Annotated in this window: 53 protein-coding genes and 1 tRNA gene (2 of these 54 running past the window's edge); 28 read left to right on the top strand and 26 right to left on the bottom strand. The window is 68.0% G+C overall.

The annotated features are described in order from the left end of the window. Window positions 1-665, bottom strand: the 5' portion of a protein-coding gene (locus ACESMR_RS10700) for an enoyl-CoA hydratase/isomerase family protein (RefSeq protein ID WP_373047047.1). 136 nt of this gene lie to the left of the window's left edge; 665 of the gene's 801 nt are visible here — the first part of the coding sequence; the start codon lies at window positions 663-665; its stop codon lies off the left edge, out of view. Between the two features lie 58 nt (window positions 666-723). Further along, complete coding sequence (locus ACESMR_RS10695; RefSeq protein ID WP_373047046.1) at window positions 724-1,185, bottom strand: hypothetical protein; 462 nt, start codon at window positions 1,183-1,185, stop codon at window positions 724-726. A gap of 106 nt (window positions 1,186-1,291) precedes the next feature. On the opposite strand from ACESMR_RS10695, the gene ACESMR_RS10690 reads away from it, so the two are divergent. Then, the gene (locus tag ACESMR_RS10690; protein WP_373047117.1) at window positions 1,292-2,260 is read left to right on the top strand and encodes a YbgA family protein; all 969 of its coding nucleotides are present in this window, start codon (window positions 1,292-1,294) and stop codon (window positions 2,258-2,260) included. 1 nt (window position 2,261) lies between these two features. Here ACESMR_RS10690 and ACESMR_RS10685 read toward each other — a convergent pair whose 3' ends face one another. Then, window positions 2,262-3,944 carry a M14 family zinc carboxypeptidase gene (locus ACESMR_RS10685; RefSeq protein ID WP_373047045.1) on the bottom strand — a complete coding sequence of 561 codons (1,683 nt, stop codon included), beginning with the start codon at window positions 3,942-3,944 and terminating at the stop codon, window positions 2,262-2,264. Between the two features lie 182 nt (window positions 3,945-4,126). Here ACESMR_RS10685 and ACESMR_RS10680 point away from each other — a divergent pair, with 182 nt between their 5' ends. After that, a complete protein-coding gene (locus ACESMR_RS10680) occupies window positions 4,127-4,585 on the top strand; it encodes a DUF1579 domain-containing protein (RefSeq protein ID WP_373047044.1) in 459 nt (152 codons plus the stop codon). A gap of 7 nt (window positions 4,586-4,592) precedes the next feature. Here ACESMR_RS10680 and ACESMR_RS10675 read toward each other — a convergent pair whose 3' ends face one another. Genes ACESMR_RS10675 through gluQRS form a run of 3 tightly spaced genes read right to left on the bottom strand, consistent with a single transcriptional unit; the run spans window position 4,593 to window position 7,004 of the window. Next, window positions 4,593-5,165 (bottom strand): tRNA-(ms[2]io[6]A)-hydroxylase, encoded by a 573-nt coding sequence (locus ACESMR_RS10675; protein WP_373047043.1) that lies wholly within the window; start codon window positions 5,163-5,165, stop codon window positions 4,593-4,595. Window positions 5,166-5,187: 22 nt separating this feature from the next. Then, a complete protein-coding gene (locus ACESMR_RS10670; RefSeq protein WP_373047042.1) occupies window positions 5,188-6,000 on the bottom strand; it encodes a GNAT family N-acetyltransferase in 813 nt (270 codons plus the stop codon). Between the two features lie 44 nt (window positions 6,001-6,044). Further along, window positions 6,045-7,004: a tRNA glutamyl-Q(34) synthetase GluQRS gene (gene gluQRS / locus ACESMR_RS10665; protein WP_373047041.1), complete on the bottom strand. Its 960-nt coding sequence runs from the start codon at window positions 7,002-7,004 to the stop codon at window positions 6,045-6,047. A 192-nt stretch (window positions 7,005-7,196) separates the two neighbouring features. Between gluQRS and ACESMR_RS10660 the strand changes: the two genes are divergently transcribed. Next, complete coding sequence (locus ACESMR_RS10660; protein WP_373047040.1) at window positions 7,197-8,099, top strand: metallophosphoesterase family protein; 903 nt, start codon at window positions 7,197-7,199, stop codon at window positions 8,097-8,099. Between the two features lie 79 nt (window positions 8,100-8,178). Here the strand turns inward: ACESMR_RS10660 and queF are convergent, their stop codons facing one another. Together queF and ACESMR_RS10650 are read right to left on the bottom strand one after the other, a co-directional pair. Next, window positions 8,179-8,535 carry a preQ(1) synthase gene (gene queF / locus ACESMR_RS10655; protein WP_373047039.1) on the bottom strand — a complete coding sequence of 119 codons (357 nt, stop codon included), beginning with the start codon at window positions 8,533-8,535 and terminating at the stop codon, window positions 8,179-8,181. Between the two features lie 222 nt (window positions 8,536-8,757). Next, complete coding sequence (locus ACESMR_RS10650; RefSeq protein ID WP_373047038.1) at window positions 8,758-9,531, bottom strand: DUF2058 family protein; 774 nt, start codon at window positions 9,529-9,531, stop codon at window positions 8,758-8,760. 164 nt (window positions 9,532-9,695) lie between these two features. Between ACESMR_RS10650 and ACESMR_RS10645 the strand changes: the two genes are divergently transcribed. From ACESMR_RS10645 to ACESMR_RS10625, 5 genes are all read left to right on the top strand, one after another. After that, window positions 9,696-9,771 (top strand) — tRNA-Asn (locus tag ACESMR_RS10645). 226 nt (window positions 9,772-9,997) lie between these two features. Continuing rightward, window positions 9,998-11,134 (top strand): DNA phosphorothioation system sulfurtransferase DndC, encoded by a 1,137-nt coding sequence (gene dndC, locus ACESMR_RS10640; protein WP_373047037.1) that lies wholly within the window; start codon window positions 9,998-10,000, stop codon window positions 11,132-11,134. Next, window positions 11,131-11,355: a hypothetical protein gene (locus ACESMR_RS10635; RefSeq protein ID WP_373047036.1), complete on the top strand. Its 225-nt coding sequence runs from the start codon at window positions 11,131-11,133 to the stop codon at window positions 11,353-11,355. The genes dndC and ACESMR_RS10635 overlap by 4 nt, the downstream gene beginning before the upstream one ends. Beyond that, on the top strand, window positions 11,327-13,393 hold the full coding sequence (gene dndD, locus ACESMR_RS10630; RefSeq protein ID WP_373047035.1) for a DNA sulfur modification protein DndD: 2,067 nt from the start codon (window positions 11,327-11,329) through the stop codon (window positions 13,391-13,393). Before ACESMR_RS10635 ends, dndD begins: the two co-directional genes overlap by 29 nt. Before the next feature lie 10 nt (window positions 13,394-13,403). After that, complete coding sequence (locus ACESMR_RS10625; RefSeq protein WP_373047034.1) at window positions 13,404-14,963, top strand: ATP-binding protein; 1,560 nt, start codon at window positions 13,404-13,406, stop codon at window positions 14,961-14,963. A 553-nt stretch (window positions 14,964-15,516) separates the two neighbouring features. Here the strand turns inward: ACESMR_RS10625 and ACESMR_RS10620 are convergent. The 5 genes from ACESMR_RS10620 to ACESMR_RS10600 form a co-directional block, all read right to left on the bottom strand. Beyond that, window positions 15,517-16,704, bottom strand: coding sequence for a DGQHR domain-containing protein (locus tag ACESMR_RS10620; protein ID WP_373047033.1), 1,188 nt, complete (start codon window positions 16,702-16,704; stop codon window positions 15,517-15,519). A gap of 20 nt (window positions 16,705-16,724) precedes the next feature. Next, a complete protein-coding gene (locus ACESMR_RS10615) occupies window positions 16,725-17,258 on the bottom strand; it encodes a hypothetical protein (RefSeq protein ID WP_373047032.1) in 534 nt (177 codons plus the stop codon). Window positions 17,259-17,844: 586 nt separating this feature from the next. Next, entirely contained in the window at window positions 17,845-19,362 is a 1,518-nt protein-coding gene (locus ACESMR_RS10610; protein ID WP_373047031.1) for a hypothetical protein, read from the bottom strand. Beyond that, the gene (locus ACESMR_RS10605; protein WP_373047030.1) at window positions 19,349-21,232 is read right to left on the bottom strand and encodes a hypothetical protein; all 1,884 of its coding nucleotides are present in this window, start codon (window positions 21,230-21,232) and stop codon (window positions 19,349-19,351) included. The genes ACESMR_RS10610 and ACESMR_RS10605 overlap by 14 nt, the downstream gene beginning before the upstream one ends. A gap of 232 nt (window positions 21,233-21,464) precedes the next feature. After that, the gene (locus ACESMR_RS10600; RefSeq protein WP_373047029.1) at window positions 21,465-22,178 is read right to left on the bottom strand and encodes an NAD(P)-dependent oxidoreductase; all 714 of its coding nucleotides are present in this window, start codon (window positions 22,176-22,178) and stop codon (window positions 21,465-21,467) included. Window positions 22,179-22,302: 124 nt separating this feature from the next. On the opposite strand from ACESMR_RS10600, the gene ACESMR_RS10595 reads away from it, so the two are divergent. Beyond that, window positions 22,303-22,971 carry a TetR/AcrR family transcriptional regulator C-terminal domain-containing protein gene (locus tag ACESMR_RS10595; RefSeq protein ID WP_373047028.1) on the top strand — a complete coding sequence of 223 codons (669 nt, stop codon included), beginning with the start codon at window positions 22,303-22,305 and terminating at the stop codon, window positions 22,969-22,971. 61 nt (window positions 22,972-23,032) lie between these two features. On the opposite strand, the gene ACESMR_RS10590 is transcribed toward ACESMR_RS10595, so the two are convergent. Then, a complete protein-coding gene (locus ACESMR_RS10590) occupies window positions 23,033-23,824 on the bottom strand; it encodes a DUF6597 domain-containing transcriptional factor (protein ID WP_373047027.1) in 792 nt (263 codons plus the stop codon). Window positions 23,825-23,872: 48 nt separating this feature from the next. Between ACESMR_RS10590 and ACESMR_RS10585 the strand changes: the two genes are divergently transcribed. The 7 genes from ACESMR_RS10585 (at window position 23,873) to ACESMR_RS10555 (ending at window position 33,929) form a co-directional block, all read left to right on the top strand. Beyond that, window positions 23,873-24,385: a cupin domain-containing protein gene (locus ACESMR_RS10585; protein ID WP_373047026.1), complete on the top strand. Its 513-nt coding sequence runs from the start codon at window positions 23,873-23,875 to the stop codon at window positions 24,383-24,385. Beyond that, the gene (locus ACESMR_RS10580; RefSeq protein ID WP_373047025.1) at window positions 24,366-24,962 is read left to right on the top strand and encodes a YdeI/OmpD-associated family protein; all 597 of its coding nucleotides are present in this window, start codon (window positions 24,366-24,368) and stop codon (window positions 24,960-24,962) included. Before ACESMR_RS10585 ends, ACESMR_RS10580 begins: the two co-directional genes overlap by 20 nt. Window positions 24,963-25,157: 195 nt before the next feature. Beyond that, the gene (locus ACESMR_RS10575) at window positions 25,158-25,997 is read left to right on the top strand and encodes a phytanoyl-CoA dioxygenase family protein (protein ID WP_373047024.1); all 840 of its coding nucleotides are present in this window, start codon (window positions 25,158-25,160) and stop codon (window positions 25,995-25,997) included. Window positions 25,998-26,319: 322 nt separating this feature from the next. Beyond that, the gene (locus ACESMR_RS10570) at window positions 26,320-27,708 is read left to right on the top strand and encodes a DUF1254 domain-containing protein (RefSeq protein ID WP_373047023.1); all 1,389 of its coding nucleotides are present in this window, start codon (window positions 26,320-26,322) and stop codon (window positions 27,706-27,708) included. Window positions 27,709-27,985: 277 nt separating this feature from the next. After that, window positions 27,986-28,981 carry a hypothetical protein gene (locus tag ACESMR_RS10565; protein ID WP_373047022.1) on the top strand — a complete coding sequence of 332 codons (996 nt, stop codon included), beginning with the start codon at window positions 27,986-27,988 and terminating at the stop codon, window positions 28,979-28,981. 245 nt (window positions 28,982-29,226) lie between these two features. Further along, entirely contained in the window at window positions 29,227-29,613 is a 387-nt protein-coding gene (locus ACESMR_RS10560; protein WP_373047021.1) for a hypothetical protein, read from the top strand. Window positions 29,614-29,729: 116 nt separating this feature from the next. Next, a complete protein-coding gene (locus tag ACESMR_RS10555; RefSeq protein WP_373047020.1) occupies window positions 29,730-33,929 on the top strand; it encodes an SNF2-related protein in 4,200 nt (1,399 codons plus the stop codon). Between the two features lie 35 nt (window positions 33,930-33,964). Here the strand turns inward: ACESMR_RS10555 and ACESMR_RS10550 are convergent, their stop codons facing one another. Both ACESMR_RS10550 and ACESMR_RS10545 read right to left on the bottom strand, forming a co-directional pair. Further along, window positions 33,965-34,099 carry a hypothetical protein gene (locus ACESMR_RS10550; RefSeq protein WP_373047019.1) on the bottom strand — a complete coding sequence of 45 codons (135 nt, stop codon included), beginning with the start codon at window positions 34,097-34,099 and terminating at the stop codon, window positions 33,965-33,967. After that, on the bottom strand, window positions 34,096-34,701 hold the full coding sequence (locus ACESMR_RS10545) for a type IV toxin-antitoxin system AbiEi family antitoxin domain-containing protein (RefSeq protein WP_373047018.1): 606 nt from the start codon (window positions 34,699-34,701) through the stop codon (window positions 34,096-34,098). Before ACESMR_RS10545 ends, ACESMR_RS10550 begins: the two co-directional genes overlap by 4 nt. A 124-nt stretch (window positions 34,702-34,825) precedes the next feature. On the opposite strand from ACESMR_RS10545, the gene ACESMR_RS10540 reads away from it, so the two are divergent. The 7 genes from ACESMR_RS10540 to ACESMR_RS10510 all read left to right on the top strand — a co-directional run bounded on the left by ACESMR_RS10540 (window position 34,826) and on the right by ACESMR_RS10510 (window position 43,055). Further along, on the top strand, window positions 34,826-35,677 hold the full coding sequence (locus ACESMR_RS10540) for a hypothetical protein (protein ID WP_373047017.1): 852 nt from the start codon (window positions 34,826-34,828) through the stop codon (window positions 35,675-35,677). Between the two features lie 179 nt (window positions 35,678-35,856). Further along, window positions 35,857-36,762: a hypothetical protein gene (locus ACESMR_RS10535; protein ID WP_373047016.1), complete on the top strand. Its 906-nt coding sequence runs from the start codon at window positions 35,857-35,859 to the stop codon at window positions 36,760-36,762. 43 nt (window positions 36,763-36,805) lie between these two features. Beyond that, window positions 36,806-37,192 (top strand): nucleotidyl transferase AbiEii/AbiGii toxin family protein, encoded by a 387-nt coding sequence (locus ACESMR_RS10530; RefSeq protein WP_373047015.1) that lies wholly within the window; start codon window positions 36,806-36,808, stop codon window positions 37,190-37,192. An 89-nt stretch (window positions 37,193-37,281) separates the two neighbouring features. Further along, a complete protein-coding gene (locus tag ACESMR_RS10525) occupies window positions 37,282-40,527 on the top strand; it encodes an SNF2-related protein (RefSeq protein ID WP_373047014.1) in 3,246 nt (1,081 codons plus the stop codon). A gap of 65 nt (window positions 40,528-40,592) precedes the next feature. Further along, window positions 40,593-41,774, top strand: a complete 1,182-nt coding sequence (locus ACESMR_RS10520) for a methylated-DNA--[protein]-cysteine S-methyltransferase (protein WP_373047013.1) — start codon at window positions 40,593-40,595, stop codon at window positions 41,772-41,774. A gap of 36 nt (window positions 41,775-41,810) precedes the next feature. Beyond that, entirely contained in the window at window positions 41,811-42,659 is an 849-nt protein-coding gene (locus tag ACESMR_RS10515; RefSeq protein ID WP_373047012.1) for an AraC family transcriptional regulator, read from the top strand. Window positions 42,660-42,692: 33 nt separating this feature from the next. Then, window positions 42,693-43,055 carry a VOC family protein gene (locus ACESMR_RS10510; protein ID WP_373047011.1) on the top strand — a complete coding sequence of 121 codons (363 nt, stop codon included), beginning with the start codon at window positions 42,693-42,695 and terminating at the stop codon, window positions 43,053-43,055. 163 nt (window positions 43,056-43,218) lie between these two features. Here the strand turns inward: ACESMR_RS10510 and ACESMR_RS10505 are convergent, their stop codons facing one another. The 3 genes from ACESMR_RS10505 to ACESMR_RS10495 form a co-directional block, all read right to left on the bottom strand. Beyond that, window positions 43,219-44,172 carry an alpha/beta fold hydrolase gene (locus ACESMR_RS10505; RefSeq protein WP_373047010.1) on the bottom strand — a complete coding sequence of 318 codons (954 nt, stop codon included), beginning with the start codon at window positions 44,170-44,172 and terminating at the stop codon, window positions 43,219-43,221. After that, complete coding sequence (locus tag ACESMR_RS10500) at window positions 44,169-44,627, bottom strand: Rrf2 family transcriptional regulator (RefSeq protein WP_373047009.1); 459 nt, start codon at window positions 44,625-44,627, stop codon at window positions 44,169-44,171. Before ACESMR_RS10500 ends, ACESMR_RS10505 begins: the two co-directional genes overlap by 4 nt. A 92-nt stretch (window positions 44,628-44,719) precedes the next feature. Beyond that, a complete protein-coding gene (locus tag ACESMR_RS10495; protein ID WP_373047008.1) occupies window positions 44,720-45,916 on the bottom strand; it encodes a hypothetical protein in 1,197 nt (398 codons plus the stop codon). Between the two features lie 130 nt (window positions 45,917-46,046). Here ACESMR_RS10495 and ACESMR_RS10490 point away from each other — a divergent pair, with 130 nt between their 5' ends. Beyond that, on the top strand, window positions 46,047-46,400 hold the full coding sequence (locus ACESMR_RS10490) for a DUF2200 domain-containing protein (protein WP_373047007.1): 354 nt from the start codon (window positions 46,047-46,049) through the stop codon (window positions 46,398-46,400). Window positions 46,401-46,454: 54 nt separating this feature from the next. On the opposite strand, the gene ACESMR_RS10485 is transcribed toward ACESMR_RS10490, so the two are convergent. Then, the gene (locus ACESMR_RS10485) at window positions 46,455-47,111 is read right to left on the bottom strand and encodes a class I SAM-dependent methyltransferase (protein WP_373047006.1); all 657 of its coding nucleotides are present in this window, start codon (window positions 47,109-47,111) and stop codon (window positions 46,455-46,457) included. A 127-nt stretch (window positions 47,112-47,238) separates the two neighbouring features. Next, a complete protein-coding gene (locus ACESMR_RS10480) occupies window positions 47,239-48,633 on the bottom strand; it encodes a DUF1214 domain-containing protein (RefSeq protein ID WP_373047005.1) in 1,395 nt (464 codons plus the stop codon). 239 nt (window positions 48,634-48,872) lie between these two features. Here ACESMR_RS10480 and ACESMR_RS10475 point away from each other — a divergent pair, with 239 nt between their 5' ends. From ACESMR_RS10475 to ACESMR_RS10465, 3 genes are read left to right on the top strand one after another with little or no spacing between them, the layout of a single operon-like run. Continuing rightward, window positions 48,873-50,282, top strand: coding sequence for an arylsulfatase (locus ACESMR_RS10475; RefSeq protein ID WP_373047004.1), 1,410 nt, complete (start codon window positions 48,873-48,875; stop codon window positions 50,280-50,282). Between the two features lie 41 nt (window positions 50,283-50,323). Continuing rightward, entirely contained in the window at window positions 50,324-50,968 is a 645-nt protein-coding gene (locus ACESMR_RS10470) for a dihydrofolate reductase family protein (protein WP_373047003.1), read from the top strand. Between the two features lie 43 nt (window positions 50,969-51,011). Then, window positions 51,012-51,893, top strand: a complete 882-nt coding sequence (locus tag ACESMR_RS10465; protein WP_373047002.1) for a hypothetical protein — start codon at window positions 51,012-51,014, stop codon at window positions 51,891-51,893. A gap of 40 nt (window positions 51,894-51,933) precedes the next feature. Here the strand turns inward: ACESMR_RS10465 and ACESMR_RS10460 are convergent, their stop codons facing one another. The 5 genes from ACESMR_RS10460 to ACESMR_RS10440 form a co-directional block, all read right to left on the bottom strand. Further along, a complete protein-coding gene (locus ACESMR_RS10460) occupies window positions 51,934-52,374 on the bottom strand; it encodes a VOC family protein (protein WP_373047001.1) in 441 nt (146 codons plus the stop codon). A gap of 25 nt (window positions 52,375-52,399) precedes the next feature. Continuing rightward, window positions 52,400-52,831 carry a VOC family protein gene (locus tag ACESMR_RS10455; RefSeq protein WP_373047000.1) on the bottom strand — a complete coding sequence of 144 codons (432 nt, stop codon included), beginning with the start codon at window positions 52,829-52,831 and terminating at the stop codon, window positions 52,400-52,402. A gap of 100 nt (window positions 52,832-52,931) precedes the next feature. Next, window positions 52,932-53,999 (bottom strand): saccharopine dehydrogenase NADP-binding domain-containing protein, encoded by a 1,068-nt coding sequence (locus ACESMR_RS10450; protein ID WP_373046999.1) that lies wholly within the window; start codon window positions 53,997-53,999, stop codon window positions 52,932-52,934. Window positions 54,000-54,073: 74 nt separating this feature from the next. Further along, window positions 54,074-54,637 carry a hypothetical protein gene (locus ACESMR_RS10445; RefSeq protein WP_373046998.1) on the bottom strand — a complete coding sequence of 188 codons (564 nt, stop codon included), beginning with the start codon at window positions 54,635-54,637 and terminating at the stop codon, window positions 54,074-54,076. Between the two features lie 281 nt (window positions 54,638-54,918). After that, the gene (locus tag ACESMR_RS10440; RefSeq protein WP_373046997.1) at window positions 54,919-55,833 is read right to left on the bottom strand and encodes a LysR family transcriptional regulator; all 915 of its coding nucleotides are present in this window, start codon (window positions 55,831-55,833) and stop codon (window positions 54,919-54,921) included. 84 nt (window positions 55,834-55,917) lie between these two features. Between ACESMR_RS10440 and pcaD the strand changes: the two genes are divergently transcribed. Beyond that, on the top strand, window positions 55,918-56,324 hold the 5' portion of the coding sequence (gene pcaD / locus ACESMR_RS10435) for a 3-oxoadipate enol-lactonase (protein WP_373046996.1). It continues 403 nt past the right edge of the window; 407 of the gene's 810 nt are visible here — the first part of the coding sequence; the start codon lies at window positions 55,918-55,920; the stop codon falls past the right edge of the window.

The raw sequence follows: 56,324 nt of genomic DNA, 5'->3' as shown, positions 1-56,324 counted from the left end.
AGGCGGCTCTTCGCCGCTGCCATCGCCAGCGGCGCGTTGGCAGCGAGGCGGGTGGCGAGCTCGAGCGCCGTTGCGAGTACCCGCTCGCTCTCCACCGCGCGGTTGGCGAGGCCGAGTCGCTCCGCCTGCACGCCGTCGAAGGGCTCTGCCAGCAGCACCAGCTCCAGCGCGCGCCCGAGGCCGATGAGCCGCGGCAGGTAGTGGCCCGTGCCGCCATCCGGCACCAGGCCCCGCTTCACGAAGGTGTAGGAGAGCTTGGCGTCGCTCGCGATCACGCGCAGGTCGCAGGCGCAGGCGAGATCGAGGCCGAAGCCAGCGGCGCTCCCCTGCACCGCGGCGACGGTGGGCTTGTGCAGATCCCAGAGGGCCCGGATCGCGCCGTGGAGCTGGCCGCCCAAGACCCGCCGCGAGAGCGCGCGGCGGTTCGCCGGGGAGGGATCCTCGGCGAGCATGCCCATCAGGTTGGCGAGATCGATCCCCGAGCAGAAGGAGCCGCCGGCGCCGGTGAGCACCACCGCGCGGATGGCGGGATCGTGCTTCGCGTCGTCGAGGGCGATGGTGAGCGCGTCCGCGAGCTCCGGCGTGAGGGCATTGCGGGTCTCGGGCCGGTTGAAGGTGAGGATCTGCACCGCGCCTTCGCGTGTGCGCTGGAGGATCTCGGCCATGGGGAGTTCACCTCTCGGGCAGGGGTTCCGCCGAGCAAGCCGGGGACCGACCCGCGAGTCAAGGCGGGTGGGGCGCGCCCTTTCCGCAAGCGGACGGCGGCGGCCCGCCCTCGCAGCCGTGGGCTTCCAGCGGCGTGAGCACCGGATCCCCGGTGGGCCCGATGCAGGCCACCAGCGTGGCGCCCGGTGCGTGCGGCCAGGCCCAGGCGCCGTAGCCGTCCTCCTGCACGTCGATGCGGAAGCAATAGCCCTCGTGGAAGAGCACCTGGCCGTGCAGCTCCACGCCCACCGTGGGAAGGAGCGAGCCGCCGAGCGTCGCCCCGTCCACCGGATCGGCTCCCGCCAGCTGGCGGATCGTGCCCCACGCGCCCGTCTCCTCCCGGTAGCGGCCTTCCGCCCATTGGATCCGCCGCAGGGTGGAGATCGCCTCGCGCTCGAGCTGCGCCTGCCCGGCCACCCGCATCGCGGGCAGGCCCCAGGCAGCGATCCAGAGGACCAGCAGCCCCAGCGAAAGCAGCACCCCGCCCACGATGGCAGGGAAGTGCCACCACGGCCGCGGGGGCGGCGGCGGGGGGAGCACGCGCAGGTGGCGGAAACCGGGAGAAGAAGGACGCATCTTGAAGGCTGTGAGCGAGCCGATCCGCATTGCAATCAGCGCCTGCCTCCTCGGCAAGGAAGTCCGCTTCGACGGCGGGCACAAACACGACCACTTCCTGACGGATGGCTTCGGCCGCTACGTCGAGTGGGTGCCCTTCTGCCCGGAGGTCGAGATCGGCATGGGGATCCCCCGGGAGCCGGTGCGGCTGGTGCGGGTCGACGGAGCCTTTCGCCTCGTCGGCACCAGGAGCCTCGAGGATTGGAGCGAGCGGATGCGCCGCCACACGCGCAAGCGGGTGAAGGGCCTGGGCGACGTGCACGGCGTGGTCTTCAAGAAGGACTCGCCGACCTGCGGCATGCTCCGGGTGAAGGTCTATCCGGAGGGCGCGCTCCACGGACAGAAGGACCTGGGCTCACCCGGGCGCGACGGCGTCGGCCTCTTCGCCAGCGCCTATCTCGAGGCCCATCCGCTCATCCCCGCGGAGGAGGAGGGGCGGCTCAACGACGCCAGGCTGCGCGAGAACTTCGTCGAGAGGGTCTTCGCCTACCGGCGCCTGCGCACGCTGCTCGACGAGCGCTTCAGCGTGGGGCGGCTCGTCGCCTTCCACGCCGCGCACAAATACCAGCTCCTCGCCCACTCACCGGTTGGCTACAAGGAGCTCGGCAAGCTGGTGGCGCGGGCGAAGGAGGTGAAGGTCTCCGAGCTCAAGGAGGCCTACGCCGCGGGCTTCATGAAGGCGCTGGCGGCGCCTGCCACCAAGCGCCGCAACACCAACGTGCTCGAGCACATCCTCGGGCATTTCAAGAAGCTCATCTCCGCCGGGGACAAGGAGGAGGCGCTCGCGCTCATCCGCGACTACCAGCACGGGCTGGTGCCGCTGGTGGTGCCACTCACGCTGCTGCAGCACTTCCTGCGGCAGAGCGAGGACGCGTGGCTGGCGGCGCAGACGTATCTGCAGCCGCATCCGAAGGAGCTGATGCTCCGCAACCACGTGTGAGCTACGCGCGGGGCAGGCGGAAGACCGGCACCCGCATCCACTCGGGCTCGGCGTAGCGGCGGCAATTCTCGTAGAGGAAGCCGAGGACGTGCTCGCTGCTGTCGAGGAGCGCGGGGTTCTCCCGCTTCCAGGCCTCGAAGCGCTCGCGCAGGCCGGGCTCCGTCTCGAGGAGCTCCTCCGCCACGTCCTCGAAGACGTAGTCGCTGAAGCGCTCCTTGCGGTGGAGCACGGCGTCGAAGAAGCCCCAGCGGAAGAAGCTGTCGTGGGCGATCGGCTCGAGGGTCTCGATCACGTAGCGGGCGCGGTCCTGATCGACGGGGACGAGGAAGTCGCCGGCGCGCGCTTCGTAGCGGAGGCGCTCGGTGGCGAGCTCGAGCTCGTCGTGGAGGTGGCGTCCCTCGAAGGGATGGGAGCGCGGGTGGTAGCGGAGGACGCGGTACGCCTCGACCTCGAGCGTCTTCGCCTCGGCGACCGTCTTCACGTGCACGCCGTTGAGGCGGAGCCGCTCCACCACCTCGCGCCACGCCTGCGGGATCACGTAGGCGGCGGGCGCCCCGATCTCCGCGGCGGGGACGAAGCGGTCGAACCAGGCGATCGCCTTTTCGAAGGGGGCGCTGCGGTCGTAGCGGAGGCGCTGGTAGGTGCCGAGGCGGCTCGGCTCCCAGCGGGCCTCGAAGCCCTTCAAGCGGAAGGTGCGGTGCCGGGTCTCGTCCAGGCGCCACTGCACCGGGAAGGTGCGGCGCTTGCGATCCGCGGCGCGGGTCTCGGCCTTCAGGCCGCGGATCTCCTGGCCGTGGGCGACCGTGAACGCGAGCGCCGCCTCGACGAGGTGGCGCATGCTCGCGAGCCGCTCACCGAAGGGCTTGAGCATGTGCGTCTCGGGCATGAAGCCGATCACGTGGTGCAGCGCCGCGTAGCCGGTGGAGAAGCGCGGGGTGTCGAGGAAGTCCTCGATGCCGTCATCCGGGATCTCCTTGCGCGTGTTGATGTACGGGCACATCGGAAAGCCGCGCGCCGTCATCTCCTCGTAGAGGTGCGGCAGCATCCGCTCGCGGAGGAAGGCGCCGAGTGGCCCGCCCAGCTTGTCCGGCTGGGTGGCGATGAGCGTCATCACGTGCTGGTAGTCCGCGCCGTTCGAGGTGTGGGTGTCCACGAAGACGTCCGGATCCCAGGCGCTGAAGAGCTGGTTGAAGCTGCGGGCGTTGCGCGAGTCGCACTTCACGAAGTCGCGGTTCAAGTCGAGGTGGCGCGCGTTGCCCCGGAAGCCGAAGGCCTCCGGGCCCTCCTGGTTCACGCGGCTGGTGTCGTTGCGTTTGAGCGCGCCGTCCACGTTGTAGATCGGCACGAAGACCAGCACCGTGCTGCCCAGGGCGTCGAGGCGCTGCGGATCCTCGCAGAGATCGCGGACGAGCATCATCGTCGCGTCGATCCCTTCCGGCTCGCCGGGATGGATGCCGTTGTCGAGGAAGAAGACCGTGCGGCCGGCGGCCTGGATCGCCTGCCGATCGAAGACGCCGTCAGCGGAGATGACGCCGACGTGCAGCGGCTCGCCGATGTCCGTCTCGCCGGCGGTCTCGAAGCGGAGCACCCCCGGGTGCTCACTCGCCAGCCGCTCGTAGAAGGCGATGCACTCCGCCCACGTGGTGGTCTGGTTGCCGTTCCCGAGCTCGTAGGGAGTCTTCATCTGCGCTCTTTCGAGAAGGGGTGGGGGTAGCCATGCAGGCCCCGGTCGGGAGCTGCCGTTCGCCCTGATGTTTCCGCCAAGACAGGGCCGATGACAACCGCCGAGCTTCCCGCCGATGCACCGATGAGTTCACCCGGGCCATGCCGTCATGCTCACCTGGAACCCCGACCGGAGGAACGACGATGGAGAAGATCGAGCCGACGAACGAGCACCGCTGGCTGCAGCGGCTGGTGGGCGAGTGGCAGTGGCAGAGCGAGATGGGCGGCGAGAACGTGAGCGGCAAGGCCCGCGTCCGGAGCCTGGGCGGCCTCTGGATCGTCTGCGAGTTCGACATGCCGGACTTCGAGGGCAAGCCCGGCACGGCGCTCATCACCCTGGGCTACAACATCGGTAAGCAGCGCCACGAGGGCACCTTCGTCGCCTCGATGATGGACTTCCAGTGGGTCTACGACGGCCAGCGCGAGGGTGATCGCCTCAACCTCGACACGCAGGGGCCGGCGATGGACGACCCGACGAAGCAGGTGCCCTACCGCGACGTGGTCGAGATCGAGAGCGACGATCGCTGGTACCTGCGTGCCCTGATGCAGAAGGACGGCGCCTGGCACGAGTTCATGACCACCACGTACCGGCGGGTGAAGTAGCCGGCGCTCAGTGAATGCGCGGCTGGATGGGCAGCCGGGCCACTAGCTGCGCTTCCACTTCCGCCAGCTCGGCGAGACGGGCCTGCACGCGGGCGGGCTCGTCGTAGAGCTCCGCCAGATCGACGAAGAGCGTGTAGTGGCCGGCCTCTGCCCGCGCGAGACGCCGGTAGAAGTGGCGCAGCTCCTCGTCCGGCAGCCCCTCGCCCAGCAGCTCCAGCCGCTCGCACGAGCGCGCCTCGATCAGCGCGCTCACCAGCAGCCGGTCCGTGCGCCGCTCCGCGAGCGTCGTGCGCACGTGGGAGAGGAGCTCCTTCGCGTACGGATCCCCCTCGTCCTTGCCGAGCACGAGCCCCCGCGCCGAGATGAGATCGTAGACCTGTCGGAAGTGGCGCAGCTCCTCGTGGGCGAGGCGCGCGCAGCGTTTGATCAGCACGTCGTGGTCCGGGTAGGCCGAGACCAGCCACATCGCCGAGGCGGCTGCCTTCTTCTCGCAGTGGGCGTGATCGACGAGGACCTCGTCGAAGCGGGCCACCGCCAATTCGAGCCAACGGGGATCGGTGCGGGAGCGGAGCGGCAACATCGCCGCGCACCTTAGCCGCTTTTCAGTCGGCGCGGATCATCCGGAAGGCCGCGCCCTGCACGAAGCCCAGCTTGCGGTAGAGCGCCACCGCCTCGCGGTTCGCCTCGTTCACGGTGAGGGTGAGGCGCGGCAGCCGCGAGAGCTGCGTGCGGCAGAGCTGCCCGAGCCCCTGGCTCGCGTACCCCAGGCCCCGGAAGATCGGCGGGGTGTAGACGCCCTCGAGCTGCGCGCCGAAGGAGCCCACCGCGCCCATCGCCACCTGGAAGACCACCTCGCCGTCCTCCTCGAGCACGTAGAGGCGGCCTGCGTCGATGCGGGCGGCGGTGCGGTCGCGGTAGCCCGCCGGATCCTCGGCGAGGGGATCGCGCCCCGTCTCCTCCTCCTGCATCGCCGCAGCGTAGGGGAGCACCTCCGGCAGATCCGAAGCGGTGGCGAGGCGCAGGCCCGGCGCGGTCCAGGGGCCCATGTCCTCGGCGGTGATCCGGTAGAGGCGGTGGGCGTGGACGAGCCAGGGCTCCTCGGTGCCGCCGGCCTCCCAGAGCGAGTCGGCGAGATCGCGCCTGCCGATCACCCCGCGGATCTGGCCGCGCAGCGCTTTGCCCAGCTCCTGCTGCTCCTTCTTCTCGCCGCCGATCGGCACCGCGAGGCGGGCCTTGCCGATGATCGCCACCGCCGCCTTGAGGGCGCCGCCCTGGCGCAGGCCGTGGAAGAGCACCTGCCCCGATCCGATCCCGCGCTCGTCGAGGATGGCGCAGGGGAAGCAGTAGGTGACGGGGTCGGTGGCGAGCAGGGCCCGGAGCTCCCCCTCGTCGGCTCTGGAAAGGCGCGAGATCACGGGGACACTCTAGCCGATCCGGGGGGCATGTTTCGATCCCCTGGCTACGGGAGTCGGTGCAGGGCCTCTTCCGGCAGGCGGGCAGGCGCCCTGCCGACCCGGGCCGGATCCCAGCGGGCGACGAGCTCCCCCGGCGTGAGGCGCTCGTCCTTCTCGGCCAGCCCCGAGAGCCAGGCGAGCAGGCCCGTGATCGCCTTCGGATCCTCCCCGCGCTCCATGAGCTCGGTGAGCGAGGCGGCGCCGTGGCGTTTGGCGAGGCGCGCGCCGTCGGGGCCGAGGAGGAGCGGCAGGTGGAGGAAGCGCGGCACGGGCAGCCCCAGCGCCTCGAAGAGGAGGATCTGCCGGGGCGTGGAGGAGAGGAGGTCGTCGCCGCGGACCACCTCGGTGATCTCCATCGCCGCGTCGTCCACCACCACCGCGAGCTGGTAGGCCGCCACCCCGTCGGCGCGGCGGATGACGAAGTCGCCGGTGAGCGCGTGCACGTCGAAGCATTGGAGGCCGTGGATCCCGTCCTCGAAGCGGACCGGGTGATCCGGGACGAGGAAGCGCACCGAGGGGATCCGGCCCTCCCGCGCCCGGGAGGCGGCACGCTCCTCGTCGGGCGTGCGGCAGCGGCCGGGGTAACGGGGCCCCTCCTCGCCTGCGTGGGGGGCGGAGGCGGCGGCCACCTCGGCGCGCGAGCACCAGCAGTGGAAGGCCTTGCCCGCCTCGAGGAGGCGGTCGGTGGCCGCCTCGTAGAGGGCGAAGCGCTCGCTCTGGGTGTAGGGGCCGAAGGGGCCACCCACGTCCGGGCCCTCGTCCCAATCGAGGCCCAGCCAGCGCAGGGAGGCGAGGATCCGCGCGGCGGCACCGGGGCGCTCCCGCGGCTTGTCCAGGTCTTCCATCCGCATCACGAAGGCGCCGCCCTGGGCGCGGGCGGAGACCCAGGCGAGCAGGGCGGTGCGGGCATTGCCGAGGTGGAGATCGCCGGTGGGCGAGGGCGCGAAGCGGCCACGGACCTTCATGGAGGCGAAGGTAGCGCGGGAGGGCGGGGCGCCCCACCGGGAAAGGCTTTCAGGCGGCCTGCGTTGTGGGGTGGGGGCGGGCAGGGGAGCGGCCAGCCGAGCAGGCGCCGGGCCGCTGTTCCCGCAGCGTTTGCGTCCCTAGGTTTGCAGCCGAGAGTGTCGCCGTTGGAAGGGGCAGGAAGGGGTAAGGGCGTGCGAATTCTCCACATTTCCGATGTCCATGTGCAGATGGACTACGACGCCGACTCCTGGCGACGGATGGGCTGGCGCCGGATGGCGGGGCAGCTCGAGCTGAAACTCGCCAGGCGGGCGCGCCGGTACGTGAAGGCGCCCGAGACGATCGGCCGGCTGGTGGAGGAGGGGCTGCGCCAGGGGGCGGATCACGTGATCCTCTCCGGCGATCTCACCGCGCTGGCCGTCGACGCGGAGTTCGAGGCGGCGCGCAAGGCCTTAGGCCCGCTGGCGGATCGGCCGGATCTGCTCACGGTGGTGCCCGGCAACCACGACATCTTCACCCCCGGCAGCCGTGACAAGAAGCGCTTCGACAGCTGGTTCGGGCACCTGCTCGGCAGCGACTTGCCCGAGCTGCGGGGCGAGGGGGCGTGGCCCCACGTGCGCCTCGTCGGCGAGGACGTGGCGGTGGTGGGGCTCTGCTCGGCCCGGGTGCCGCTGGTGCCGGGGATCGCCTCGGGGCTGGTGGGCGAGGCGCAGCTTCGTTCGCTCGAGAAGATCTGCGCCGACCGGCGGGTGCGGGGGCGGTCGATCCACGTGGTGGTGCACCACGCCCCGTTGCGCTGGGACGGCTCGGTGGACCGGCGGGATCACGGGCTGGCGGATGCGCGGGCGCTGATCGACGTCTGCGCCCGGGGCGGGGTGGCGGCGATCCACTGCGGCCACATCCACATCCGCTATGCGTGGCAGGTGCCGGGCGGGCCGATGGTGGTGGGCGGCGGCAGCTCCACGTGGCTGGGGCACGAGGGCTATTGGCTCGTCGATGCCGAGGGCGGCAGGCTCACCGGGCTGCAGAACATGGCCCTGGCGCCGCTGGAGGCGGAGGTCGAGGCACCGGCGGGGCTGGTGCCGACGACGGGGTGAGTCTTCCGGCTGGTCTGGACGGAAAAAGGCGCGCGGCCGTTGGGCCTGCGCGCCTTTTCTCTGTGGGGGCTTTGGGCTTTCAGCCCTTCTTGTGCGTCGCCGTGACCACGGTGCGGACGCCGCCGCGGACGAAGAAGTCGCCGGTGACCTCGAGGAAGTGCGGATCGGTGGCGGCCACCAGGTCGTCGCAGATCTGGTTGGTCACCGCCTCGTGGAAGGCGCCTTCGTTGCGGTAGCTCCACAGGTAGAGCTTGAAGCTCTTCAGCTCGATGCACTTCTCGTCCGGGATGTAGCGAACCTTGATGTGCGCGAAGTCCGGCTGGCCGGTGAGCGGGCAGAGGCAGGTGAACTCCGGCGCGTCGAAGAGGATCTCGTAGCGGCGGGCCGGCTTGGGGTTGGGGAAGGTCTCGAGCTGCTTCGACGGGAGGCTGGGCATGGTGGCTTCTCTGGTTCTCGGTGGGCCCGCGCGCCCTTGGCGGGCGGCTGCAGGCGGCAATTTGTCGGTGGAACGCACGGGCGCGGGCGGATCGTCCGGGCGGCTCGCGGGCCTTCTAACGCCAACGAGCTCGTCTCCGCCAGTGGTGCTGCGGGGCGGGGGCCTTCAAACGACGAGGGCCCGGTCGCCCGGGCCCTGCTCGTGCTCGAGGGTGGGCGGCTCTTAGCTCGCCTTCTCCTCGGTCTCTTCAGGCTGGGCCGCGTCGGCGGTGCTGGCCTCGGGGGCGGCGGCAGCCTGGGGCGCCTCGCCCTCGACGGCGGGCTCCTCGTGGGACTCGGTGGTGTTCTCCGCGTCCGGGCCTGCCTGGAGCGAGTCGGCCTTGAAGCCGTAGGTCTCGCCGCCACCGCGGTTGTAGAAGCGCAGGGCCCGCGAGTCGATCTTGACCGCGCCCTCTGCCGCCTCGCGGGTGACCAGCGCCGTGGCCAGCTCGCCGGGCATCGGCTTGTCCATGATCGCGAGCTGCCCCGCCTCGAGCGCCTTCAGCTGCTCGGGCGTGAGGAAGATCTTCATCACCTTCTTCTTGCGGGAGGAGAAGAAGAAGGCCTCGTCGCCGCGCTCGGTGACCTCGTGCTTCTCGCAGAGCTCGCGAAGGCCTTCGAGCTTCTTGCGATCCTCGAGGGCGCGCTTGCGGTTCTCCTCGCGTTCCTTGGCGAGCAGGCGCTCCTTCTCGCGGAAGGCCGCCTCCTCCTCACGCTTGCGCTTCTCTTCCTCGGTGAGCTCGCGGGGAGGCTGCTGGGGACGGCCGCCGCCACGGTTCGGACCGCCGGGCCCGCGCCCCTGGGGCCTACCCCCGCCGCCACGCGGCGCGCCGCCCTGCTGCTGGCGGTCACGGGATGCGCGCTTGCGCGCCTCGAGGTCGGCCTCGGCCTTCTTGGCCTGGTCCTCGGTGACCAGACCGGCCTGAAGCAGCTTGTCGCGAAGGCTCTGCAGTCCCATTCGGCTCTTCCCACTCACCCGGAAATCGGGCGCGCTAAAATGCCCCTACTCCCCCTTGCGCGCAACCGATCAAGAAACCTTCTTGACATGGACAGGGCGCGCCAGTAGTTATCCCGCCCGAAAGCGACGGCGGCCTGAAAGCCAGCACGGCGCGACAGATACATTCCGCGGTAGCTCAGTTGGTAGAGCAGGTGACTGTTAATCACCGGGTCCGAGGTTCGAGTCCTCGCCGCGGAGCCAGAAAATGAAAGGCCCGGCAGCCCACATGGTCGCCGGGCCTTTTGCTTTCCTGGATGGCACGGACGGTCGTGTTACGCATTCTAGCTCGCTGCGTTGACACGCAACCGAGTGACCGCTAGGCTGGCCGCTAATTTAGCCGCCTGCCCCACCGATAGCACGAACAACTCAGCGCATCGCCGGCGGCCGCGAAGGGATCGCCTTGGCACCGAGTGACGTGTCCCAGTCTTTGACGACCGAGAGAATTCGAACTGCGAAGGAGGAGATACGTGCAGAGTATCTCGATGAATCGCAGCGTTTTCCATGGATCGTCGGCTACTCGGGTGGAAAGGACTCGACGCTCGTTTTACAGTTTGTAATCGAGATGTTGCTCGACCTCGCTCCGGACGAGCGGACGCGGCCAATACACGTTCTTACAAACGATACCCTCGTCGAGTCTCCAATCCTTGCCAACTACATCGACAAGATGCTCGAACTGATTCGGGCAGCGAGCGATCGCCTTCTCTTGCCGATCACCGTCGTCAAGACCTCTCCTCAGCCTGACCAGACCTTTTGGGTCAACCTGATCGGTCGTGGGTATCCATCGCCGAACCGCATGTTCAGATGGTGCACTGATCGTATGAAGATCAGGCCGACATCTGATTATATCACGAGCCAGGTGGCGGCTAGCGGGCAGGTTGTTCTGCTCCTCGGTGTGCGGCGTGCTGAATCGGCGGTTCGCGCTGCCTCGGTAAACAAGTATACACCGAAAGATGGACGCCGACTCAACGCTCATAACACCTTGAAGGGATGTTTGGTCTTTCGGCCAATCGTCGATTTCGAAACTGACGAGGTCTGGCAAGTTCTCTTGCAGCGCCCGCCACCTTGGGGTGGCAGCCACCGTGAGCTCGTGACGCTGTACCGCAACGCGCAAGGGGGTGAGTGCCCGCTCGTTCTCGACAAGGATGAAGCTCCTTCGTGCGGGTCCTCCTCATCGCGCTTTGGCTGCTGGACCTGCACCGTCGTCGAGAAAGATAAGAGCATCGAGGGGTTCATCGATAACGGTTTCACCCACCTGGAACCGCTCATGTACTTCCGCGACTGGCTGGCGGCAATTCGCAACGATAGGTCCAGGCGACAGAGGACGCGCCGGAACGGTCTCGTCACGTTGATGAAAGACGGCTCGGAGGTCCCGGGCCCTTTCACTCTCGAAGCCCGGCAAGCGATTCTGGAAAAGCTTCTCGCGGTTCAGGACGAGGTCGGTCTCCCATTGATCTCGGACGCTGAACTTTCAGAGATCAAGCGATTGTGGGCCGAAGACACGCTCGCTGAGGCGCAGAGTGTACTTGGTGCCCTGAGGAACGCTAGAAGCGGAGCTAAGCCATGAACGGTATCAAGCTTATCGAGCGTGGACAGGGAAGCGACCTTCTCAAGAAGCGGTGCCGCGAAATCGGCGTCTCGATCGAAACGGTTCGGCGACTCGTCCAGGCAGAGTTGGATCAGGTCGGCCGCGGACGCCGACACGGACTCTTCAACCAGTTCGACGAGATTCTCAGCGATGCAACGGAAGGAGCTGCCGGTGTACCTTCGGAAGATTCGGCTGCTTGACTGGAAGCTCTACGGTGGAGAGCACACTTTCGATTTTCCAGCTCCTGGCAAGCGTAGGAACGTCATCCTTGTTGGGGCGAAGAACGGGTACGGAAAGACGAGCCTCTTGGAGGCTATCGCTCTCGGCCTATATGGGCGTGACGGCTTGGCGATCGTGGCGCGCGCCGACTCGCTCGGTGATGATGAGCGCAGACGCCAGAATTATCGCAAGTTTATCGAAGGCGCCTGGAATGACCGCGCCCGAGCGGAAGGCCGAACTTCGATGGCCGTCGAACTCGATTTCGAGGACGACACCGACGGCCAGAGCATCAACATCAAGCGCACCTGGAACTTCACAGTCGATGGGCGTTTGCTCGGCGATGGCGAGAGCGTAACCATCGACCACAACGGCAAACGCCGCATGCCCGGTAAACTGGAAGATAAAGACGACTTCGCTCGCGGCTGGATTGCGAAGGCCGCGCTTCCAGCACATCTCGCCGAGTTCTTCCTCTTTGACGGCGAGCGGGTCCAGAATCTCGCCCGCCGGGAGATGGCGATCCAAGTCCGCCACGGGATTGAAGGCTTCCTCGGCGTGAAGGTGATGCGCGACCTCGCCACCGACCTTCGCACTTACGTTGGAATGAAGCGCAGCGAGGTCCGCGGCGCTGATAGCGCCCTGCTTCTCAGCTTGCAGGAAGAGGTGGAGGCAATCGATTCGCGTTTGAACGAGCTGCGCGAACTACAGCTCGCGGCACAGGAGCGCTTGCGGCACGCGGAACGTGAGTGTGACGAGCTGCGCGGCCGCATGTCGGGGATGAGCGGCGGCGCGGTGCAGAGCGTCAAGCGGCTTGCTGACGAGCAAAATCGAATCGATCGGTCGCTCGAAAAGATGATGGGCGATTTGACCGAGCTCCTCGGCGGAGATTTCTCCCTCGCCCTTGCCGGTACCGCCGTCAGAGAAGCACTTCGGAATCGCCTTGTCGCCGAGCAAAGACTCGCCAAGTGGGAATCCGGTCTGGAGTCGAGCAAAGGCCAGGTCGGTCGCTTTCTGCGGGCGTTCGCGGTCGCAGAGCCGCAGTTCCAGCCGGCACTCTCCGAGACCCAACGAGAGGTTCTTGAGAGAAAAGCCGAGGCTGCATGGACGGCAATATGGCATCCGCCTGCCGACGGCTGTGCAGAGGGCTACCTCCATCCCTCCCTCTCGGATCTCGACCGAGCTCGTGTGATTGAAAATCTGGATGCGGTTTCGAAGCTTGGCCAGGAGAGCATTGGCCAACTCTTGCACGAGATGAATGGTCTTCGTGACGAGCATGAAAAGCTCAAGAACCAGATCAACACCTACGCTAGCTTCGACTCGGTCATCGCCGAACTAACGTCGGAGCTTGATAAGGCCGTCGGCGAGAGAAGCCAGGCGGACAGCGAGATCCGTGCGATCGAGCGCGAAATCAACGGTCTAGACCAGGCGCGAGCCAATAAGCACGCCGAATTGCAGCGCGAGCGTGTTCATTTCGCCGAAGCGCAGCCGCTCATCGCGAAGGCCGACCTTGGCGAGCAGATTGCCGATATGATCGGTCCCTTCATCGAGGAGGCGGTGGGAGGTTGTGTCGACGACATCGCCACCAGGATGACCGATGCATTCGCTGCGATGGCGCACAAGAGCAATATCGGGCGGATCGAGATTACGCGGGACTGCGAGGTCCGTCTAATGCCGCGAAACGGGACGGACGATATCCGCTCACTCGATCAGTCGGCCGGCGAGAATCAGATCTTTGCTTTCTCTCTTATTTCGGCGATTGCTCAGGCCGCCGAAGTGCGCTTCCCGCTCATTATCGATACCCCTCTCGCGCGCCTTGATGCCAAGCACCGCGAAAATGTGCTGCGACACTTCAGTGATCGTGCCGGCGAGCAGATTATCCTGCTTTCCCAAGATACTGAGGTAGTCGATGCATTCAAGGACGCGATCGGCACGAGAGTCGCCGAGACCTTCCTCATTGAGCACGAGGGTCGTAGCGGTTCGCGTGCTGGCCGTGCCCGTGTTACGCGCGGGAAGTATTTCTAGGAGGCGAAGCATGTCGGTATCCGCATCGTTTACATTTGAAGACATCGCACGTGCCGCCTTCACCACCTCGACGAAGGCCGACGACATTAACAGTGAGTTTGCTGGGCCTGGGAGGCTCGCACTTCGCGGGCGCAACTACGCTGCACGCTTGGCAATTGCTCGGTCGTTGTCTGTCGCAGGTCCGCCTCCTGCATGCGGGGATAGCGGCGGGAAGACCATCCGAGGCACCAACCTCTTCGGCGACAATGCACGCACGTGGATCTCGCTTCTTGTCCAGCACGCTGAGCTGAAGGACGCTTCGCTTTCCGATCTCCAGGATCTCGTGAGGAGGCACTGGGCAAGGGGAGCGGAGCTCCTTGAGGAAGACTGGCAGGCATGCGAGGGCGATTATGATCGTTTCCTCGTCCATCTTGCCGCTCAGGCTGGGCTTGGCGCTGGAGGTGAAGTCCCCACAGGCTCCGCGCGACCAACGTACGGTGAGAGCCGGGTGGTCTTTGCCCCTCGTGCAGTGCCGGTCAGTTTGCCTCTTGGCCCCCTTAGCGTGAACGCGGCCAACGGCGAACCGGTGGCATTCCGCATCAACGCCAAGGGCACGTCGCCGCACGTTGCCGTGATGGGCACGCTCGGGACCGGCAAGACCGTCATCGCCAAGAGCATGCTAGTCGCCGCCCATAAACAAAGCGGATGCCCCGTGCTCCTGTTCGATATGGGCAAGGGAGACCTGGCTGCCGACAAGTCCTTGGTCAGCGAATTGGGGGCACAGGTGCTTGAGCCCCCCCGCCAGCCGATTCCCCTGGACATGCTGAGCGCGGATGCAGCCGATTCTGTAGCACTTGCTAAGGCAGCTCTCAGGTTTAGGGAGTCTTTCTGTCGTATTCCCCAGGGGTCACGCCTAGGAGATATCCAGACAGCGCTCGTCGGTGAAGCGGCGACGCGCGCCCTCCTAGGCTCAAGACCTGTCCGACTGGCCGATGTCCATGAGCGCCTCAAAGAGGTCTATGCCGAGAAGAGGCGGAAGGACGATCTCGCGATTACCACATTCGACGATATGTCGAAGTTCAAGCTCTTCGAGCCGCGGATGCCCCCGGAAGAGTTTTTTTCGCGGAGCTGGGTGGTCGACGTCCACAATCTTCCCGAAGTCGCCCAGCGACTTATAGTGTTCATGCTGCTAGACGCAGCCTACGCATATTTGACCGAGCTGGCGGATGCGCCCACCGATTCCGATGGCAACAGGGCGATGCGGCTGGTCGTGTGCGTTGACGAGGCTCGCAAGGTCCTCGCCTACGAGCAGGCTTCGCTTATTGGCCTGGTTCGAGAGTCGCGGTCCAAGGGCGGCGCCGTCATGATGATCTCTCAGTCGCCTGATGATTTCGCAGGCGACGAAGAGAACTTTCTCGAGAATCTCGGCATCGGCGTCTGCCTCAAGACTAATGCTAAGCCCGCGGTCTTATCTCACATGCTAGGCCGAGCGGAGGACCTTGCTGGCCTCGCAAGCGGTATCGCCGTTACCCGCCTTCCGGACAAGGGCTTCGTTAAGGTCCGAGCGTGGGACGAGGAAAGCTTTCGCTGATGAGCGAAGTAATGGACCCTGTGCCAGCGGAGGAGAGAGCGGAGGAGCTGCCGCCTACTCATTGCCACGCCTGATCGCTCGGTACATCTGCCCCGGTGGCGATGACTCCGTTACACCGGCTCCATCGCTAAAGTAGCAGCCGCGCGTGCCGAGAAGCTGGCCATGACCGAGCCGACCTTCGCGCGCGCAGGCTCTGGCTGGCGAGCAAGTTGGATGCCTGTCGCCAAGGAAGCACGCGCGGGTGGACCCTGGCGGACAAACTATGGCGGCACCAGATTCGAAAGGTCCGGATGCTCAGCGACGAGGCCCGCCAGCCTCCGCGCGCCACTCGAGCAACTCGATTCTAGCTTGTCGGGTGGCGCCGAGCCGCCACCGCGCACCGACGGGAAGCGAGCCCATCACCCCGTCAGGTTGGTAATGGAGTCGCGAGTGTCGCCTCCGCGCAGGTCTGCCCCGACCACTGCTACTAGCCCGTCTAGGTCGAAAAGTAGTCCTTCTCGCTAGACTCACCGCCGCAACCGCGAACGGAGGACTTTCCGAAGCCTGAGCACCGCTATCCTGCGAGTCGGGCATAATTAGCCCGATCCGCTTGCGGCAAGTCTTTGAGCGCTAGCAGTCCAAGGCGAAGTGCGAGCGTGTTTCGAATGCGCACGCGCCCCTTTCCGCTTGCCTGGAAGAAATCGTCGGACAGGTCGACCCCAGCGGCGGGCGCCAGCTTGTCCAAGAAGTATGCGATAGACGCCCGCCGGTTATGCTCAAAGTCTTCAAGCAGCTTACGCATAATGTCAAAAAACGCCTGTATGCCAACCGTTCTGACTGCATAACCAGGCTCCGAAACCCAGAAAAGCTTTGACACTGCGGCGAAGAAATTGAGGACGACGGCGTAAAGAACCACGTCGTTTCCTGTGAGAAACAGAAACCGTAAAGGTGTGCCGTCATCCTTAAGAGTGCTGCGGCGCCGCTTGGAGGACTCATAGCCATTCAGCGAGTTTCGGTCGGCCTGTGGCCGGCGTGAGAAAAGAGAAAGCAGGCCGTCAACAACCGTAGCCATGGATACGCGCCATTCACCTGAGGGTGTCGCCTCCCGGTCGACTAGCGCGACCTTTAGATGGTTCTTGAATGGCGACGCGTCGTCGGCGTTTAGTCGCCGTGCGAGGAAGACCGCGAGCTTCTCTGGCGACCAAGACGCTGCCGGCTCCTCATCTAGGCTATAGCCAAAGAGCTCATAAGCTAGGCTGCGGTCGACCTTCTTCTGGTTGAAGTTGATGGTCGCAAACAGGTACGCCTGATAGGCCAATGGCAAGTCAACGAAGATTGAGCACGGCATCGTCATGTCAAGACGCGCCGGCTCGGCAAAGCTAAATCCGGCGACGCGGTGCTGACCGTCCACGATGCGTGCAAGTGGCGTGGCCGATGGAATAACGAGTTCGTAGCAACCTGGTCGCGTGTCGTCGACGAACCATCTAGATGAATCATTCGTCGAGCCACCATCCGGTGGGCTATTCGCGGCAAGGATGATGCTGCTCGGAAAGCAGGCGTCGACACCGTTGATAAAATCTCCGATGGCCTCCGCTCGCTTTGGATCGAGGATGCGCTGCCCACCACGAACGCCGTAGGAATCCTCCCCTGCCTCTTTTTCGGCGGCGGCCGAGTAGGTGACTGACTGGAGTACTCGCGCTGGGAGTGAGGCGATAAAGAATTCACCGAGCGGCTGCTCGACACGGAGAACTGGCGTTACCAAAAATGCTCTTCTCGCAGCGTTCATAGTGCGAAGTCCGCCGTGGAGCCTTCCAGCTCGGTGCTTACGTCACCGCCCGTCGCGGCGGATAAACTAGGTTCGTCCTCAACGACAGAGCCTGTCGGGTTCAAAACCCACCAGAGCCCCAAACAAAGAAGCGACGCTATGATGCCTGTAGCGAGGGTCGCACGCGGATGAGGCAGGATAAAAGTCACGAAGCTCAGTATTATACCGGCGGAGACGAGCCCGATTGATAGCACCGTGATAGCGCGTGCTAAGCGGGCGATCGCGAGGTGAACGAGCATCGGACCGCATAGTGACAAGGAGGCCCCAGCAGCAGCGCGACTCATCTGAATCACCGCGGACGACGTGTAGCCCTCCGAGGTCATCATCGGCCTGAACACTTCGACCCACGTACCAAGGTGGCCGGCGCCTAGCACAAAGAAGGTGAAGTAGATCGCAAGCTCGGGATGCTGGAAGGGCAGTGTGATGCGGTGCGCTATGTCGCCCCTGAGCGCCTTCCATTTGGTCTCGCTTGTCGCCGCGCCGTGCGTCATTCCGCTGGTCCTCCCGTTGTCGGCACTGTAGGTAAAAGCCAGTGACGAGCGCAAGACGCGTCGGACAACAGAGCGCTCACGGCCTTGACCCGACCACCCTGGCAGGCCGCCAACGCCACCTACTTATGAGTTGAGGCTCGTTGATACCGGCCGGGCTAAGGTAGACGAGCAATCCATCCCTGCGCTGCAATTGTGAACGGCGCCACTCGTACCGAGTAGCTGCTCGCGCGCTTCGCGGCGGCTCTCGAGCTGCGCTCCGAGCCTCACGCGGTGCTAAAGAGGGACTCTGTCGCCGCGTTGTTATAGCAGTTGAGCTGGCGGCTCACGCTGCTGGTGACGCCTCGCTTCTTCGGCAGCTCTCGGTAGTCGCTGGGGGCGGGCTGCCCTGATTCCAAACTGTAGGGCAGATGGCAGAGGGCCCGTGGCGGTGTGGCGCGGCATCGAGCGCACGCAGGACGAGGTACCGCTCATTGACCGTGCTTATCGCCCCAGCCGGCGCCGCTCGTTCGTCCGGGTTGGGCCTGCCCCGATTTCGTGGACACCCACCGAGGTCACCGACGGGTGAGGAGGGGGCGGGATTCTGTGGTTAGACGTTCGCTTCACCGGGTAGTGTCCGACCGCTTTGAGTCTCCTTCAACTGCGCAAACACCAGCTCGATAGACCGCAATAGTGAGAGCGCATCGTCATAAGCGACACCGCGGAAGTGCGCGATATCATTCCTGCGATCGGCTATCAGAGTGAGCGGACCAACCGCCTTGTCGATCATTATGCCGAGATTCTGAGCGACAGAGATGAGTTCACGAAGTGTTAGGAGGTCTGCAGCATTCTGGTCCGACTTGCCGTCCTTCCCGCGCCTTCTCTCGATTGCTTTGTCAATTGTCTCTTGCTCTGGTAGTGCGCGACCAATCGCATCCATCACCTTCTTGGCTTCGCCATCTTCCAGCTCCAACTTTGCCACCTCGGCCACTACGGCCCGTTTCGCATCGCGCAGTCCCGTCGCCGTCTTAGTTACACTTGATGCCGACGACAATCGCGAGGCACTAATGTCTGCACGCAATCCCAGCTCGAGCGTAGCTACGGGCGCTAGCAGAGTCATCGCACGTGCGATGGGCGAATCAACTCCTCGCACGCCAGCTCCGGCGCCATTTGCCGACGCCCCGGCCAGTGCTTGCGCGACGATTTGACCCACTATACCCGAGCGGATTCGATAGGCGCGGGCGAGTGGATCGTAACCAAGAAGTCCGTCAAAAAAGAGCTCCTGCAGCCACCCAGTCCGCTGCGCCTGCGGAGGATGACCATATTCGGTGGAGCCTGCCGCAAGCTTTTTGAGCAGCACGGCCACATCTGGCTGGGATGAGTGCTTTTTAATGATATCTCTTATCCGGAAACTCGCAGCGCTGTCCGCCAACATTGCTACACGCCGCTCCTCCAACACCTCCCCGCTCCAGGCTTCCATGTTTGTCGGTATTCCTGCGATCAGTTCCTTGGCCAATGCAATGTCACTTCCCGCTACGTCCGCCAACCAAGCGGGAAGGATTGGGGAATAGCTAGGAAGCTGGTTCGCGCGGCAAAGCTCCTCCATTTCAAGGATCGATCGCCAGGGAGAGCCGAAATCAGCCCACGCTACTTGCAGGCTGCTACCGTTGAGCCCCAAGGAGCGGAGAACCCCGTTTGCGTCGACAGCACCTTCGAAAAGGAACGAGGCGCCGGCCTCACTTGCACCAACGTAGCCGCCGAGTGCTGCTCTAAGGATCCAATCGAGTGCACCAGAGGAGCTTCCACGATGGCAATTCGTGCAGACGAACAGACACCGTCTTCCTCTCTCCCTGAACTCACGAGCAAGTTCAACCATCAAGCCGTTCGGATCACTGGCCAACGAGGAGAAGGGCGTCTGACTAGCGATCGCTCCTGCGACTAGGTCCGAAGAGGGAAGGCGCGCCAGATCAATACGAGCCAAGAGCGTGGAGGAATCGAGAGAGCGTTCGGCGAGACGAGCCGCATAGTGTGTAAGCCCGATGCCTCGCTGGCCACAAAGGAAGACGACGCCGCCGCGGCGCATCGACGCACCGATGACAGCCTCGTCACTTGCGCTAAACCGAGCCATTGGGCGTCCTTCTTCCTCGGCCGATTTTGGCCTTCTTTAGCACCCGTTCAAGCCGGTCTCTGGCCAAAGATTGTCTCGCGCCAATGTCCTCCTCCTCGGGATAGAGGGCGAGCATGCACTGGGAAAGGTTGCCAGAAACCTTGCTGTATTTCTTTGCAGCACTGGAGGGGGTTTCGCCGTTGTATACAGACCACCACAGAATAAGGAGGCCGGCGATGCGCTTCATTGCTGCATCACTGTAGCGAACGGTGTCAGAGGCTACGTTCAGGCCAATTGCCGCCCAGAGTCGCGAATCGCTGTCATCCTGCAGGATTGCATCCAGGTTGAAATGGCCGCGCTCCCACATCCAGTTAAGGAACGACAACCATTCGTCGAGGAAGGCTTCTAGGGTCGGCTTGCGCCGAGAGTCACGCGTTCTCTCGCCCCAGGCATCTACAGTCGCTCTGATGATTGCCTTCTGGAACACAGCAAAGAACGGCCACTTGCCATCCTTCAGTGCGGCCAGCTCATGCAAGGGTTCGTCTAATCTAGCAGACCGCTCGGTACCCCACTCGTCAATCTGCTGAAGCTGGGCCCTGCGGGGCAGAACCAAGAACGCAGCCAACTCGCCCGAGAGAGCGTCCCGAGCGCGAACCTCATCGATAAAGTCACTATAGGCCTGAAAACGCTGGAGCGTCGAAACAATGAGCTGTCGCCAGCGAACCTTGAATGCTTCGTCTGCGGCCTTTAAATAGACCGATGGCAGCGTTACAAAGGGAACTTCGTATCCCTCACGAAGATGTACTCGTTCGACGTAGTCTTTCAGGGGAGCGACGTTTGGATATGTCGCCGGCTCAGAAGCGATTTGTTGGGAAACTCCAAGAGCGCGTTCAATCGAGTCAACATACCGGCGAACCTGAGCCTCATCCATCGGATCACGAGGCGTATCGAGAGCCAAGACGCTCTCTACGATGGAGTACAGCAGTTCAACGGTAGTGATGAATGGAGCGGTCTTTTCGCCGACGTTGAACTTGGCAGTATCGGTGTGCTGCCAGTGGACGACTCCAAGCGGCAGCCGACCCTCCTCTACTTCGCCAATCGTAGAGGAGACCATTTGCCTTACACAGCGGCTCTTGATGTCCTGGTCGTCCAGTAGAATTTGTCTTGCACGCTTCACGCCTTTTGCGTGTTTGTTCAAATCAATGAAAATCTCCCGAACTACCGCGAGGATTGGGTTTTCGTCGGGGAGAGCCTGCAGATGGGCGGTGTCAAAGCCGGCACGTTTGTCGGCAATCAAGAACAGGACGGAGATCTCTGTAGATAGCGCGTCGAGGCTTAGGCTTCCTTCGTTGAGCAACATTTGCAGCGCCGCGAGGCGATGCTGGCCGTCAATGGTAGCGGGGAAGATTCTTGTCGGGTCCCAGCGCACGAAGCCGTGGGGTGACGAATCTGCTTGGATGAGCTGAACTCCACCGATGTTAGACACGGACCAAGGGGACGCCCGGAGACTCGGTTTGGGTTCGGGTGCATTGCTGGCGTCACCATACGAGGACGTAATGTGGCGCTTCTCGTCGAGCGGCAGCAGGGCCACCGTAATCGAGTTGAAGAACTTCAGCTTGTCAGGGACCCGCAGGTAGCCCTGCACGATACTCTTGCGGACCCGGTCCCAGTCGATCTCCCTCTGAAAGAGCTCTTCCAGCCTCCAGCGGGCTCGAAGGTCGGCCGGTAGGTTCTCGACGAGACCGAGCTCTTTAGCGACCTCCTCAAGCGACATTACGCCCGAGAAGTAGGGTATCGCAGTTCGTGACAGTGCAAAGCGCCCCCGAAGTATCGGTCGAAGCTTTGTGTAGTGGACTTCCTGAGCCTCGACTAGTGCCTCTTCGATTCCCATTTTCTTGCTCCGCGCAGCAGGCTGACGCCATTGCGAGTCTCGCCGGGCGTGATTGAGTGCGCAAGGTGCTTGAAGCGGCCCGTATCCGCGGACCTGTGCTTGTCCGTCCCCATTAGAGTCGAACAAGCCCATGTCCTCGCTAATACGCGCCGCTGGGAGACCTGCTGCGTCTCACCGGCGCGCAAGAAGTGGTGAACAATCCCACCCTACCGCCCACCGGCTCCACCACGCCTCACGCCTCTGGCGGGGGGTGGCAACCGACGATGGCGGGCGCCTCCTGGACGAGCACGTCGTTCTGCAGGGCCTCGACCATGAAGAGCGCGAAGTCGATCCGGCGGGTGCGGTTGCTAGCGAGCACGGGATCCCCCACGTGCCGGCTCCACACCGGCAGCCCCTGGCTCTCGCCCTCCTCGAGATCGCTGCCGCGCACCACGGTCCAGCGCCGCCCGCTGGCGAAGATCCGCTTGCACGCCTCCACCTGATCGTCGACCTCGGCGAAGCGCACCACCCGCGCCAGCCAGGTGAAGAAGGCGAGCATCCACCGGAAGCCCCGCGAGTAGACGTCCTTGCCGTCGCGGGTGATGTGCCAGCCGCAGGAGAAGACGAGCCGCGCGTCGGGCGGGGCGAAGTCGAGCACCGCCTGCGCCGTGCCGCTGGAGTAGGCCTGCACGCCCCACGGCACGAGCACGGTGAGCACGCCGTCGCAGCCCGCCACCGCGCGGCGGATCACCTCGCGGTCGTTGGTCGCCCCCGGGACGATGGTGATCCGGTCGGCGAAGGCCGCGAGCTTGCCCACGCTCTGCGCCCGGCAGACAGCGACCACCTCGTAGCCCCGATCCAGCGTGTGCTGGACCATGTACCGGCCGAGCTTCCCCGAGGCGCCGACGATGCAGACGCGCATCGGGCGCCCGCCCGTGCCGTGCTCCCTGTTCTCCGTGCGATCCATTCTCCCAGCTCCTTACGCTGTAAGTCGAATGCCACGACAGATCTAGTCGTACGGTGTAAGGTTGTCAAATCGGCCTCCGACGCCCGGCTGGGCGCGGTACACCGAGCGCAGGAGGAGTGGGTAGATGGCAGGAAAGACCAGGCGGCGGGCCGAGCCCCGGGCGCCGCTCACCAGGGAGCGCGTGCTCCGCGCCGCCGTGGAGGCAGCCGACGAGGGCGGCGTCGCCTCGCTCTCCATGCGCAAGCTCGCCGAACGGCTCGGCGTCGAGGCGATGTCGCTCTACCACCACGTCGCAAACAAGGAGGAGATCCTCGACGGCATGGTCGACCTCGTCTTCGCGGAGTTCGATCTGCCCGGCGGCAGGACCGGCTGGAAGCAGGCGATGCGCAAGCGCGCCCTCTCGGCCCGCGCCGCCCTAACACGCCACCCCTGGGCGATCGGCCTGCTCGATTCGCGCAAGAACCCCGGCCCCGCCACCTTGCGCCACCACGACCAGGTGCTCGGCTGCCTCCGCCGCGGCGGCTTCTCCATCGCCCTCGCCGCCCACGCCTTCTCGGCGCTGGACAGCTACATCTATGGCTTCGCGATGCAGGAGCAGAGCCTGCCCTTCGACGACGAGGAGAGCCTGCAGGCGGTGGCGGAGCACATCCTCGAGGGCCTCCCCGCGGACGAGTACCCGCACCTGCGCGAGATGACCGAGGCGCACGTGCTGAAGCGCGGCTACTCCTACGCAGCCGAGTTCGAGTTCGGGCTCGATCTCATCCTCGACGGCCTGGAGCGGCAGCTCTCGTAACGGGGGCCCGCCCGGATCGGTTGGGCGCCGGCGGACCACCGGCGCTCACGAAGGCCCCCACCTACCCGCAAGCGCGCCGGTAGCCGTTGGGCGCGCAGCCCACCTCCGCCCTGAAGTCGTGCGCGAAGTGCGCCTGGTCGGCATAGCCGAGGTCGAGCGCGAGCCCAGCCAGGTCGACCGAGCCGCCCGCCGACAGGATCGCCGCGGCCCGATGGATGCGCGCGCGGCGGATCATGAGCTTGGGGCCTATGCCCACGTACTCCCGGAACTGGCGTTGCAGGCGGCGCGGCGAGACGCCCATGCGCGCCGCCAGGTCGGTCACCCGCGTGAGCTCCGTGTCCTCCAGCACCACGCGGGCCGCCTCGACCACCATCATCATCGCAGGATCCGGCTCGGGGAGCCGTGCAACGAGGAAGTCCTCGAGCAGCGCGACGGCGTCGGCGTCGCCCGGACACGCTCGCACGTCGGAGGCGAGCACACTCGCTGCCGGCCCGAACACCTGCTCGAGATCGACCGCTCGATCGTTGAGCTCGTGGACGGAGCGACCCCAGAACGGCCGAAAGGCGCCCGGTCGGAACTTCGTTGCGACCACACGTCCGGCCCCCTCGAGGGCTTTGGACGCGCGCCGCGTGACGACGCCGTGCACGGCGGCGCGCTCCGGCTCGATCGTCAGGTTGACGCAGGGATGGGCGACCATCGGCTGCACGAACGAATCGGCGACGGACCAGCGCACGACCCAGTGGCGCTCGACGTAGGGTGCCAACGCCGGGCCGGGCTCGAACCGCGTCAGCTCGAAGGCGGTCGTGGCCGCGGCCGGATAGAGGATGCCACCCGTCCCGGTGCTGGGTCTCATGACGCGTTTCTACAATCGCGCCGGGCGCGGCGCACCCATACTGACCGCATGACAGCTACCACCAGCAACGGCTCGCTCGTCCACCTCGACGACGCGCGGACGATCCCGATCGAACACGCCAACCGATTCGCCGCCACCGCACGTCCTCTGGCCAGAGCTGCGGGGGGTGGGGCGATCGGGGCTACCCACTACGAGGTGCCCCCGGGGAAGTCGGCGTTCCCCTTCCACTACCACTGCGGTGTCGACGAAGCGCTCTTCGTGCTGGAGGGGCAGGGCACCCTGCGACTCGGCCCCGAACGGCATGCGGTGCGCGCCGGACATTGGGTCACCTTCCGGCCCGGACCCGATTCCGCGCACGAGCTGGTGAACACGGGCTCCACGCCGCTTCGCTACCTGTGCCTGTCCACCCAGGCCACGGCCGACGTCATCGGATATCCAGACTCGCAGAAGGTGGCCGCGGTGGGCTCGAGCAGCGCGGACTTCTTCGACCCGCCGTGGATCCGGGGCCTCTACCGGATCGCCGACACCGTGGAGTACTACGATGGCGAAGACGACCGCTGAGGCGGCGGACGGGTTGCCGATCCTCGGCTTCCCCGACGCCGGGGCCTTTGGACGCTGGCTCGCGATCCACCACGCCGAGAGCGCCGGGCTCTGGTTGAAGATCCCGAAGAAGGAGAGCGGGACGCCCGGCCCGTCCTACGCGGAAGCGCTCGACGAAGCGCTGCGGTTCGGCTGGATCGACGGGCAGAAGGCCGCCCTCGACGCCTCGTTCTACCTGCAGCGCTTCACGCCTCGCCGGGCGCGGAGCAAGTGGTCGAAGATCAACCGCAGCAAAGCGGAGGCGCTCATCGCCGACGGGCGGATGGAGCCTGCCGGACAGGCCCAGGTCGACGCCGCCCGCGCCGATGGCCGGTGGGAGGCAGCATACGATTCCCACCGGACCGCCGAGATCCCCGCGGATCTCGCGGCCGCCCTCGACGCCGCCCCCGCCAACGCCCGCGCGTTCTTCGACGGCCTCAGCTCGGCGAACCGCTACGCCATCCTCTACCGCGTCCAGACCGCCAAGCGCCCCGAGACCCGCGCGCGGCGCATCGCGACCTGCGTCGAGATGTGCGTCCGTGGTGAGACCTTCCACTGAGATACCGTCTGCCGCAGCAAGCGTGCCTGTAGCGGCAGCTCGCATCATCGACCCGCGCAGCGCCGCGATCCCGCCGGCGCTTGCACCTCCCTTCCTCGGCAAGTAGCGTGGCCGCGATGATGACTTTCAGCGTTTTCCTGCTCGGCTGATCGCGCCCCCCTGAGGCTGCTGATCCTTCGCGCACGCTCCGCTGCCATGCAGAGCGCGAGCGCGGCCCCATGCCTTTTGCAGGAGAACTTCATGTCTCATCCTCGTGCGCTGTCCGCAGCGCAGATCGAATCCTTCATCCACGATGGCTTCGTCCGCATCGACGACGCCTTTCCCCGCGAGCTGGCCGACGCCTGCCGCCAGATCCTGTGGCGCGCGACCGGGTGTGTGGAGGACATGCCCTCCACCTGGACGCGACCGGTCGTTCGCATCGGAGAGATTGCGCATCCCCACTTCCGCGAGGCGGCGGCGTCGCCCGCGCTCGTCGCTGCGTACGACGCGCTCGTCGGCGCGGGGCGGTGGCTTCCGCGGGGGAGCCTCGGCACCTTTCCCATCCGCTTCCCGTCACCGGAGGATCCAGGCGACTGCGGCTGGCACGTCGACGTGAGCTTCGGCTGGGAGGGCGAGCCGGATTTCCTCAAATGGCGCGTGAACCGCGACTCGAAGGGCCGGGCGCTGCTCATGCTCTTCCTCTTCTCCGATGTCGGCGCGGACGACGCGCCCACCCGGCTCCGCGTCGGCTCGCACCTCGACATCGCGCGCCAGCTCGCACCACACGGTGAGCGCGGGCTGACGCTCGGCGAGCTCGCCAGCAATGGGTTCTCGGAGTCGGCGCACCGCCGGGAGGCGCTCGCCACCGGGCCGGCGGGCACGGTCTACCTCTGCCACCCGTTCCTCGTGCACGCAGCGCAGCCCCATCGAGGACAGGTGCCGCGCTTCCTCGCGCAGCCTGGCCTCCTGCCGCGCGTTCCATTGGATCCGCTGCGAGCCGATGGCGCCGCGGCATCGCCGGTCGAGCGTGCGATCCGGATGGCGCTCGAGACCTGAGCACCCGAGCCGCGCCGCAAGCGTGCGGCGCGCGCTCTCCAGCAAGCGAGCCGACGCTGTCGCGCTCCGGGAGCTCGAGGGCTTCCGCCAATGGACGACCCGATGTGGCATCGGCCCCCTTCGTCCCGGCGAAGGGGGCCACCCGGGGGAGGGTCGGCTCGGCACGTGCGCCGTGCGTACCCTCGCGCCCATGGCGATCTGCAGGGCGGGACGCTCACGGCTCGCGTGTGTGACCACTCGGCCGGCAACGTCGCCAGAACCTGGGAGCACGATCGCGGCCGGCGTGGCGAAGCCCCGACCGGACACCGATGGAGACACGCCGATGAGCTCCACCCCGAATCGACCCGCGGCCAGCACGACCATCGAGACCAGCCCGTCCGCACTGCGCGCGATCATCAAGGACGCGTACATCTACGGCTTCCCGATCGTGGACAGCTACCGGATCCAATACTCGTACTTCGTCGATCGCTCCCACCCCGAGTACAAGGGCGACTGGAACCAGCCACACAGCGTCGCGCGCGTCTACACCCCGCAGGACAAGGCCCTCCAGACGCCGAACTCGGACACGCCCTACACGTTCCTCGGCGCGGATCTGCGCGCCGAGCCGCTGGTCCTCGGCGTCCCGGCCGTGCCGGAGGACCGGTACTACTCGCTGCAGTTCGTGGACATGTACACCCACAACTTCGCCTACGTCGGCAGCCGGTCCACCGGCAACGAAGCGGGGCACTTCCTGCTCGCGGGACCGGCCTGGCAGGGAGCCGTCCCGGAAGGCATCAAGTCCGTGATCCGATCGGAAACGGAGTTCGCGTTCGTGCTCTACCGCACGCAGCTCTTCGGCCCGAGCGACCTGAAGGAAGTCGAGAAGATCCAGGCCCACTACACGGTGCGCCCGCTCTCGCAATTCACGGGGCAGACGCCTCCACCGCCCGCCGCTCCCGTCGAATTCGAGAGGCCGTTGCCCGCCGATGCGCAGAAGACGTCGCCGGCGTTCTTCGACATCCTCAACTTCCTGCTCCAGTTCGCGCCGACCCATCCGAGCGAGACGGCGCTCATGAAGCGCTTCGCCACGGCCGGGATCGGCCCGGGCCGCTCCTTCGATGTGGCAGCGCTTTCGCCTGACCAGCGCCAGGCCGTCGAGCAGGGGATGGCCGATGCGTGGCAGGAGTTCGCCAGGTTCAAGAGCGAAGAGGTCGATACGGGAAAGCGAAGCAGCGCCGATGGCTTCGGGACCCGCGCGTTTCTTCACAACGACTACCTGATGCGGATGTCGTCGGCGGTGCTCGGCATCTACGGCAATTCGAAGGAGGAGGCCAACTACCCGGCCTACTTCGTGGACGCCGACGGCAACCCGCTCGATGGCGCGACCGGCCGCTACACCGTCCGATTCGCGGCGGGCCGGCTGCCGCCGGTGCATGCCTTCTGGTCGCTCACGCTGTACGAGCTGCCTTCAAGCCTGCTCGCCGAGAATCGGATCAACCGCTACCTGATCAACTCACAGATGGAGCCGGATCTGCTTCGCGACGCGGACGGCGGAATCACCCTCCACGTCCAGCACGAGTCGCCTGGCAAAGCCAGGGAGGCGAACTGGCTTCCCGCCCCCAGGGCTCCCTTCTTCATGGTCCTGCGCGAGTACTGGCCGAAGCCCGAGGCGTTGGACGGCTCGTGGAAAGTGCCACCAGCAGTCCGTGTCGGTCTGCCCGCAAACGCCTAGCGCAGCGCAGCGTCGCCACCGGCCCGAACGGCCCCGAGCTCCTCACCGACATCCAGCGCGCCCAGGTCAGTTATGCTCAATAATACCGATGAAGCGGCGAAAGGCCGATATCACGGTCGCTAACATCGACCAGACCGTACAACATCGGTAATATTTGCGGGTGACCGCGAATCTGCCATCCACGTTCTGGAACGAGCCCCCACACCTCCCGCATGGACTGGTGCTCGAGCGGTTGGAACGGGTGCTCGCCCCTCGGCGCGGCCCCGGTGGCCACGACGTGGACGACCTTGCCGAGCTGCGCTGGCCTGGGGGAACCGTTCGGCTGCTCATCGGGTACAAGGCACCCCTCCTCGCCCGCGACGTTCCGGCGGTTCAAAAGCGCATCCGCGATGCCGCCGATCGCTGGCGCAGCCTCTCGACCGAACGGAGCCAGGCCACGCCCTTGCCGGCCGTAGTGACGGAGGCCGCGTCTCCCTCGGTCATCGAGGCCTGCCTGGCTGAGGGCCTTGGCGTCTTCGACCGGCGAGGCACCGTCGTCGTCCGCGGGCCGGGGGTGTTCATCCACGCCGACGGGAAGGGAAAGTTGCCGGTCGCGCGTCCGGCACGCGGAAGCCTCTTTCGCGGTGTAGCGGGCCGCGTAGCTCGTGTTCTTCTCGCAGATCCGACCACACCGCGAACGGCCCAGGCGATGGCGACTCTGGTGGGCGCGGGCTACGCAACGACGTTCAACGCACTCGCCCGCCTGGAACACGAGGGATTCGCCGAGCGGCTTTCGGCTCGCTCGGGCTTCTTTCTCCGCGATCCGCTGCGACTCGTTCGCGCGTGGATCGACTCGGGCGAGCGGACCGCCGTGGCAGTGGAGGCCTACTACGCCCCGGCCGTCACCCCCGAGGCGCTGGCACGTGCACGCGCCGCGCTCGATGAGCAGCAGGTGAAAGGCATCTGGAGCCTCGCGAGCGGGCTTGCGCCGGACGAGCTCCACGTGAGCGGCCTGCCGCACGGAATCTACCTGTCGGGATCCAGCGCCCCTGTCGAGCGAGCACTGCAGCTCCGCCGCACGACGCCGCACAACTTTCTCGTGCTGCGGGCGGAGCCGGCGGCGGAAACCGACGCCGGCGGGATCTACATGAGCCCGCGCACGCTCGGTCACGGATCTGGCGTCTCTCTGATCCAACTGGCGGTCGACTGCGCCGGCATTGGTGGTCGCGGGCCGGAGCAGGCGCGCTTTCTCATCGATCGCTACGCCGATTCGATCCGCAGAGGTGACCCGTGACGGAGTAGGAGCGCTTCGAGATTGTACTGGGCGAGCTGGGGCGCCAGCCGCCGGTCGGCGGCGCGTCGGTGGACGTGGTCGTCGGCGGCCGGGAGCTCGGCCCCATGGTCCTCACCGCGGTCCTCCTCGGTGGCGAACCGCTTCGCGGCGACATGGCCGTTCTCGTCTTCGCACCGGCGCGTGCCTGAACCAGAATTGGGTGTAGCCAAGCGCAGAGTGGCTCGAGCGCCGGGAGGAATGACCAGATGAGCGTCCTGATCCCACACGAGTACGAAGGCTGGTGGCGGATCACAGAGACTTCCCAGTGGATGAACGAAGGCCTCGATCAGCTGGGCCCGGCCTTGCTCTCGCTGACCGGTGTCGAGGACCGGCTGCGGATGCACTGCCTGCTCGCCTACGTCGACTGCAAGCCCACCGCGATCGGCGTTTCTTTCACCTGGCGGGGCGCCTGGGAATACGACCAGGTGGCGGGCTCGGGCCGCGTCAGGTTGCGCAGGGACGGCCGGCTCACGGGCAACATCCGGATCAAGGACGGCGACTCGAGCTCCTTCCTCGCGGAGCGCACGAGCGCGCCGGATGAACCGATCCCTGCACCCCCCAGCTACCGGGACAAATGGCGGCGGCGCTGGTGAAGCGCAAGGCGCCCGGCCCCGTGGGACCAGCCGTCCGAGGCGCCTGAAGCGCCGCGGTTCACCCCTCGCCCGACTTCGGCTATCACTGCGCCCGCATCCAGCCGCCGAAGGACGAGATGGCCGCCTCCGCCCAGCACCCCCTCGCCGAAGAGATCCTCCGCGCACCGACCCTCTACGCGCTGCTTCCCGTAGCCGAGCGCGCCGCCGCAGCCGAACTCCTCGGCATGTCCCTGGAGGCCCTGGCCGAGAAGGGCGGGCTGAGCCCCGCCTCTGCCGCCGCGCTTCAGGACATCCTCCGCAAGGGCCGGGTGAAGACCGTCCGCGACCTCATCGCCGGCGCCCACCCGACCATGCCCCGCTGGAAGGCGCCGCGCGGGGCGGCGACCGAGTTCCTCTCGGCGCTCAAGGCGCTCTTCCTCGACGCGCTCGAGGCCCCGCTGCCCACCTGGCAGAGCCGGGCGGAGCTGCTGGCCTGGGCGCAGGCCGAGGGCATCGCGGACGCGCTCACCGCGCCGCTGCACCGGCTGGGCTTGAAGACCGCCACGATCCAGCGCCTGCGCCTCACCCGGGCCGACAGCTGCGCGCTCATCGACGCGATCGTGCCCGACGACTACGGCGGCGCCCGCATCCACGCCGCGCTCGGCGCTGCGGGCCGCGCCGAGGTGGCACAGGAGGCGACTCGCTACCTCACCGAGCTCGCTGCGGCCCTGCGGCAGACCCGGAAGGTGGCCGAGCAGGCGAGGGCGAGCTGGCCCCCGCCTGGCGCGTCCGCCGGGCTCGCCGCCACCGGAGAGGTGCTCCTCGCCGAGTTCGAGAAGCGCCGCGAGCAGGCGCAGCGCGATCTCCCCCTCGAGCTGGTGGAGGAGGTCCGCGCGGACGTGACCGCCGATCCCCCGGCGATCCGGGTGAGCATGCGGGCCCCGCGCGCGCGGGCCGGCACCCAGCTCGAGGCCGTCCGCATCCGCCTCGCGCTGGACTCGCCCTCGTCCACCTGTGATTGCACGGTGGCGCGCACCGGGTCCTGCTTTCACATCCCCGCCGCGATCCTCCTCATTCTCCGGACGCTCCGCGATCCCGCCCATCCGCTCACCCGCGACGTGGGCAAGGCCGTCGAGACGCCGGCCTGGATGCGCACGCTGCAGGCCCTGGACGCGGCGCTCGTCGAGCCCGGCGCCGACGAGGCGAAGGAGCGCGTCGCCTGGCGCCTCACCGTCGGCCAGAGCGGCGCGGTGGGGGTGCAGCCCATCCTCCAGAAGCGCCTGGCGAAGGGCGGCTGGTCGAAGGGGACCCGGCTCGACCGCTGGGACGCGCGCAACGCCTGCGTGAGCGAACGCGACCGGCGGATCTGGGCGGCGCTCTCCGGCGACTCCTACTACTCGGAACCCCCGGGCGCGGCGATCGCCCGGGCGCTGGTCGAGCTCTGCGGTCACGACCTCGTCTACCTCGCCGATTCCGCCAGCCAGCCGGTCGCGGTGGTGGAGTCGCCGGTGGCGCTCCGCTCGGTGGAGCGTGACGGCGGCTACGAGGTGGTGGTGATGGCCGGGGAGGTGGAGGTCCGCCCCGCCGATCTGGTCGCGGCCCTCGACGCGCAGGGCCGCTGCGGCATCGCCGCGGTCATCGACCGCTCCGTCTGCCGCGTCGTCCGCCCCTCGCCCCGTTTAGAGACCGTGCTCCGCGCCCTCGGCGGCAGGTCGACCTTCTTCCCGGCGGAGGCGGTCGGCCCGCTGCTCGAGCGGGTGCAGGGGCTCCAGCAGATCGTGCCGGTCGAGCTGCCGAAGGCGCTCGCGGGCCGCGAGGTCGAACCGGAGAACCACGTCGTCCTCCGCCTCGAGCGGGAGGGGGCCGACGGCCTCCTCCTCACGACGCTCGTGCGACCGCTCGCAGGTGGCGCGGCCTTCGAGCCTGGCGTCGGGCCGGCGCTCGCCGCTGCGGTCGTCGAAGAGGAGCGCATCTGCGCCCGACGCGAGCCGGAGGCCGAGCGTGCTGCGGCCACGGCAGCGCTCCGCTCGCTTCCGCTGCCCCATCCGATCGACGAGGACGAGGCGGACTTCCAGCTGCGCCTCGCCGGCGACGCCGCCCTCGACCTCCTCGTGCACCTCGCCGAGCGCGCCCCGGCGCCGGGCTTCACGATCGAGTGGCCGAAGCAGCGCCAGCGGATCACCCGGCCTGCTCGCGCCGCAGACGTGCGCGCGGAGGTGAAGCAGCAGCGCGACTGGTTCGGGCTGGCGGGCGGCGTCGACGTCGATGGCGTCTCGGTCGATCTCGCCCTCGCCCTCGACGCGGCCCGGCGGGGCAGCCGCTACGTGGAGGCGGAGCCCGGCGTCTTCGTGGCGCTGGCCGACGAGCTCAAGGAGAAGCTCGCCCGCGCCGCGGAGCAGGTGCACGAGGGCCGCGAGGGCCTCGAACTCTCCTTCGCCGCGGCGCCTGCGATCGAGGCGCTGGTGGAGGACGGCGCGGAGCTTCGCGCCATCCGCGCCTTCGGCGATCTGCTCGGCCGCATCCGCGCCTCCCGCGACTACCAGGCGCCGCTGCCCGAGGGGCTGCGCGCGGAGCTCCGGCCCTACCAGGTCGAGGGCTTCCGCTGGCTGGCGCGGCTCGCGGAATGGGGCGCCGGCGGCTGCCTCGCCGACGACATGGGCCTCGGCAAGACGCTGCAGAGCATCGCGCTCCTCCTCCACCGCGCCGCGCAGGGACCCGCGCTGGTGGTGGCGCCCACCTCGGTCTGCGGCAACTGGCTGCGGGAGGTGGAGCGCTTCGCCCCGGGCCTGCGTGCGATCCGCTACGGCGCCCTCTCGGACCCGGAGCGCGATGCGCTCGAGCTGGGGCCAGGTGATCTGCTCGTCGTCAGCTACGGGCTGCTCGCCCGGGACGGCGAGCGGCTCGCCACGCGGCACTTCGCCACCGCCATCTTCGACGAGGCCCAGGCGCTCAAGAACCCGCAGACCGACCGGGCGCAGGCCGCCCGGCAGATCGACGCGGCGATCCGCATCGCGCTCTCCGGCACGCCGATGGAGAACCACCTGGGCGAGCTGTGGAGCCTCTACCGGATCGTGGTGCCGGGCCTGCTCGGCAGCGCCGATCGCTTTCGCGAGCGCTTCGCCCTGCCGATCGAGCGGGGCGACGCGGGGCGGCGCCGGGCGCTCTCTTCGGTGCTGCGGCCCTTCCTCCTCCGGCGCACCAAGGCCGAGGTGGCCACGGATCTGCCGCCGCGCAGCGAGATCGACGTCGCGGTCGATCTCTCCCCCGCGGAGCGCCGCCTCTACGACGAGGCGCGCCTCGCCGCGGCGGCGCGGGTGGCCGGTCTCGACGGCTCCCTGCCGCCAGAGCAGCGCCGCTTCGAGATCCTCGCGGCGATCACCCGCCTGCGCCTCTGCGCCTGCCATCCCCGCCTCTACGACGAGACCTCGCAGCTGCCCTCGTCCAAGCTCGCGACCCTGGTCTCCACCCTCGAGGAGCTGCGCGAAGAGGGCCACCGCGCCCTCGTCTTCAGCCAGTTCACGAAACACCTCGACCTGGTCGAGGAGGCGCTCGCCAAAGCGGGGATCCGCACGCTCCGCCTCGACGGCAAGACCGCCGCCGCGAGCCGCCAGGATCGGGTCGATCGCTGGCAGGCGGGGGAGGGCGACGCCTTCCTCGTCTCGCTCAAGGCGGGCGGGACGGGCCTCAACCTCACCGCCGCCGACTACGTCGTGCACCTCGACCCGTGGTGGAACCCCGCCGCCGAGGATCAGGCGACCGATCGCGCCCATCGCATCGGCCAGACCCGGCCGGTGACGGTGCTGCGCCTGGTCTCCCGCGGCACGATCGAGGAGCAGATCCTCGCGCTCCACGGCGAGAAGCGCGCGCTCCTCTCCGGCGTGCTCGACGGAGCGGACGGCGGCGTCCGCGTCGACGCAGCGGCGCTGGTGGCGCTGCTCGAGGCGCCTGTCGATGTCGATCCCGTCGAGGACGACGCAGTCGATCGCGACGCGGAGGAACCCGCCGCTGCGGCCGGTCCCATCGTCCCCGACTGCCTGCGTACGGCGGATCCCCAGCGGCTGGTCGACGACCTCCGCCGCTTCCTCGAGCACAAGCACGACGCCGGCGGCATCGGCCCCGGGCCGGTGCGAAGCTACCCGCGCGCGATCTCCCGCTTCGCCCAATTCCTCGCCGCGGGGCACGCGGCGCCTCTCGCCGACGCACCGCTCGAGAGGGTCCGCGACCACTACCTCGACGCGCTGCGTACCGGCACCTGGCCGGCCCCCGGCAGCGAGCCGCAGGTGGCGCGATCCGCCTTCGGCCAGCTCGAGGCGATGCTGCGCGCGGCGCGCGCGTAGGCACGGACACTCGACCGGCGGCACGCACGCCGTCGCTACCGGTACGGCTCGTCGAGCAGCAAGCGCTCCATCGCGTAGTACTGGAGCAGCTCCTGGAACGGCCGTTTCGTCGCGCGCGCGTGATTCTTGAGACGAGCCTGTACCGAGGCCGCGAGGTTCTTGACGGTCACTGCATCGCCTCCAGGTAGGGGCGCATCGCCCGCTCGACGTGCCGCATACGGGCGTACCTGAGCAGGACATCGAGCCTCTTCTTGCGGCGTTCACGCCAGAGCCGCAGCGCCTCCAAGGTCACGTTCATGCCGATCTGGTTCCGATACCGGAAGCAATCGACGAGGGCCTTTTCAGGGTCGTAGATGCGGACCGGCACGCCGTCCAGTTCGTGCGTCTCGATGCCCTCGTGGAACGCCGCTCCCGAGAACCAGAAGAAGCGCGTCGGGGGGTAGTCGAGGCGCGGCTTCGTCCTGCCTCGCTCGAGCGCGACGTCGATCGTGTGCGGCACCTGCGTCGTCAGCTCGTGGAACGAGAGCGCGGAGATGAGGCAGAGAACGCCCTGCGGGACGCGCTTCGCCACCGTGACGAGGTCGGGGTGCGCCAGCGGATCGAGCGAAGCGAGCCGGTATAGCCCTCGGGAGACGCGCACTACGACGCCGGTGTCGCGCATCGCGTAGAGCATCTTCCGGTTGATGCCGAGGCGAAGAGCTTCGGCCATGCGGAGGCCGCCGCCATGCTGGCGGAACAGCTCAACCTCTCGCTCGAAGGCCCGGGTAGCCATGGGGACATTTTGCCTGCAAATGCTGCATGACTGAAGGTGTTTTGTCCCCGCTTCCAGAAATGGTGGAGGGTTGCTGGCCGGGGAACGCAGGCACCGGGAACCACCGGCGGCGTAGAATGGCCCGGTGACCAACCGCACCCCGACCGTCGCCGACGAGATCGCCCGCTACATCGAGACGGGTGACACCGACCCGTACCACGAGGCCTGGACGGGCCGGAGCTTCCTCGAACGCGCCTGCCGTGCCCACGACGACCTGCGCGCCGGCCTCGTCGCCGAGGTGAAGCGGCGCGCCGCAGGGCGGACCCACGTAGCGATACCGCATCCCGACTCGGTCGCGCTCACCCGGGCGAAGGTGGAGCCGATGGTTCGCGGGCTCTTCCCCCGCAGTGAGCAGGAGTCGGTGCTCGCCACCCTCGAGCGGTCGGTGATCTTCGTTACGACCGACAACATCGAGCAGCTGCTCACCGAGACGAGCTTCGACCATTCCGCCTGGATGCTGGCGAACCTCTACCTCGCCAGCGTCGGCGCCGAGCCCTTCTCGGACGACGGCGTCCACATCGTGGGCATGAGCGAAGGAACGACCTGCTACGTCTCGCCGGCCTACTTCGAAGAAGACGATCCCTTCGCAGACTTCGTCGTCCACGAGGCCGCCCACATCTTCCACAACTGCAAGCGGGAGACGATCGGGCTCCCCTCGACCCGCACCCGCGAATGGCTGCTCACCATCGACTACCGCGAGCGAGAGACGTTCGCCTACGCATGCGAGGCCTACGCCCGCATCCTCGAGCGCGCAAAGAACCCCGCCGAGCGACGGACGCTCGCCGAGCTGTACCGCCAGACCGTGCGCCTCGCCGACGATCGCGCCGACGGCGCGCAGGTCGCCGCGATCGTCGCCGAGGCAGCAGCCGCGCGAAAGGGCTGGAAGGTGATCCTCTCGCGATGCGCGCCGCCGCCAGCCCGTCGGCTCTCCGCCTGACGCCGGCCTCTCGCTGGTGACCGAGGAGGGGGGCTGGTTTCGTGGGGCGGAGGCGCGGGCGGATGCAGGCCGCCTTGAACAGCCGCCGAGTCATCCCAGAGGGGGCTGCAGGACTTGAAAGGTGCTGCTCACCGTGCTACCCGTCGTCCTTAGGACGACGGGTAGCACGGGATGGATCATTGGCGACGAAGCTTACGATCGCGCGCGTCCTGGAGGAGGGGCTCGCTCTCGAAGGGCGGCGGGTGCTCTCGCCGTGGCGCGCGGGTGTCCTCCTGCGGCGCGCAACCCAGCGCATTCCACCAGAGCATCGGCGCTGGGAGCGTGTGCCGTCCAGTGAGGGCGAGATCGAGCGGATCCTGCGCCGGCTTGCGGGGCAGGGCGAACTCAGGCCGCTGGAGGGTGTTGTAGGGCTCTACGTCGTCGCCTCCCCCTTCGCGCAGCAGGGACCGATCGCCGAGGACGAGATCCTCATGGAACTCCACCCGTACGCCACGCTGAGTCACCTGAGCGCGCTCGTCTTTCACGGGCTGACCGACCTGCTGCCGCACGAGTTTCACGCCACGATCGGCACGAACCAGGACGAGCTGCCTGTGGGGACCGATGCCGGCGACTGGGACGGGGTATCGCTCACGCGGGCCAGACCAGTTCGCGAGATCCGAGGGGTGCCTATCCGGTGGCACCGCCTCAGCAGAGGTTCGGGCGTCACGGGCGCTTCGCTCTACCAACCCCGCGGATACCCGGTGCGTGTGACCGACCCGGAGATGTCGCTGCTCGACGGGCTGCTGCATCCCGAATGGTGCGGCGGTTTTGAAAACGTGCTGCAGGCTTGGCAGCGTGCATCTGACACGCTCGACGTCGATCGGATCGTCGACCACGTCGAGCTCTGCGACATGGCCATTCTCCGCCAGCGAGCCGGTTGGGTCCTCGAACAGCTGGGTGTCACCGATGCACGTCTCGACGAATGGGCGACCCGGGCCGTGCGCGGTGGCTCGAGCCGCTTGGTCGGTTCTGCCCCCTTCGCGCCGCGCTTCAGCGAGCGGTGGAAGCTCTCCCTGAACGCGCCAACCGCGGCCCTGGAATCGTGACGATGCACGCCGGCTACCCCACGGCCTTCACGGAGATCGCGGCTTGGGCTTCCGAAAACGGTCGCTACTGCATGCGGATTACCGGGTCCGGATCAGCACGCGCGAAGACATCGTAGCGGAGAAGCTGCGTGCGCTTCTGCAGCAGGTCCTCCGGGACCGTTATCGCTGCCAGGACGTGCTCGACCTTGCAGTGATGTTGCGCGGCGGCGCCGAGCTCGATACCGGCAAGGTCGCGAAGTTCCTCCTCGAAAAGGCGGCGGCACGAGATGTGCCGGTGTCTCGCACCGCGTTTCACGGCCCGGAGCTCGCCGCCCGAGCGCGAGTCGACTATGAAGCGCTAGAATCCACGGCGCGGCACGAATTCATCTACTTCGACGATGCCCTCGCCCGGGTGCTCGAATTCGTGGACCGGCTCGGGCTCGGTGGTTGATCCGCCAAGGCGGCGTCGAGCACGCGCGACGGCAGCGGTAGGCGCTCGTCACTCGCGGTGACCCACCCGCCTCACGTACCATGCGCCCCGTGCCGCGCCGCCGTAGCCAGCCCGCCGAGAACCAGCTCGCCCTCCTCCCCGCCAACGCCGCCTCCACGGCCACCTGGCCGGACGTGCGCCGCTTCCCGCACAACGAGAGCGACGGCACCTCCGTCGGCGCGACCCTGCGCGCCGACCTCACCGACGCCGCCGACGTCCTCGTCGTCACCGGCTACGCCTCCCTCGCCGAAGTGGTCCGACTCCTCGCCCAGGTCGAGCCCGGCAGGCCAAAGCCCCTGCGCATCCTCTTCGGCGCCGAGCCCTTCGTCCCCACCTCCAGCCGCCCCGTGCTCCGCAAGGAGCTCGCCGAGGAGATGGCCGAGCATTGGCGCGAGCGCGGCTTCTCGGTGGAGCTCTCCGGCGCGGTGCTCCACGCCTGCTCCCTCGCCCGCCTGGGCGACGTGCAGGTGCGCCTCGGCGTGAGCCGCCGCCCCGTGCACGCGAAGATCTACGTGAGCGAGCGGGCGGCCACCGTGGGCTCGTCCAACTTCACGCCGTCGGGCCTGCGACACAACGCCGAGGCGAACGTCCGCTTCGCCGCGGGCGCAGCCGACCGGGATCGCTACACCGAAACCCGCGCCCTGGCCGAGGGGCTCTGGCAGGGCGCCCGCGACTTCACCGACGGCTTCGTCGCGCTGCTCGAGCAGCTCTCCCACGCCACCACCTGGCAGGAGACCCTCGCCCGCGGCTGCGCGCTCCTCCTCGAGGGCGAGTGGGCCCGCACCTATGTCCAGCCCGACGCCGCGGAGCTCGAGGCGCAGCCGCTCTGGCCCCACCAGCTGCAGGGGATCTCCCAGGCGCTCTGGGTCCTCGAGCACCGGGGCGGAGTGCTGGTGGCGGACGCCACCGGCTCCGGCAAGACACGCATGGGCGCCTGGCTCCTGCGCGCGACCTACGACCAGCGCATCGCCACCGGGCACCGCCCCTTCGCCCCGCTGCTCATCGCGCCGCCTGCGGTCCTCGGCAACTGGCAGCGCGAGCTCCAGGACACCGGGCTCGCGTGGCAGGTCCGCTCCCACGGCTCTCTCTCGAACGAGACCGCCGCGCAGCGCTCGGGCCTCGAGCGCGCCATCGTCGCCGCGGAGATCCTCGCCATCGACGAGGCGCACAACTTCCTGAACAACACCAAGCGCACCCGCCGCCTGGTCGCGCACCAGGCGGAGCAGGCGCTGCTCTTCACCGCGACGCCCATCAACCGCAAAGCCGCCGACGTGCTCGCCCTGGTGGAGCTGCTCGGCGCGGACAACTTCACCGACGAGGCGCTGGAGCGGCTGCGGGCGCTGCGCCGGGCGAGCGCCCTGCGCGACGAGGACCTGGAGCTGCTCCGCGCCGAGATCCAGCGCTTCACCGTGCGGCGCACCAGGCGCGCGCTCAACCGCATCGCCGAGGAGAACGAAGGCGCCTACCGCACGCCGGAGGGCGTCCCGGTGCGTTACCCCCGCCACCGCGCCAGCTACTTCGCCTGCGACGGCAGCGCGGAGGATCGGCGCATCGCCGCGCGGATCGCTGCCCTAGCCGATCGCCTGCACGGCGTCTTGCGCGTGGGCGCGGAGATCAAGCTGCCCCTCACGTTCAAGTTGCAGGGCGTCTCCGAGGAGCGCTACGTCGCGCTCGTCGCGAGCAGCGCCGCGGCGCTCTCCCGCTTCCACGTGATGAAATGCCTGCGCTCCTCGCGCGCGGCACTCGTCGAGCACCTGCACGGCACGGCCGCAGCGTGGCGTACGTTCGCGCCGGGGACGCAGGTGCCGTCGAAGCAGACCACTGGCGACGTGATCGGCAGGTTGGACGCGGCAGGTGGCAAGCTGCCCGCGTGGAAGCTGGGAGACGGCGCAAGAGCGGCGGCGCCCGTGTGGCTCGTTGATGCAGACGCGCACGCGGCGGCCTGCGCCGCCGACGCGGCGACCTACCGCGAGATCGCCGAGCTGGCGCTGCAGATGAGCCCGGCCCGCGAAGAGGCCAAGCTCGACCACCTGCGGATGCTGCATCGGCGTCTCGGCAGCGTGATCGCCTTCGACGGCCACGTGATCACCCTGGAACTCTTCGCCCGCAGCCTCGGCGCGCTGCCGGTGCGCTGCTTCACCGGCCAGGGCGGCGCGGCGACGAAACGAAGGGCGGTGGACGCCCTCGGCCTGGAGAGCACCGGCGAGGCGCTGGTCGCGCTCTGCTCGGACGCCTTGAGCGAGGGGATCAACCTGCAAGGCGCGCGCTGCGTCGTGCACCTCGACACGCCCACGGTGGTGCGCGTCGCCGAGCTGCGCGCCGGCCGCGTCGACCGCATGAACAGCCCCCACGCCGAGGTGGAGATCTGGTGGCCGAAGGATCCCCCGGAGCTGGCGCCGCAGCGCCGCGACGTCTTCCGGGAGCGGCACGATCTGGTCACCGAGCTCATCGGCGCCAACATCGAGCTGCCGACTGCCGAGGACGCAAGGGTGGAGATCGAGGAGCTCGCCGCCGCGGCGGACATCGAGCGGGCGGAAGGCGAGGTCCGTTTCGCCGACGCCTTCCAGCCGGTGCGCGACCTGATCGGCGAGGCGGGGCTGGTGCCGGCACGCACCTACCGCCAGATGCGCAGCTCGCAGGTGGAGCTGCGCACCTGCGTCAGCTGGGTGGCGGGCGACAGGCCCTGGGCCTTTCTCGCCGTGGGCACCGCGCGGAAGGAGACGGTGCGCTGGGCGCCGCGGTGGGTCTTCTTCGACGGGCCCGACGCGCAGCCGCTGCTCGATCTCGGCGCCATCGCCTCGCTCCTTCGTGGACGGCTCGGTCCCGAGACCCCGCCGGCATCCAACCCCGCGGATGAGACGCTGGTGGAGCGTTTCCTCGGCGCCCTGCAGCGGAGCGAGCGCGCCCTGCTGCCGCTGCGTCGCCAGCGCGCCCTCGAGCAGCTGGAGCGGATGCTCCTCCATTGGAGCGGCGAGGGCTGGGCCCACGACGCGGCGCTGCCGCCGGTGGTGCGCGCGATCCAGCTGGGCCTGCGCGGCAACGCGGAGGACCGGCTCGATCCCCGGCTCGCAGCCGACGCCTGGCTGGAGCTCCTCCGGCCCCGGATCCGCCGCGCGCTGGAGAACCGCGGCGCCCGCAGCCGCCTCTTTCGCCTCGCCGATCTGGACGAGGATCTGCGTCGCGAGCCCATCCCCGCCCGCCAGCTCCGCGCCGCCTTCGAGGCCCTGCCGCGGCTGCCCGGGATCGAGCGCCGCGTCGAGGCGATGATCGTCGGCGTGCCGGCGTCGAACCGCTGACGAAGCGGGATCGCAAGATTCTCCAAGTCACTCCGAACGCCAGGGGGTTAGGTCTGGTCGCCTCTATGGCTACCCACGGTTTCACCCTGTTCGAAACGGCCATCGGCCCCTGCGGTGTCGCGTGGGGGGATGGCGCAATCACCGGCGTGCAGCTCCCCGAGGGAGACGAGCGTGCGACGCGCGCTCGCCTCAGCGAGCGCTTCCCGGACGCGACCGAATCACAGCCGCCTGATTTCGTTGCACGCACCGTCGATGGAATCGTTGCGCTGCTCGAGGGACGAGGCGGTGATCTCGCTGGGGTTGCTCTCGATTTCGCGCGTGTTCCCCCGTTCCATCGGAAGGTCTACGCGCTGGCGCGAGCCATCCCGCCCGGGCAGACGCTGACCTACGGCACGCTCGCAGCGCAGGCGGGGTCGCCCGGCTCGGCGCGCGCGGTGGGCCAGGCGATGGGGAGGAACCCGTTCCCCATCATCGTCCCCTGCCACCGCGTCCTGGCGGCGAACGGCAAGCCTGGCGGATTCTCTGCGTCGGGTGGCGTGACCACCAAGAAGCGGATGCTCGCCATCGAAGGTGCAGCCGGAACCCAGGCTGACCTTCCGATCGTGCAGTCGCAGCTCACCTTCGATCTCGACGAGGCCGGCAGGCATCTCCGCATGAAAGACCCCGCCCTCGCGCGTCTGATCGACAGCGTCGGCCCGTTTCGGATGGAGCTGAAGACGACGTCGAGCCTCTTCGGCGCGCTCGCGGAGGCCATTGTCCATCAGCAGCTTTCGCCCAGGGCAGCGGCGACGATTTTCGGCCGCGTCTGCGGCATCTTCCGCCGCGCGCAGGAGGCCCCGATCGCCGATCAGATCCACCGGGTCTCGGCGGAGAGGCTGCGGGAGGCAGGCCTGTCGCCCGCGAAGATCCTCGCGCTGAAGGACCTCGCGCGGAGGGCACGCGAACGGACGCTCCCGACGCTCGAGGAGGCGCACAGCCTGGACGACGACGCCATCGTCGCCCGGCTCACCGCCGTGCGCGGCATCGGGCGGTGGACGGCGCAGATGTTCCTCATCTTCCGCCTCGGGCGACCGGACGTCCTTCCGAGCGACGACTACGCGCTCCGCAAGGGATACGCGCTCGCCTTCCACAAACGCGCGCTGCCGGACAAGGCAGCTCTGGAGAAGCACGGCACGAAGTGGGAGCCCTTCCGCACCGTCGCGAGCTGGTACCTGTGGCGTGCGGCGGAGCTGCCACCCGGGGCGTGAGGCGGCTGCCGAGTAACGTGCTAGACCCATCCTGCAATGCTGACTTCCACGATCCTCGCGCACGGGTCCATTCGTGTTTGCGACCTCTGCTGCACCGCAACGCCGGGAGACATCCCGTTCACCGAAACGCACGGGGCGTTCTCCGTCTCCTACGTACGCTCCGGCACCTTCGGATACAGGACGCGTGGACGCGCCTACGAGCTCGTTGCCGGCTCGGTGCTCGTGGGGTCCCCGGGCGACGAGTACATGTGCACGCACGAGCATTCGCACGGGGACGAATGCCTCTCGTTTCAATTTGCCCCGGAGATCGCGGAGAGCATCGGCCAGCGGACCGAGACCTGGCGGGCGGGTGCACTGCCACCTGTCCCGGAGCTGGTGGTGCTCGGCGAGCTCGCACAGGCTGCGGCGAACGGTTCCTGTGATCTGGGGACCGACGAGGTCGGGCTGCTGCTCGCGGCGCGTTTTGCTGACGTGCTGCTCGGCAGGCCGCGGAAGGCGGTGAACGTCGGCGCGCGCGATCGCCGGCGGGCCGTCGAAGCGGCGCTCTTCGTGGACGCCCACGCGCACGAGCCGCTCGATCTCGCATCGGTGGCAATCGAGGCGGGCCTGAGCCCGTTCCACTTCCTGCGGCTCTTCGCGAAGGTGCTCGGGGTGACGCCGCACCAGTACCTGGTGCGGGCGAGGCTGCGGCGTGCGGCACGTCTGCTCGCGGAAGACGCGCGCTCGGTCACCGAGATTGCCTACGATGTCGGGTTCGGTGATCTCTCGAACTTTCTGCGGACGTTCCAGCGGGCGGCGGGTGTCTCTCCCGGTCGTTTCCGCGCCGCAGCCCGAGGTGATCGCAAGTTCCTCCAAGAGGTGATCGGGCGTGCGGTCCCAGAATGACGCCGCACGCACCAACCACGGAGGACTCATTTCATGTTCGATCATCTCGGCCTCAGAGTTACGGACCTGGAGGCGAGCATTCGCTTCTACACCACCGCGTTGGCGCCGCTCGGGCACGGGCTCGCCTCGCGCGACGAAACATCCGCCGGCGTCGGCCCGAAGGGCGAGCCCGCGCTGTGGCTCTACGCCTCCACGGCGGGGAAGCGCGAGGGGGTGCACGTCGCCTTCCGCGCACCGGATCGCGCCGCCGTCGACGCCTTCCATGCGCGCGGGCTTGGTGCCGGCGGGAAGGACAACGGCGCGCCCGGTCTCCGGTCGGACTACTCGCCGACGTATTACGCGGCGTTCCTCGTCGATCCGGACGGAAACAACGTCGAGGCCGTGTTCACCGGGTGAGATCGGATCCCTGAAGCGCTCGCAGCGCAAGGAGGCCGAGAGCCTCCTTGCGCTGTTCCGGAGGCAACGCGAGGTGCGAGCGAGGGCGCGCAGCGTGCTCCGAACGTCCGCGTCCCCTGGGAGCGGAACCTGCGCGTGGCCAGCCCCAGCACCAAATCCGGGCTCACGCGGGCAGCGCGCGAAGGAAGCCGAGAATCGCCGCGTTCACTTCCGCTGGACGTTCTTGCTGAACCCAATGCCCCGCGCCCGGCACGACCTGAACCTCTTGCAGGTTGGGCACCAACGCCTTCATCGAATCGATCGGAGCAAGGCTGCGCCCCGGGTCGCGTTCTCCAACGATGAAGAGGGCGGGCTGCTCGATTCTCGCCGTCGCCAGCTCGGGCAGCTCTTCCCAGTCGCGGTCCATGTTGCGATAGCGGTTGAGCCCCCCACGAAAGCCGCTGGCCTCGAGCTCCCGGGTGTCGTGCGCGAAGTCGTCTTCCGTGAGCCAGGGGGGCAGCGATGCGGGAACGTCGATCCCGGTGAGCAATCCATCGCCGGGGCGCTTGGCTCGATGGGCGGCTGCCGTCGGGTCGAGCGCGTCGCCCCCAAGGATTGCGCGCATCGTCTTCGGGACGTCGGCCTCGAACTCGGCCTCGGCCACGCCGGGCTCCTGGAAGTAGAGGACGTAGAACCACCGCTCGCCGAACATCGACCGGAAGAGCTGCGTCGGCGGGATGGGCGCGCGCCCCAGGTGCGGGACGCCCAGGCCGACGACGGCGCGAAAGCGCTCGGGGCGCAGCGCGGCACACGTCCACGCCATCGTAGCTCCCCAATCGTGGCCCACGACGACGGCAGACTTCTCGCCAAGCGCGTCCAGCAAGCCGGTGAAGTCGTCGAGCAGGACGCTCATCCGGTACGCTTCGACCGGCGCTGGCTTGTCACTCTGGCCGTAGCCCCGAACATCGGGTGCGACGGCGTGATAGCCCGCAGCTGCGAGCGCCGCGAGCTGGTGCCGCCACGCGTACGAGGACTCGGGCCAGCCATGGAGGAGCAACACGAGCGGCCCCTGCCCAGCCTCCGCGATGTGGAGCTGGATGCCGTTCGTCCGCATGAAGCGGTGCTTGATCGTGGTCATGCTTTCCTCCGCGGGGCACGGGCCGTGCGCTGCTTCTTCTCCTGGCGGCCGACGTCGGCAGCGACGTCGGCCAGCGAGACGCTTTGCAGATGGGAGAGGAGGCGCGCCTCGGCCTCGACGAGCGCCGTTCCGACGGCTCGATTGACTGCCTGCTCGATGAGGCAGCCGGGGCTCTCGTCACGAGGTCCGAGGCGGAAGGGTCCCCCGGTGTCGAGCGCCTGGTAGACGTCCGCCAGCGTCAGGGAGCCCAGCCCTCGGGCCAGCGACCAACCACCGCCGTGGCCCTTCTCCGCGCGCACGATCCCGGCTTCCTTCAGCCTGGCCAGCGTACGGCGCAGGACCACCGGGTTCGCGGCCAGCATCGCGGCGAGCGCTTCCGATGTGATGACTTCGCCCTGCTCGCCCAGGTGAAGGAGCGCGTGCAGCGCAACCGAGAGCCTGCTGTCTGGTCTCATGCCACTTTATATGTGGCTTGAGTGGCCGTTCGCCAAGCCTCTGCCCAGGGCGTTGGTCCTGGCGAGGGCGGCGGAGCCAGGCGAAGGCAAGATCAGGGGCAGATGCGGGTGACGGAGCGGATCCGCATCGTGCCGTCGACGTTCGGATCGTTCGTCTGATCACCGATGGCGATGGTGCCGTTCGAGGCGAAGCCGCTACGGGTGAGCAAGGCGGCCCCGTCGACGCTGAAAGTTGCGACCCCTTCGGCGTCCACCGAGAGCTCGTAGACGTGGCTTGCGCCCGTGGTGTCGACCGCCGCCGACCCCGAGTCGTCTGCCCAGCCGATCGCGCCTTCGTCCAGGTAGATCATCTGGCTGCGTTCCGTACCGTTGCCGAAGCTGCCGGAGAACGAGCCCAGGATCGCCGCAGCGCTATCCAGCGTGTTGTGCGCGGCAACGGAGACGACCTGGAGCTCGAACTGGATCGTGAACGGCTCGCCCGCCTCGTAGGCATGCGGGCGCGAGAGCAGGAGCTGTCCGCCCGTGCTCGCTCCGGCATCGGTCGAGGTCACGAGCTGTGTTGCGTCACCTTCGCTCGTGAGGCTGCTCACGGGTTGGGAGATGATCGACCACCCCTGGGCCTCGACGTCCGTGCCGCCGACCAGTAGCGGGAAGCTCGGCCGTACGCTCCAGGCCGACGTGCTCGCTGCCGGCTCGCAGTGTTCGCAGGCGTTGGCCGGATTCACGAGACCCGCTGCGTGAACCTCGCCGTCGATGAGGCAGGCGGGCGTGCACGCTGCGTCCACGCAGATCTGTCCCGTCCCGCAAGCCGTGCCGTCGGGATCCGGCGACCAGTCGGACGTCGAGCGCGCCGGATCGCAGCGGACGCAGGGATTGGCCGGATCGGCCTCGCCTGCGGCGACCGTCGTCTCCCCGATGTGGCAGACGAGCTGGCATTCGCCCTCGAGGCACGCCTCGCCTGCCGCGCACGCGTTGCCGCACCCCCCGCAGTGCCTCGGGTCCACCTGCGTGTCGACGCAGTCGTCTCCGCACTCCACGAGCGACGGGTCCCCTCCACACGCCAGGCCCCCGCCCGCACCGCCACCGCCGCCTCCACCGGTGTCCCCGCCGGCGCCGCCGGCGCCGATCAGCTCCCAGCCGCCTGTGGAATTGTCGGCCGTGCGGCGCGGACCGTCGTCGCCGCAGGCGAGGACCAGAGCCATCGTCGGGCCGGAGAGGAGCGCCAGCAGCGCAGGCAGGGAGAATCGTGCGGAGTTGGGGATGTTCACGCGCGGGAGTAGAGGTTCCATTCACGGAGAAAGCAACCGCCAACGCGCCGGTGCTACGCTCACGCGATGCAACCGCTTCGCTGATCGATCAACGTCACCCCAGCACGGATGCGGTACGAGCCGAGAAGGTAGCCAGTCGGGAGCCACGCGCATGAACACCAACACACGGATCTTCAAGATGTCGTTCGGGAGCGTCTACCCGCTCTACGTGGCGAAGGCCGAAAAGAAGGGCCGGACGAAGGAAGAGGTCGACGAGATCATCACGTGGCTCACGGGCTACAGCGGCGAGGAGCTGCAGCGCGCGCTCGACGCCGGGATCGACTTCGAGACCTTCTTCGCCCGGGCGCCGCGGATGAATCCGAACGTCGAGCTCATCAAAGGCGTCGTGTGCGGGGTGCGCGTGGAAGAGATCGCCGACCCGCTCATGCAGAAAATCCGCTACCTCGACAAGCTGATCGACGAGCTCGCCAGGGGAAAGAAGATGGCGAGCATCCTCCGGCAGTAGCCGCGCGGGCGCCGCCGAGACGAAACGGTTCGATCGGGCGGTCGTGCTGCGCCGCTACAGGGAGCCGGGCGGCGCGTCTGCTCCCGGCTTCCGCGCGACGATGAAGACCGGACTGCCCGGCCTGGGGCGCCACGTGTAGTCGATCGCGAAGCCGGTGCGCTCGAGGCTTTCCGCGATCTCCCCGGCCCTGAGCTCGTTCACCTGCGGTGCGAGCCCCAGCCATGTCGCCATCGGCAAGGCGAGGCGGGTGACGACGCCCATCTCACCAATGCAGACCGTGCTGCTGAAGAACCGGCCGCCCGGCTTGAGCAGCCGGTAGACCTTGTGCAACGCGCCATCCAGGTCTGCGAGCAGGTGGAGGATGCTGAGCCCCAGCACGGCGTCGAAGCCCTCGTCCTCCGCCCGCAGCGTCTCGAACGACGCCTTCTCGAAGGTGACGTTGGTGACGCCGGCGTGGCGCGCCTTCTCCCGCGCGATCTCCAGCATCTTCTCGGAGAGGTCGGTGGCGAGGATCGAGCGGACGTGCGGCGCGTGGAGCAGCGCCGTCGATCCGGTCCCGCAGCCGAATTCGAGAACGGCCATGTCCTTCCGGAAGTGCGACTGGGTCACCGCGAGCTTGTGCTGATAGGCGGCCTCATCCTTGATCGGCATCCTGGAGTAGCGCGGCGCGAGCCTGTCCCAGAATGCGGCGCCATCCGTCGTCCTGTTCATCGAGCGGCTCCGGACGCAGCGTGGCGGAGCGCGCACCACGGCTGCGTCGGTTGGCGGTAGCTGCTCCGAGATCAGCACGCGAGCTCGATGAAAGCGAGGCCTGATCGGCGGCCATGCTCGCCCCACGTCAGTGCAGCGCGCCGCCCGGCAGCCGCTCGAAGTCGCCCATGCGCCAGCTCTTGTCGAAGAGCGCCGGCTGCGGGCCGTAGAAGCGAAAGAGCGTGAACCACGCCTCGCCCGGCATGGTGCTGATCCAGTTGGCCTCCCGCCCCGCCGGCGCTTCGGCCCCGAAGTAGAGGTCCACCGAGCCGTCCGGATTCTTCTGCACCGGATCGAGCGAGCCCAGCTCCACCACCTGCGCATCGCGGATGAAGCCGCCGGTGTCGGCGGCATAGGCGGTCACCGCCCAGAACTGCGAGGCGGGCACCCCCGCCGGCACGTGGAGCCGGTAGGTGGCCCCGCCGTCGAGCGGCTGCCCCTCGGCGTCGAAGAAGCCGCCGAGGTAGACGGTGGCCTTCCCCGGCCGCTTCGGCGGCGCGATGACGAAGTAGAAGAACGTCGCGCGCTGGCGCAGATCCGGCGCTCCGCCTTCCGCAAAGACGAAGCCGGTTTCCGGGTGGACGCCCGCGAACACCTCCCGCCAACGTGCCTCCACCCAGAACGGCTGGCCCAGGCACGCGGCGTCGCGGATCAGCTCGCCGTGCACCTGCTCCGCCGCCTCGGTGAGGAGCTGCTTCGTCGCTTCGTCCGGGGCGAAGGGGCGGCCCCTGGCAATGCCGAGATCCTGCAACCGCTCGAGCATCGCTGCCTCGCGCGGCAGCGGCGGCTCCTCCTCCACCATGCGCGCCAGGCTCTCGAAGAAGCGCAGGTCGAAGCGCACCAGGCCGTCGAAGGGCTTGCCCCACACGTCGATCATCCGCGACGGCGGCGGCGCTGCTGCGCGCGCGAGCGGATAGATGCGGAGCCTCCTGGCCAGCGCCAGCGCCAGCGCCCGCTCCACCGCGGCCTGCGAGTCGTCCTCGGGGATTGCACGCAGCGCCACGTAGCCATTCAGCGTGTCGAAGCGCACCGGCAGGTAACCACCGGGCACCTCCTCCTCGTATCCCGGCGGGAGCAGCAGGTAGCGGGCGCCTCTGCCCTCGTCGGCGCCTGCAGGGCCCACGTCCTCGAGCGGCAGCTGCCAGGCGTCGAGGATCGAGCCGAAGAGCCCTGCACCCGCCGCGGGCGGAACCTCCAGCACCGCCGGTCCCTCCTGCAACTCGAGAAAGGCGGAGACGTAGTAGGTCGTGGCGTTCGGGGTGGAGAACTGGAAGCGCCAATCCGCAGGGCGGGAGACGAAGAGCACGTCGCCGAAGCGGGCGCCGGCGTCGCGCCGCGTCGCTTCTCTCATCGCATCGAAGCTCACGAGGGGCGTGCCCCAGATCGCCGCATCGACCGCCAGCTCGAACAGCCTGACCCGCTCCGTTCCACCTGCCACCTGCTCGTGCAACGGCGTCGAGGACATTCCCTCCCGTGGTTCCATCACTCCTCCCTTTGCGTGTCTTTCCTCGACACTGAGCACCCGCCGCCGTCTCGGCACCGACGAGAAAAGCGCTCACCCGATGAGCAAGCCACGAGGCCACAGCGCTACGTCACCTGCGCGACCCCGAAGCCCCGTCGGCTTTGCCGCGAAGGCGAAGGGCGTCTTGCAAACCCCGGTGTCGGAGGCAGCCTGCTGGTACCCAGTCCACGCGGTGCGCCGTCCCGGCACCAGGAGGGAACATGGAACCGCGGAACAGGAGACCCTCGATTGCCCTGCTGGTGCTCGCTCTGCTCGCGATCCCCGCTGCTGCATCCGCACGAGAACGGGCGCAGGCCAGGCCCAACATCCTCTTCATCCTCGTGGACAACCTCGGCTACGGGGAGCTCGGCGTGTACGGAGGCGGCGCCACCCGCGGCGCGCCCACGCCGCGACTCGATAGGCTTGCTGCCGAGGGCATGCGGCTAACGAACATGAACATGGAGCCCCAGTGCACGCCGAGTCGTTCGGGGATCATGACCGGCCGGTTCGCGATCCGCTCGGGCACCTACGCCGTCCCGCTCGGCGGTGTCGCCGAGGGCCTGACTCGAAGGGAGACGACCGTGGCCGAGTCGCTCTCCGCGGTTGGCTACGCCACGGGCTACTTCGGCAAGTGGCACCTCGGGAGCACCGACGGTCGCCTGCCGACCGATCAGGGATTCCAGGAGTGGTACGGCATTCCCCGCACCAGCGACGAGGCGCTCTGGCCGGAGCATTCGCAGTACACGCCGGACATCGTGAAGCCGGAGTCGGTGCTCGAAGGCCGGCACGGCCAGCACAGCCACGGGGTGGTTACCTACGATCTGGAGGAGCGCCGTCTCATCGACGCCGAGCTCACCCGCCGCTCCATCGACTTCATGGAGCGACAGGTGAAGGCGAAGAAGCCCTTCTTCGTCTTCACCTCGCTCACGCAGCCGCACCTGCCGTCGCTCCCGAACCCGGCCTTCGTCGGAAAGACCGGCAACGGTGATTGGGCGGACATGCTCGCCGAACTGGACTTCAATGCCGGCCAGCTCCTCGACGCCGTGGATAGGCTTGGCGTCCGCGGCGACACCATCGTCGTCTTCACGAGCGACAACGGCGCGGAGTTTCTCGAGCCATGGGCGGGATGGCCGGGCCCGTGGCGCGGCGCCTACAACACCGCATTGGAGGGAGGGCTCCGCGTCCCCTTTCTGATCCGGTGGCCGGGCCATGTTCCAGCCGGCCGGGTGAGCAATGAGATCGTCCACGGGGTCGACATGTTCCCCACGCTGGCCCGGCTCACGGGGGCCAGGGTTCCGCGCGACAGGATCATCGACGGCGTCGACCAGTCCGCGTTCTTCCTGGGTAGAGCGGACAAGTCCGCGCGCGAGAGCTTTCCCATCTGGAACCAGGACATCCTGATGGCGGTGAAGTGGCGCAACTGGAAGGTGCACTTCTACCGGCAGGACAACATGCTGGAGCCTCCGCTCGAGCTCCTCGTGCCACACATCATCAACCTCTACACCGACCCACGCGAGGAGACGCCGACCGTCGACACGTGGGTCCTGTCCCCCGTGCTCGAGGTGGTGGCCGCCTTCGAGAAGAGCGTGAAGAAGGAGCCGCTCATCCCGATGGGTACGCCGGACCGATGAGTTCTTCGCGTCCGGCCGTCCAAACAAGCAGGAGGTGAGCGATGAGAAAGCTCGTGACCATGGCGATGATCAGCCTCGACGGCGTGATGCAGGCGCCCGGTGGACCGGAAGAGGATCCGAGCGGCGGCTTCGAACTCGGTGGCTGGGTGTTTCCGCTCTTCGACGAGGCGGGCGGCGCCGCGATCGACGAAGTGTTCTCGGCGCCCTTCGATCTGCTGCTGGGGCGCAAGACCTACGACATCTTCGCCGCCTACTGGCCCTTCATCCCCACGGACCCTGCGGCCAACGGCTTCGACGAGGGGAACGCGCAGATCGCCCGGCGGTTCAACGCCGTCACCAAATACGTGGCGACCCACCGTCCCGAATCGCTGCGGTGGCAGAACAGCCAATCCCTCGGCGACGACGTGGTCGCGAGGCTGCGGGAAATGAAGCGTGAGGACGGGCCGCCGCTGCTCACGCAGGGCTCGAGCGAGCTCGTCCAGACCCTGCTCGCGCACGATCTCGTCGACGAGCTGCGCCTGCTGATCTTCCCGGTCCTGCTCGGGCGCGGAAAGCGCCTCTTCGGCGAGGGCACGAAACCGGCCGCGTTCACGCTCGAGCACTCGACCGTGACACCGAAGGGCGTGATCATCACGCGCTACGTGCGCGCGGGGGACGTGGCGACCGGCACGTTCGCGAGGGACTGATCCGGCGAGGCCAGGCGGGCCGCACGCCATTCGAGCTGCGCGCGTGCACGCCCAGAACACATCTTCCCTGGAGCAACCCCGGGAGGCTGAGATGACGCTCCGACCTGTCCTGTCGCGTTTCGCCTGTGCGCTTGCGCTCACACTCGGGCTCGCGGCATTCCCCGCGATCGCCCAGCAGGTGGACCCTGCGTCGCTCGAACAGGTGAATGCCCTGCGCCTGCAGGCGGGCCTGCCACAACTCTCCGGCTCCGTGCCGGACGACCTGCCGGTTCTCGACCAGGAATGCCAGGCGGGCGTCGTCTTCTCCTGCCAGTTGGGCGTGAACTACCGCCGCGGCGCCGAGGGCCTGCCGTCCCTGCACTTTGCCGACCCCGCGCATGACGTCCCGCTTCTCACGAGCGAGTGCCAGGCGGGGAACGCCTTCTCCTGCAACCTGCTCCAGCTCCAGCAGCAGCAGCTGGCCGGCGGAGCGCAAGCGCCCGCACAGCCGCCCGCCGGTGCGCCGGTCGCCGATCCCACCGGCACGCTGGGAATGCTGGACGCCCTCGATCGCTCGATGGCCGAAATGAACCAGCTCAACGAGCGCTGCCACACGCAAGGCGATCAGGCAGCCTGCGCGGAGTGGGAGCGCCGCAATGCCATCTCCGAGCGTGGTCTCAAGGCGCTCGAGATGCAGACGGAGGCGCAGCAGTTCGGCGCCGACGTGGCGGAGAGCAACCGGGCCCTGGAGGAGCGGATGGCGGAGCGGGAGGAGGCGTCCCGCGATCGCCTCCAGGCCGAGCAGCACGAGCGCGACGCCGAGCACTGGGCGCGCCAGGCAGAGGAACAACGCGCTGCCGAAGAACTCGAGAAGGCCAGCCAGGAGCGCGAAGCCGCGGAGCAGATCGAAGAGCAGCTCGATGCGGAGGAAGAGGAGGCGGAGTAGCTCCTCTGCAATGTCGGCGGCTCCATTGCGGCTGCCGTCGTCAGCGCAGCTGCTCGGCCAGGGCGACGATGATACCCGCCGGGCCACGCAGGTAGCAGAGCCGGTACTTGTCCTCGTACTGGGCGATCTCCCCGACGAGTTCGCCGCCGCGGGCCTGCAGCCGCGCCACCACATCGTCGATGTCGTCGACGGCGAACATGATCCGGGTCAGCCCGAGCGTGTTCGCCGGCGGGTTCTTCGGCTCCAGGCTGACCACCTCGGGCCGGCGGTACCTCGCCAGCTCGACGCGCCCGTGGCCGTCCGGCGTCCGCATCATCGCGATGTCGACCCGGACGTCGTCGAGCCCGATGATGCGGTCCACCCACCGCCCCTCGACCGGCATCTCGCCCTCCAGCTCGAGGCCGAGCTCGGTGAAGAACGCGATCGCGGCTGCGAGGTCCTCGACGACGATGCCCACGTTGTCCAGACGTCGAACGCTCACGTTCTGCCCCCACCGTGCAGCCCGCTCAAAACGTGATCTTCACGTGCGGCGCCGAGTAGTTCGCCTGGCCGTGGAAGACGGCCTCCACGTTGTTGCCGTCCGGATCGAGGAGGAACGCCGCGAAGTAACCGGGATGGTACGCCTCGCGCAGCCCCGGCTCGCCGTTGTCGGTACCGCCTGCGGCGAGCCCGGTGCGGTAAAAGCGCTCCACCATCTCGCGATCCTTCGCCTGGAAGGCCAGGTGGGTGCGGCCCGTCAGCACGTGATTCGACGCCGGGCTGTCGACGCTGGAAACGACGAGCTCGTCGGCCCAGAAGAAGCCCGGCCCTTCCCCCGCGATCGGGATGCCGAAGACCTCGAGCACCGCCTCGTAGAAGCGCCTGCTCCGCTCCAGATCCGCGACGACGAGCTGCAGGTGATCGATCAGCCGGCCGCGATAGATTTCGTTGGTCTCCATGGGCGCCGATGCTACGGCCCCTCTCCGCGCGAGGGCATTCCAAAAGATTCCAAAATCTCTCCCCGGACGGGGTGGCCTCCCTCGATCAGCGAGAACCGGATCAGAGCCACAGTCGCACCCCCGTCGTGTCCCCCGGGAGCCGCTGCAGGAACTCCGCCGGCTGCGCGATCTCTCCGAGGTGATGCACGCCCGCCGGCGCACGCCCTGCAACGACGTCCCGCACCACCTCGGCCGCGACGTGCCCCGTGAGGCTTGCCTCGCGGCGCCCGGCCAGCGCGAACGATCGGCGTTCCCCTCCGACCGACTCGGCGCAGGCGACGACGACGCACGCGTCGGAGCCGAAGCGCAGCCGGCCGAACGCTCGTGCGGCCACACGACGGGCCCGCGGTGAACCGAGGAGCCGCGATGCGCCCGTTCGAGCGACGAGGGCAGCGCCCAGCGTGAGGGCACGGTGGTCGAAGAGGAGCCAGGTCGACACGGACGGAATCGCGAGTGTCCGCGCGATCACGCGCTGGTCGGGGAAGTTGAACCGGTAGCCCCAGCGGTCCCGCGCCTCGCCCGGAATCCGCACCGGCGCCCGCGCCCCGAAACCCCGCGCCATCGCCCACGCGCCTTCCTCACGGTATGCGAAGGCGGCGCCGAGGTTCTCGAGGGTCCACTCGATCGCCGCCTGGCCATGCGCGTCGCCAGCGCCCAGCATGAGGAAGAGATCGACACGGCGGAGCGGGCCCAGCTCGCCCCTCGCGTGCGCCGCCAGCAGGTTGGTCGTGCCGGGGCAGACCCCGACGCTGAGCACGGCGGCAGAGCCGTGGCGCCGGGCGAGTGGACCCAGCGCCTCGAGCCTTTCGAGCCGTCGCTCCTCCGCGGTGACGTCGACCCAGCCGATGCCTGCGCGCAGGCATTGTTCGGCGAGCCGTTCGTCGCTCGAATCGACGCACATCACCACCACGCCGGTGCGTTCGAGCACCTCGGGCGGCGGCGGTGCGTCGACGTCGATCCGGATCGCCCGTGTCCCTGCGCCCAGCTCGTCGGCGAACCGCCGCGCGTGTTCGAGCCGGCGCCCCGCAACCACGAGCCGATTCTCCATCCCCTGCATCCGAGCCACGCGCCGTGCGACCTCCTGCCCCACGTGCCCGTAGCCCCCGACGATCAGGATCTCCTTCGTCATGCCGTCGACCATAAGGCGCAAGGCGCAGGGCCGCGACCCAATCGGTCGACGCACCGACGCGAGCCGGGCTGCCGCTACTCCGTCGGCGGCGGATCCGAGCCGACCGGCTCACACGCCCCCCGCACGTACTCGTAGCCCGGCATCTCGAACGTGTAGTCGTCGTTCTCGAAATCCCAGGCCGAGACCGGAAAGCTCGACACGATGCCGCCATCCACACCGGTGCAGTCGCCAAGCCCGACGAAGGGCCCATCCGCCACCACACACTGGCAGCGCAGGGGCCTGTCCGGATCGGGTGGAGTCGGGATCTCCGTGCAGGGAGCCGCGTCGCAGATGGCCCAGAAGCGATCGCCCGTGTAGCCCGCCTCGGCAGGATCGCAGGGCACGAACTCCTCCTCCAGGATCTCGCACCAGCCGCGGTAGGAGTAGGTCGACACCCACTCGTACCTGACGCCGTCCACCTCGTACGTCCCGTCGCGGATCGCCGCACACACCGGCGCCTCGTCCACGTCGCAAGGTCGCTCGCTCGTGCATCGGGCCAGCGTCAGCCGCTTGATCTCCACGTCCTGGATCGCGCTCGTCTGGACGATGTGGGTCTCGTCGACCCGCATGCAGTCGCATTCGGCCGAATCGCCGCTCACCCTGCAATCGGGCGACGCGCTACACAGAGCGTGCCATCCGGTGCAGACGACGAGCTCCTCGGGTGCGCCGCCGAGCCCGTCGGATCGGTCATCCGAAGAGGTTTCGCAAGCCGCCGCCAACGAGACCACCGATGCCAATGCCAGCAATCGAAGGCGCATCTTCGTCCCCCCAGCCGTCGAGCGGCAGCTGCTCGCGCAGAATCGATTCCGGGGGATGGTAAGCAGGCGACCTGCACGAGGGCAGGACGCCAGGGCGCCCCGCCGGGTGCTCGCGGCGCACGTCAGCGGAGGGGAGTCTCTTCACACGCCAGCGATGCGCGCAGCGCCGGCGCCTCGGCCTGGAGCTCGTCCCACAGCTGGGCTGCGACCGGGCCACACGGGCGATCGGTGCGGCGCGCCGCGACCAGCTCCTCCACGTGCTCCGCGAAAAACCTGCCGGCGATCGAGAGGAGTCTGCCGTCCCGGAGCTCCTCTTCGATCAGGAAGTGGGGCAGGTGCCCCCAGGCCATCCCGTGCACGATGAGCTCCTTCTTGATCAGCTGGTCGGGCACGGAGCACTGGGGCGCGCCCTCGACGAGAAAGTGGTCCCGCTTCGCCGCGTGGTGCGCCGTGTCGCGGATGACGCACTGGGTGAGCGCGCGCATCTCCTTCGGCGTGATGGACGGCGTGATGTCGAAGGGCAGAAAACCCGGTGCAACGACGGGGACGAAGCAGACGCTGCCGAGCTCGATGCACTCCAGGCCCGGGGTGCTCTTCGCGCCTCCGTGGATGACGAGATCCGCCTCGTCGTCGAGGATCCGCTCCAGCGGACCACCGACAGCCTCCACGTCGAGGCGGAGGCGGGTTCCCTGGAACTGACCGAAGAAGCGACCCAGCAGCTGCAGCACGCGCGGCCGTGGACAGAAGTCGCCCAGGACGATGCGCAGCTCGCTCTCCACGCCCATCGCCAGCTGGTTCGCGTGTGCGCCGAGATTCTCGACCTCGCGCAGGACCGACTGGGCGTGGCGGTGCAACGACCTGCCCGCGTCGGTCAGCTTCACCCGGTACCCGCTGCGGTCCAGCAGCGGCAGACCGAGCTGCCGCTCCAGTTTGGCGACAGCGGCGAACACGGCCGGATGGGACCGATGGAGCTGCTCCGCCGCTGCCTGGAAGCGACCCGTGCGGGCGACCGCGTCGAAGCACTGCAGTTCGTGCAAGGTGAAGTTTGTAGTCATCGCCGACAAAGAGCGTCCGTACTTTGAAATTTTTCCGGACGAATGGGGGCCTTAGAGATAGCGGGCATGAATGCAAAACACATCGGTCACCCTTTCGTAACCGTCGGCGACGGCACCCGCATCGCATACCGCGTCGATGGTCCTGCAGACAGGCCGGCGCTGCTCCTCGCCAACTCCATCGGCACCGACCTGCACATGTGGGACGGCCAGATCGCTGCGCTCTCCGAGCACTTCCACGTGATCCGGTACGACATGCGCGGGCACGGTAGGTCCGACGTGCCACCGGGCGCCTATTCTCTGGATCGGCTCGGCCGCGACGCCGTCGAGCTGCTCGATGCGCTGGGGATCGACTGTGCCCACGTCGTCGGTCTCTCGCTCGGCGGTTTCGTCGGCCAATGGCTGGGCATCCATGCGCCCGAGCGCGTCGATCGCCTCGTGCTCTCCCACACGGCGGCCTACCTCGGGCCGCCCGG

The sequence above is a fragment of the Vulgatibacter sp. genome (assembly GCF_041687135.1).
In the GTDB taxonomy this organism is placed as follows: domain Bacteria; phylum Myxococcota; class Myxococcia; order Myxococcales; family Vulgatibacteraceae; genus JAWLCN01.
The sequence above is the reverse complement of the archived record's forward strand: the minus strand, read 5'-3'. Positions and strand labels throughout refer to the sequence as shown.

Bases quoted from the DNA above. Each gene is read 5' to 3' on its own strand.
- ACESMR_RS10685 (WP_373047045.1), bottom strand. From the start codon at position 3,944: ATGAAGACTCCCTACGAGCTCGGGAACGGCAACCAGACCACCACGTGG.
- ACESMR_RS10680 (WP_373047044.1), top strand. From the start codon at position 4,127: ATGGAGAAGATCGAGCCGACGAACGAGCACCGCTGGCTGCAGCGGCTG.
- ACESMR_RS10675 (WP_373047043.1), bottom strand. From the start codon at position 5,165: ATGTTGCCGCTCCGCTCCCGCACCGATCCCCGTTGGCTCGAATTGGCG.
- gluQRS (WP_373047041.1), bottom strand. From the start codon at position 7,004: ATGAAGGTCCGTGGCCGCTTCGCGCCCTCGCCCACCGGCGATCTCCAC.
- queF (WP_373047039.1), bottom strand. From the start codon at position 8,535: ATGCCCAGCCTCCCGTCGAAGCAGCTCGAGACCTTCCCCAACCCCAAG.
- ACESMR_RS10650 (WP_373047038.1), bottom strand. From the start codon at position 9,531: ATGGGACTGCAGAGCCTTCGCGACAAGCTGCTTCAGGCCGGTCTGGTC.
- ACESMR_RS10635 (WP_373047036.1), top strand. From the start codon at position 11,131: ATGAACGGTATCAAGCTTATCGAGCGTGGACAGGGAAGCGACCTTCTC.
- ACESMR_RS10625 (WP_373047034.1), top strand. From the start codon at position 13,404: ATGTCGGTATCCGCATCGTTTACATTTGAAGACATCGCACGTGCCGCC.
- ACESMR_RS10615 (WP_373047032.1), bottom strand. From the start codon at position 17,258: ATGACGCACGGCGCGGCGACAAGCGAGACCAAATGGAAGGCGCTCAGG.
- ACESMR_RS10610 (WP_373047031.1), bottom strand. From the start codon at position 19,362: ATGGCTCGGTTTAGCGCAAGTGACGAGGCTGTCATCGGTGCGTCGATG.
- ACESMR_RS10605 (WP_373047030.1), bottom strand. From the start codon at position 21,232: ATGGGAATCGAAGAGGCACTAGTCGAGGCTCAGGAAGTCCACTACACA.
- ACESMR_RS10600 (WP_373047029.1), bottom strand. From the start codon at position 22,178: ATGGATCGCACGGAGAACAGGGAGCACGGCACGGGCGGGCGCCCGATG.
- ACESMR_RS10595 (WP_373047028.1), top strand. From the start codon at position 22,303: ATGGCAGGAAAGACCAGGCGGCGGGCCGAGCCCCGGGCGCCGCTCACC.
- ACESMR_RS10590 (WP_373047027.1), bottom strand. From the start codon at position 23,824: ATGAGACCCAGCACCGGGACGGGTGGCATCCTCTATCCGGCCGCGGCC.
- ACESMR_RS10585 (WP_373047026.1), top strand. From the start codon at position 23,873: ATGACAGCTACCACCAGCAACGGCTCGCTCGTCCACCTCGACGACGCG.
- ACESMR_RS10580 (WP_373047025.1), top strand. From the start codon at position 24,366: ATGGCGAAGACGACCGCTGAGGCGGCGGACGGGTTGCCGATCCTCGGC.
- ACESMR_RS10575 (WP_373047024.1), top strand. From the start codon at position 25,158: ATGCAGAGCGCGAGCGCGGCCCCATGCCTTTTGCAGGAGAACTTCATG.
- ACESMR_RS10570 (WP_373047023.1), top strand. From the start codon at position 26,320: ATGAGCTCCACCCCGAATCGACCCGCGGCCAGCACGACCATCGAGACC.
- ACESMR_RS10560 (WP_373047021.1), top strand. From the start codon at position 29,227: ATGAGCGTCCTGATCCCACACGAGTACGAAGGCTGGTGGCGGATCACA.
- ACESMR_RS10555 (WP_373047020.1), top strand. From the start codon at position 29,730: ATGGCCGCCTCCGCCCAGCACCCCCTCGCCGAAGAGATCCTCCGCGCA.
- ACESMR_RS10545 (WP_373047018.1), bottom strand. From the start codon at position 34,701: ATGGCTACCCGGGCCTTCGAGCGAGAGGTTGAGCTGTTCCGCCAGCAT.
- ACESMR_RS10520 (WP_373047013.1), top strand. From the start codon at position 40,593: ATGGCTACCCACGGTTTCACCCTGTTCGAAACGGCCATCGGCCCCTGC.
- ACESMR_RS10515 (WP_373047012.1), top strand. From the start codon at position 41,811: ATGCTGACTTCCACGATCCTCGCGCACGGGTCCATTCGTGTTTGCGAC.
- ACESMR_RS10510 (WP_373047011.1), top strand. From the start codon at position 42,693: ATGTTCGATCATCTCGGCCTCAGAGTTACGGACCTGGAGGCGAGCATT.
- ACESMR_RS10505 (WP_373047010.1), bottom strand. From the start codon at position 44,172: ATGACCACGATCAAGCACCGCTTCATGCGGACGAACGGCATCCAGCTC.
- ACESMR_RS10500 (WP_373047009.1), bottom strand. From the start codon at position 44,627: ATGAGACCAGACAGCAGGCTCTCGGTTGCGCTGCACGCGCTCCTTCAC.
- ACESMR_RS10495 (WP_373047008.1), bottom strand. From the start codon at position 45,916: ATGGAACCTCTACTCCCGCGCGTGAACATCCCCAACTCCGCACGATTC.
- ACESMR_RS10490 (WP_373047007.1), top strand. From the start codon at position 46,047: ATGAACACCAACACACGGATCTTCAAGATGTCGTTCGGGAGCGTCTAC.
- ACESMR_RS10485 (WP_373047006.1), bottom strand. From the start codon at position 47,111: ATGAACAGGACGACGGATGGCGCCGCATTCTGGGACAGGCTCGCGCCG.
- ACESMR_RS10480 (WP_373047005.1), bottom strand. From the start codon at position 48,633: ATGGAACCACGGGAGGGAATGTCCTCGACGCCGTTGCACGAGCAGGTG.
- ACESMR_RS10475 (WP_373047004.1), top strand. From the start codon at position 48,873: ATGGAACCGCGGAACAGGAGACCCTCGATTGCCCTGCTGGTGCTCGCT.
- ACESMR_RS10470 (WP_373047003.1), top strand. From the start codon at position 50,324: ATGAGAAAGCTCGTGACCATGGCGATGATCAGCCTCGACGGCGTGATG.
- ACESMR_RS10455 (WP_373047000.1), bottom strand. From the start codon at position 52,831: ATGGAGACCAACGAAATCTATCGCGGCCGGCTGATCGATCACCTGCAG.
- ACESMR_RS10450 (WP_373046999.1), bottom strand. From the start codon at position 53,999: ATGACGAAGGAGATCCTGATCGTCGGGGGCTACGGGCACGTGGGGCAG.